At 43.9% G+C, this 57,671-nt stretch carries 50 protein-coding genes and 1 tRNA gene (1 of these 51 running past the window's edge); 11 read left to right on the top strand and 40 right to left on the bottom strand.

The annotated features are described in order from the left end of the window. Positions 1-83: 83 nt before the first annotated feature. Together EZV76_RS12810 and EZV76_RS12815 are read right to left on the bottom strand one after the other, a co-directional pair. Entirely contained in the window at positions 84-1,604 is a 1,521-nt protein-coding gene (locus tag EZV76_RS12810) for a RagB/SusD family nutrient uptake outer membrane protein (protein WP_161594416.1), read from the bottom strand. Between the two features lie 11 nt (positions 1,605-1,615). Next, positions 1,616-4,561 (bottom strand): SusC/RagA family TonB-linked outer membrane protein, encoded by a 2,946-nt coding sequence (locus tag EZV76_RS12815; RefSeq protein ID WP_161594417.1) that lies wholly within the window; start codon positions 4,559-4,561, stop codon positions 1,616-1,618. Positions 4,562-4,594: 33 nt separating this feature from the next. Here EZV76_RS12815 and EZV76_RS17080 point away from each other — a divergent pair, with 33 nt between their 5' ends. Next, the gene (locus EZV76_RS17080) at positions 4,595-4,831 is read left to right on the top strand and encodes a hypothetical protein (RefSeq protein WP_161594418.1); all 237 of its coding nucleotides are present in this window, start codon (positions 4,595-4,597) and stop codon (positions 4,829-4,831) included. Between the two features lie 527 nt (positions 4,832-5,358). On the opposite strand, the gene EZV76_RS12820 is transcribed toward EZV76_RS17080, so the two are convergent. From EZV76_RS12820 to EZV76_RS12860, 9 genes are all read right to left on the bottom strand, one after another. Beyond that, positions 5,359-6,597, bottom strand: a complete 1,239-nt coding sequence (locus tag EZV76_RS12820) for a FecR family protein (RefSeq protein ID WP_136566966.1) — start codon at positions 6,595-6,597, stop codon at positions 5,359-5,361. A 301-nt stretch (positions 6,598-6,898) separates the two neighbouring features. Beyond that, positions 6,899-7,555, bottom strand: a complete 657-nt coding sequence (locus tag EZV76_RS12825) for an RNA polymerase sigma factor (RefSeq protein WP_136566967.1) — start codon at positions 7,553-7,555, stop codon at positions 6,899-6,901. Between the two features lie 351 nt (positions 7,556-7,906). Continuing rightward, positions 7,907-8,419 carry an SRPBCC family protein gene (locus EZV76_RS12830; protein ID WP_136566968.1) on the bottom strand — a complete coding sequence of 171 codons (513 nt, stop codon included), beginning with the start codon at positions 8,417-8,419 and terminating at the stop codon, positions 7,907-7,909. 4 nt (positions 8,420-8,423) lie between these two features. After that, the gene (locus EZV76_RS12835) at positions 8,424-8,765 is read right to left on the bottom strand and encodes an ArsR/SmtB family transcription factor (RefSeq protein WP_136566969.1); all 342 of its coding nucleotides are present in this window, start codon (positions 8,763-8,765) and stop codon (positions 8,424-8,426) included. A gap of 286 nt (positions 8,766-9,051) precedes the next feature. Continuing rightward, complete coding sequence (locus tag EZV76_RS12840) at positions 9,052-9,264, bottom strand: hypothetical protein (protein ID WP_136566970.1); 213 nt, start codon at positions 9,262-9,264, stop codon at positions 9,052-9,054. A gap of 37 nt (positions 9,265-9,301) precedes the next feature. Further along, a complete protein-coding gene (locus EZV76_RS12845; protein ID WP_136566971.1) occupies positions 9,302-9,628 on the bottom strand; it encodes an ArsR/SmtB family transcription factor in 327 nt (108 codons plus the stop codon). Further along, a complete protein-coding gene (locus EZV76_RS12850; protein WP_136566972.1) occupies positions 9,615-10,061 on the bottom strand; it encodes an SRPBCC family protein in 447 nt (148 codons plus the stop codon). The genes EZV76_RS12845 and EZV76_RS12850 overlap by 14 nt, the downstream gene beginning before the upstream one ends. Before the next feature lie 465 nt (positions 10,062-10,526). Further along, on the bottom strand, positions 10,527-10,727 hold the full coding sequence (locus EZV76_RS12855) for a PIN-like domain-containing protein (RefSeq protein ID WP_136566973.1): 201 nt from the start codon (positions 10,725-10,727) through the stop codon (positions 10,527-10,529). 140 nt (positions 10,728-10,867) lie between these two features. Continuing rightward, the gene (locus EZV76_RS12860) at positions 10,868-12,184 is read right to left on the bottom strand and encodes a hypothetical protein (protein ID WP_136566974.1); all 1,317 of its coding nucleotides are present in this window, start codon (positions 12,182-12,184) and stop codon (positions 10,868-10,870) included. A gap of 361 nt (positions 12,185-12,545) precedes the next feature. On the opposite strand from EZV76_RS12860, the gene EZV76_RS12865 reads away from it, so the two are divergent. Both EZV76_RS12865 and EZV76_RS12870 read left to right on the top strand, forming a co-directional pair. Then, entirely contained in the window at positions 12,546-12,968 is a 423-nt protein-coding gene (locus tag EZV76_RS12865; protein ID WP_136566975.1) for a hypothetical protein, read from the top strand. 42 nt (positions 12,969-13,010) lie between these two features. Further along, complete coding sequence (locus EZV76_RS12870; RefSeq protein ID WP_136566976.1) at positions 13,011-13,640, top strand: hypothetical protein; 630 nt, start codon at positions 13,011-13,013, stop codon at positions 13,638-13,640. On the opposite strand, the gene EZV76_RS17395 is transcribed toward EZV76_RS12870, so the two are convergent. Beyond that, positions 13,637-13,762: a hypothetical protein gene (locus EZV76_RS17395; RefSeq protein WP_262709763.1), complete on the bottom strand. Its 126-nt coding sequence runs from the start codon at positions 13,760-13,762 to the stop codon at positions 13,637-13,639. The genes EZV76_RS12870 and EZV76_RS17395 overlap by 4 nt on opposite strands. A 540-nt stretch (positions 13,763-14,302) precedes the next feature. On the opposite strand from EZV76_RS17395, the gene EZV76_RS12875 reads away from it, so the two are divergent. Continuing rightward, positions 14,303-15,019, top strand: coding sequence for a JAB domain-containing protein (locus EZV76_RS12875; protein WP_161594419.1), 717 nt, complete (start codon positions 14,303-14,305; stop codon positions 15,017-15,019). On the opposite strand, the gene EZV76_RS12880 is transcribed toward EZV76_RS12875, so the two are convergent. Next, the gene (locus tag EZV76_RS12880; protein WP_313790965.1) at positions 15,016-15,534 is read right to left on the bottom strand and encodes a DUF2116 family Zn-ribbon domain-containing protein; all 519 of its coding nucleotides are present in this window, start codon (positions 15,532-15,534) and stop codon (positions 15,016-15,018) included. The two genes, EZV76_RS12875 and EZV76_RS12880, sit on opposite strands and share 4 nt — an antisense overlap. A 103-nt stretch (positions 15,535-15,637) precedes the next feature. On the opposite strand from EZV76_RS12880, the gene EZV76_RS12885 reads away from it, so the two are divergent. Then, the gene (locus EZV76_RS12885; protein ID WP_136566978.1) at positions 15,638-17,227 is read left to right on the top strand and encodes a YifB family Mg chelatase-like AAA ATPase; all 1,590 of its coding nucleotides are present in this window, start codon (positions 15,638-15,640) and stop codon (positions 17,225-17,227) included. Positions 17,228-17,247: 20 nt separating this feature from the next. Here EZV76_RS12885 and EZV76_RS12890 read toward each other — a convergent pair whose 3' ends face one another. The 18 genes from EZV76_RS12890 to EZV76_RS12975 form a co-directional block, all read right to left on the bottom strand. Next, positions 17,248-18,462, bottom strand: coding sequence for a site-specific integrase (locus EZV76_RS12890; protein WP_136566979.1), 1,215 nt, complete (start codon positions 18,460-18,462; stop codon positions 17,248-17,250). Between the two features lie 248 nt (positions 18,463-18,710). Further along, positions 18,711-18,784: transfer RNA gene (locus tag EZV76_RS12895), tRNA-Arg, on the bottom strand. Positions 18,785-18,876: 92 nt separating this feature from the next. Beyond that, entirely contained in the window at positions 18,877-19,749 is an 873-nt protein-coding gene (locus EZV76_RS12900) for a sugar phosphate isomerase/epimerase family protein (protein ID WP_136567046.1), read from the bottom strand. Positions 19,750-19,939: 190 nt separating this feature from the next. Then, positions 19,940-20,605, bottom strand: a complete 666-nt coding sequence (locus EZV76_RS12905) for a bifunctional 4-hydroxy-2-oxoglutarate aldolase/2-dehydro-3-deoxy-phosphogluconate aldolase (protein WP_136566980.1) — start codon at positions 20,603-20,605, stop codon at positions 19,940-19,942. A 25-nt stretch (positions 20,606-20,630) separates the two neighbouring features. Then, on the bottom strand, positions 20,631-21,677 hold the full coding sequence (locus EZV76_RS12910; RefSeq protein WP_136566981.1) for a sugar kinase: 1,047 nt from the start codon (positions 21,675-21,677) through the stop codon (positions 20,631-20,633). A 53-nt stretch (positions 21,678-21,730) separates the two neighbouring features. Further along, positions 21,731-22,837, bottom strand: coding sequence for a bile acid:sodium symporter family protein (locus EZV76_RS12915; protein ID WP_236640919.1), 1,107 nt, complete (start codon positions 22,835-22,837; stop codon positions 21,731-21,733). A gap of 58 nt (positions 22,838-22,895) precedes the next feature. Further along, positions 22,896-23,390, bottom strand: coding sequence for a nuclear transport factor 2 family protein (locus EZV76_RS12920; protein ID WP_136566982.1), 495 nt, complete (start codon positions 23,388-23,390; stop codon positions 22,896-22,898). Positions 23,391-23,416: 26 nt separating this feature from the next. After that, the gene (locus EZV76_RS12925; RefSeq protein ID WP_236640920.1) at positions 23,417-24,349 is read right to left on the bottom strand and encodes an RraA family protein; all 933 of its coding nucleotides are present in this window, start codon (positions 24,347-24,349) and stop codon (positions 23,417-23,419) included. Positions 24,350-24,377: 28 nt separating this feature from the next. After that, complete coding sequence (locus tag EZV76_RS12930; RefSeq protein WP_136566983.1) at positions 24,378-24,857, bottom strand: RidA family protein; 480 nt, start codon at positions 24,855-24,857, stop codon at positions 24,378-24,380. 59 nt (positions 24,858-24,916) lie between these two features. Then, entirely contained in the window at positions 24,917-26,545 is a 1,629-nt protein-coding gene (locus EZV76_RS12935; protein ID WP_136566984.1) for an aminotransferase class V-fold PLP-dependent enzyme, read from the bottom strand. A gap of 42 nt (positions 26,546-26,587) precedes the next feature. Beyond that, complete coding sequence (locus tag EZV76_RS12940) at positions 26,588-27,835, bottom strand: amidohydrolase/deacetylase family metallohydrolase (RefSeq protein WP_136566985.1); 1,248 nt, start codon at positions 27,833-27,835, stop codon at positions 26,588-26,590. Between the two features lie 17 nt (positions 27,836-27,852). Beyond that, positions 27,853-28,866: an SMP-30/gluconolactonase/LRE family protein gene (locus tag EZV76_RS12945; RefSeq protein ID WP_201741862.1), complete on the bottom strand. Its 1,014-nt coding sequence runs from the start codon at positions 28,864-28,866 to the stop codon at positions 27,853-27,855. A 25-nt stretch (positions 28,867-28,891) separates the two neighbouring features. Beyond that, positions 28,892-30,601, bottom strand: coding sequence for a PQQ-dependent sugar dehydrogenase (locus EZV76_RS12950; protein ID WP_236640921.1), 1,710 nt, complete (start codon positions 30,599-30,601; stop codon positions 28,892-28,894). 152 nt (positions 30,602-30,753) lie between these two features. Beyond that, complete coding sequence (locus tag EZV76_RS12955; RefSeq protein WP_136566987.1) at positions 30,754-31,836, bottom strand: family 20 glycosylhydrolase; 1,083 nt, start codon at positions 31,834-31,836, stop codon at positions 30,754-30,756. Between the two features lie 11 nt (positions 31,837-31,847). Then, a complete protein-coding gene (locus EZV76_RS12960; protein WP_136566988.1) occupies positions 31,848-33,020 on the bottom strand; it encodes a DUF5009 domain-containing protein in 1,173 nt (390 codons plus the stop codon). Positions 33,021-33,389: 369 nt separating this feature from the next. After that, entirely contained in the window at positions 33,390-35,003 is a 1,614-nt protein-coding gene (locus tag EZV76_RS12965; protein WP_136566989.1) for a RagB/SusD family nutrient uptake outer membrane protein, read from the bottom strand. A gap of 9 nt (positions 35,004-35,012) precedes the next feature. After that, a complete protein-coding gene (locus EZV76_RS12970) occupies positions 35,013-38,309 on the bottom strand; it encodes a TonB-dependent receptor domain-containing protein (protein WP_236640922.1) in 3,297 nt (1,098 codons plus the stop codon). 183 nt (positions 38,310-38,492) lie between these two features. After that, a complete protein-coding gene (locus EZV76_RS12975) occupies positions 38,493-39,644 on the bottom strand; it encodes a FecR family protein (protein ID WP_136566990.1) in 1,152 nt (383 codons plus the stop codon). A 118-nt stretch (positions 39,645-39,762) separates the two neighbouring features. Here EZV76_RS12975 and EZV76_RS12980 point away from each other — a divergent pair, with 118 nt between their 5' ends. Together EZV76_RS12980 and EZV76_RS12985 are read left to right on the top strand one after the other, a co-directional pair. Then, entirely contained in the window at positions 39,763-40,344 is a 582-nt protein-coding gene (locus EZV76_RS12980; protein ID WP_136566991.1) for an RNA polymerase sigma factor, read from the top strand. A 114-nt stretch (positions 40,345-40,458) separates the two neighbouring features. Beyond that, on the top strand, positions 40,459-41,229 hold the full coding sequence (locus tag EZV76_RS12985; RefSeq protein ID WP_136566992.1) for a carbohydrate-binding family 9-like protein: 771 nt from the start codon (positions 40,459-40,461) through the stop codon (positions 41,227-41,229). 183 nt (positions 41,230-41,412) lie between these two features. Here EZV76_RS12985 and EZV76_RS12990 read toward each other — a convergent pair whose 3' ends face one another. From EZV76_RS12990 to EZV76_RS13010, 5 genes are all read right to left on the bottom strand, one after another. Next, positions 41,413-42,657 (bottom strand): aminotransferase class V-fold PLP-dependent enzyme, encoded by a 1,245-nt coding sequence (locus EZV76_RS12990; protein ID WP_136566993.1) that lies wholly within the window; start codon positions 42,655-42,657, stop codon positions 41,413-41,415. A gap of 157 nt (positions 42,658-42,814) precedes the next feature. Continuing rightward, the gene (locus tag EZV76_RS12995; protein ID WP_136566994.1) at positions 42,815-44,254 is read right to left on the bottom strand and encodes a RagB/SusD family nutrient uptake outer membrane protein; all 1,440 of its coding nucleotides are present in this window, start codon (positions 44,252-44,254) and stop codon (positions 42,815-42,817) included. A gap of 36 nt (positions 44,255-44,290) precedes the next feature. Next, complete coding sequence (locus EZV76_RS13000; protein WP_136566995.1) at positions 44,291-47,704, bottom strand: TonB-dependent receptor; 3,414 nt, start codon at positions 47,702-47,704, stop codon at positions 44,291-44,293. 119 nt (positions 47,705-47,823) lie between these two features. Continuing rightward, on the bottom strand, positions 47,824-48,951 hold the full coding sequence (locus EZV76_RS13005; RefSeq protein ID WP_136566996.1) for a FecR family protein: 1,128 nt from the start codon (positions 48,949-48,951) through the stop codon (positions 47,824-47,826). A 70-nt stretch (positions 48,952-49,021) separates the two neighbouring features. Then, the gene (locus EZV76_RS13010; protein WP_136566997.1) at positions 49,022-49,630 is read right to left on the bottom strand and encodes an RNA polymerase sigma-70 factor; all 609 of its coding nucleotides are present in this window, start codon (positions 49,628-49,630) and stop codon (positions 49,022-49,024) included. Positions 49,631-50,286: 656 nt separating this feature from the next. Between EZV76_RS13010 and upp the strand changes: the two genes are divergently transcribed. Then, positions 50,287-50,940, top strand: a complete 654-nt coding sequence (gene upp, locus EZV76_RS13015) for a uracil phosphoribosyltransferase (RefSeq protein WP_136566998.1) — start codon at positions 50,287-50,289, stop codon at positions 50,938-50,940. Between the two features lie 17 nt (positions 50,941-50,957). Here upp and EZV76_RS13020 read toward each other — a convergent pair whose 3' ends face one another. The 4 genes from EZV76_RS13020 to EZV76_RS13035 all read right to left on the bottom strand — a co-directional run bounded on the left by EZV76_RS13020 (position 50,958) and on the right by EZV76_RS13035 (position 55,816). Beyond that, entirely contained in the window at positions 50,958-52,328 is a 1,371-nt protein-coding gene (locus EZV76_RS13020) for an MBL fold metallo-hydrolase RNA specificity domain-containing protein (protein WP_136566999.1), read from the bottom strand. A 3-nt stretch (positions 52,329-52,331) separates the two neighbouring features. Further along, positions 52,332-53,180 (bottom strand): ATPase, encoded by an 849-nt coding sequence (locus tag EZV76_RS13025; protein ID WP_136567000.1) that lies wholly within the window; start codon positions 53,178-53,180, stop codon positions 52,332-52,334. Positions 53,181-53,260: 80 nt separating this feature from the next. Further along, on the bottom strand, positions 53,261-54,013 hold the full coding sequence (locus EZV76_RS13030; RefSeq protein ID WP_136567001.1) for a LytR/AlgR family response regulator transcription factor: 753 nt from the start codon (positions 54,011-54,013) through the stop codon (positions 53,261-53,263). Between the two features lie 6 nt (positions 54,014-54,019). Then, a complete protein-coding gene (locus EZV76_RS13035) occupies positions 54,020-55,816 on the bottom strand; it encodes a tetratricopeptide repeat-containing sensor histidine kinase (RefSeq protein ID WP_136567002.1) in 1,797 nt (598 codons plus the stop codon). A 189-nt stretch (positions 55,817-56,005) separates the two neighbouring features. Between EZV76_RS13035 and EZV76_RS13040 the strand changes: the two genes are divergently transcribed. The 3 genes in view from EZV76_RS13040 to EZV76_RS13050 are tightly spaced (at most 9 nt apart) and all read left to right on the top strand, a layout consistent with a single transcriptional unit that may run on beyond the window. Further along, positions 56,006-56,545, top strand: a complete 540-nt coding sequence (locus EZV76_RS13040; RefSeq protein ID WP_136567003.1) for a hypothetical protein — start codon at positions 56,006-56,008, stop codon at positions 56,543-56,545. Between the two features lie 9 nt (positions 56,546-56,554). Further along, complete coding sequence (locus EZV76_RS13045) at positions 56,555-57,568, top strand: hypothetical protein (protein ID WP_136567004.1); 1,014 nt, start codon at positions 56,555-56,557, stop codon at positions 57,566-57,568. Between the two features lie 3 nt (positions 57,569-57,571). Next, positions 57,572-57,671, top strand: the 5' portion of a protein-coding gene (locus EZV76_RS13050) for a hypothetical protein (protein WP_136567005.1). Its footprint extends 929 nt past the window's final position; 100 of the gene's 1,029 nt are visible here — the first part of the coding sequence; the start codon lies at positions 57,572-57,574; the stop codon falls past the right edge of the window.

Raw genomic sequence — 57,671 nt, forward strand, 5'->3', positions numbered from 1 at the left:
TTTGGATTGGACAAAAAGATATTGGAAAACCGTAAATTGATAAAGAGAAGAACGATGCTCAAAAGAAGAAAAGAGCACCAAATTCAAAAGTTGAAACTATGACTTAACTTTGGACTGGGCCAGTTCAGATTCGTTTGAAGACGTACACCAGGATTCTGATGAATATTTGGATTAATAAATATTTCGGATTCAGGTATTGGTAGTAAAATATCCGTTGCTTCCCATCCAATTTTTATAGGAGATAATACGGCATTTGCTCTATTCCAACGTTTTAAATCCCACCATCTATGACCATATTCGCAAAAAAATTCAACACGTCTTTCTTGCTCAATAGCAGATAATATAGAAATTCTGTCACCAGCTGTTATCATCGAAAGTCCAGCGCGACTTCGAATCATGTTAATATCATTTCTTGCTCCTGTAAAATTACCCTGTTCTGCTCTAGCTTCAGCTCTTATTAAATATTGTTCTGCTAGTCTTAAAATGACTGAATATTCTTGAGATGTAGGAGTTGGATCTTTTAACTTATATTTAAAAGGGAAATACCAGGTATTAGATAAACCATCTGTATAACTTCCAACCCATTGATTTTTTCTTTCGTCTTCAAATTCAAAAGCATTTAAAAAATCCGGTCGAAGTGATACATTTACTGGTGCTGATTCTAAAATAAAAATTGATCCTTCACCTGAATTTTGTCCATTTGATCCTGGCCACCATTGCCAAATAGCCTCCTTGCTATCTTTTAAAAATACTTCACTTAAGTTGCTCACTAAATTAAAATCTGATGAATTGTTAATTATACTTGTTGACTCATTTTCTGCTTTTTCCCAGTCTTTTACAAATAAATATGTCCTAGCTAACAACGCTGACGCAACCCATCTATTTGCTCTCACTCTTTCTTCATTAGAAAAAGAATAATCATTTGATAGATTTGATTTTGCTGTCAAAAGGTCCTCAATAATGTTAGCATAAACATCTTCAATAGAAATTCTAAATGGAGTATTATTAATTTCATAATCTGTTGATGTGATATATGGAATATCTCCAAAAAGATTACTTAAATATAAGTGTGAATATGCCCTTATAAATCTGGCTTCTGCTTCTAATTGAGTTTTTAATTCAGGAGAAACTTCACTTGTAGGTTCATTTAAATTCTTAATAATTAAATTTGATTTATATATTACATTATAAACATCTCCCCAAACACCTGAAATAAGTGTATTATTGGGAAAAACATTATTATTATAGAACTCTAAATAACTTTGATCTAGACCGTTAGCAGGAATTAACTCGTCTGTTAATAAACCATTGAGTATTGTTGAACCATTAATGGTACTTCCTAAAAAACCTCCTGACATTTGACTATATAATGACGATAGAGCAGCAGTTGCTGTGAGGTCATCCTTAAATACAGATTCACTGGTTAATCCTGTTATTGGAGGCTCAATATCAACAAAGTCTTCGCATGATACTATTATTAATGCACATACTAAAAATAGTAAGTTAATAATTTTGATTTTTTGATTTGAAAACACTTGGATAATATTTGGTTTGATTAATTTAGATATTCTTTTCATAATATTGATTTTTAAATCTTGATTCATACTCATTGAATTTAAAATGTTATTTGAACCCCAAGCACTAAAGTTGTTAAGGGTGGTAATACTGCACTTCCGAAATTTTCCGGATCCAAACCAATGTAATTTGTAAAGGTTAATAGGTTTTGGCCTTGTAAATAAATACGGCTCTTAATACCTTTTAAAGGCTTTTCAGGGATTTGGTAGGATAATTCAACATTCTTTAATCGAATAAAGGATGCATCGACAATGGCTGCGTCACTACTAGGGTATCTTAAATTAGATAATGATGAGTCAGAATTATACCCAGTGGTAAACTGCTGAATCGATGAATTGTCGCCAGGATTCTGCCATCTATCCAAAAGATATCTTGGTAGATTTCCTTGAATACCTGGAAAAAGGCCTAAATTATTAAAATAACTCAAACCTGTTTGCTTAACAAATTGAAATAAGAAATCAATTTGAAATCTATTAATCGAAATACTATTATTAATTCCACCAAACATTTTTTGTCCAACATTTTTTACTAAAAGTCTATCATTAGCGGTTATAATTCCGTCTCCATCCATATCTTCAAATTCATATATACCAGTTTCAGAATTAACTCCTAATAATTTATATCTTTTTAAAATACTCAATGGTTCTCCTACAACATATTGATTTCTATAAGTTGAATTTTCAATGTCTGGAAAATCAACTAGTTTGTTTCTTGGAATTGTTAAATTAGCACTTGTCACCCAAGTAAAACCATTTTTTTTAATATTCAGTGTTTGAAATTCTAATTCAAGGCCTGTATTTTGTACTGTAGCTGGAAGATTCCTTCTTATTCCTGTGAAACCTGTTGTCATTGCCAATGTATAATCTAATAATTGATTTGAGGAACGATTTCGAAAGTAACTGGCTGAAAAAACAATTCGATTATTAATATATGCTTGTTCAAGTCCAACTTCAAGTTTTTTATTAACTTCCCATGCGTAATTAGGATTATATAAACTGGTTGGGCTTAAGCCGTTTATGTCTTGATAAACTCCTACAGAATTATAATTATCGAGATAAGCATAATCATCAATTTGATCATTTCCAGAAGTTCCATAACTAATTCTTAATTTCCCATAACTTAAAAAAGGTAAATTCTTTTTAATACTATTTTCTTCAGAAAAAATCCATGCTGCTCCAATTGCTCCAAAATTTGCAAATTTTTTGCCTGGTCCAAACCGACTTGACCCATCTCGACGTCCAGTTAAATTTAAAATGTATTTCTCTTTCCATAAATAATTTATCCTTCCATAAATCGCATCATATTTATATTTTCTAAAATCATAACTATCTATAGCTTCATTAGTTGCTGCTGCAATATTTTCAACCAAAGCATCTGAACTGAACCCTCTTCCAATTTGTACTATTTTTTCACTCTCTTGTGCTTGGAAAGAAGTTCCTATCAAGAAATTTAGCTGACCATCTCCCAATTTAGACGAATAACTGATTTGTGGCTCAAAAATCCATGATTGCAAACGGTGTGTGTTAATTTGAACCCTTGATCTTTCTGAAGTTACATTTCTACTTGGATCAGAAACCAATGTTGCGGGAAAAACATTTCTATCTCCAAATCTTGAATCATTAAACCCTAAATTCATTTTAATTTCAAATCCAGAGAAAATCTTATAACCAATTTGAGCATTGGCTATTAGATTATTATTTTTTGCTTTATATCTATATTCATTTCTCGCAAGTGGATTATTCCAAGTTCCATTTTCCCAATTCAGTTCCCCATCATCATTGTAAAGATTAGGAGCATTTGGAGATAACGTTAAAGCTGTTCTTGTTAAATCTGTCGCTAATAAATTGTTTTTATCAACTAAATAATTTGCACTAGCAGTAACATTAAATTTTTGATCCAGTGAAAGATGGTTAAAGGACATGTGAGCAGATTTCTTATTATACTTGTAATCTCCTTGAAATACTGTAGTTTCTTCATACTGACCTCCACTCAATAAAAATTGAGTATTTGAATTACCCCCAGAAAAAGATATTTGAGTATTAGTAACATTAGCAGTACCTCCTATTAATTCCTTTTGCCAATCAGTATATTGATTTTGATCCCATGCTCCATTCATATCATATTCCCATGATTCCCAATTCGTTCTTGAATCATTTATCAAGGCTTCATTTCTCATTTCAATATATTCTTGAGTATTTAATAATTTAACTTTATGACCTACTTTACTAATTCCACTATAAATATTCAAGTCTATTTTTGTTTTACCAACTTTACCTTTTTTTGTAGTAATTAAAATCACACCATTAGCTCCACGTGATCCATAAATCGCTGTAGCATCTGCATCTTTTAAAACTTCAATACTTTCAATATCATTAGTATTTATAATATTTAATGGATTTACTCCGCTACCTCCAGGGTATGTGCCTCCTGAAGTTGTATCAGAACTTAAACTTGATGAATTGAAAGGAACTCCATCAATTACATACAAAGGATTGTTACCATTGAGGATACTATTTTTTCCGCGTATAACTACATCAAAATTGCCCCCCGGTAATCCATTCTCCTGCTGTATATATAGACCCGAAACTCTTCCTTGCAATGTTTGCATCGGATTTGATACTGGTTGTTTTTCAATCTCTCTTGTAGTTATTTTACTTATATTCCCTGTAGAAGTACGTTTGGATGTCTTGTAATACCCTGCATTCAAAACCACCTCGCCTAGCTCACTAACTTCTTCTTTTATCGTTACATTAATAACACTTTGGTTGCCCACAGTAATTTCTTGGGTTGCAAACCCCAAAGCAGAGAATACCAAGACATTTTCTGGGTTGGGTACGGTAATGCTGTAAGAGCCGTCAAAGTCGGTTGCGGTGCCGTTGGTGGTGCCTTTTATGAGCACTGTTACACCAGGGATGGGCTGTCCGTTTTCGTCCGAGACCTTTCCGGTGACCTGTTGCTGTTCGCTCCTTTTCCTTTCCTTGATCACTATGGTATTGTTCCCTGTCACCACCACGTTGAGTTGGGCTCCGGAAAGGGTCTGGTTGATGAGCTTGTCCATCCGGATTGTACCCTTTTTCAGTTCTACCTTAGGCAGGTCTTTGAACAAGTCCGCTTTATAGATGAACAGATAGTCAGTAGTCTGGGACTTGATGATACGGAATACCTCATCGACGGACACGGTCCTGTCGGTATCGATGGTGATCCGTTGGGAGATGCCTTCTTTGGGGGTCAGCCCGAAGGTGGCGACACAGAATAAGAGGATTAGCGTGCGCATGATACATTTCAATAGCCCATCTATTTTGGGATAGAGGGATTCTCTAAGATTAATTTCCATACTTTTGAGTGTTACTTGTTAGTTATTGAACTGATAATTGACGTTGGGAGGGTATGGTTGGCACTTGTCAGGTAAAGACCATATGCTCCCTTTTGTTATTGCTTTCTGGTTGTTAGGTGTTGGGTTTTGGTCTCATAGTGCTTGGTTTTTGGTTTATTGTTTTTCGGTATTCGGTTATTTGTTGGGGTCATGGACCCCGTTTTGTTTATGGTTTATTGTTGTTCTTGCCTTCGCGCCGGCTGGCCCCTTCGCTGAAATCGTCCACTGGACGATGTTCTATACGCTCGGTCCTGTTGTTTATTCGAGTATTCGGCAATCAGGTTTCAACCCTTGACTTTTTAACTTTTAACCCTTGTCTCCTGCCTTGGGCAGGCAAACCCTTAACTTTTAACTCGCAACTCATAACTCTTTTCCTTTTTCATTCATTTGACCTCTTTTATCCCGATGGTCTATTTAAGAATGACCCGGTTCCCGTGTATCTCATAGGTCCGGATGGTCTCGGTGCCGATAAGGGCACGTAAGATTTCCTCGATCTGGTACCGCTTATTGATGGAGCCGCTGTATTCGACGGACGGTAATCGGTCATCCCCAAAGGTGACCTCCATATCGTACCAGCGTTCCAGGACGTCCATGATGTCCTCCAGGGTGGCGTGTTCGAAACTGAACACCCCCTGCCTCCAGGCCACCACGTCATAGACGTTCACGGTGGAGAGGGTCCCTGATCTGTTCTCGACATCATATCGGAATTGCTGATCGGGCAACAGGTCTTCCGTTTTTCCATCATGGGCCAGGGCCACTTTCCCTTCGACCAGGGTCGTATAGATGACGGGCTCGTCCGCATAGGCCCTGATGTTGAACTGCGTGCCCAATACCTCCACGATTTGGTTGTTGCCCCTCGACTGCGCTCGGGGTGACAATACTTTAAAGTGTGAGCCTTTATGTTCGGTGCTGGGGGATACCTCAAAATAGGCCTCCCCATAGACGAGCTCCACTTCACGGGCCTCTCCATCGGTAAAGGCCACGGGGTATCTTAGTTGGGATTCCGAATTGAGCCATACCTTGGTGCCATCGGCGAGTATGATGAAGAACTGGCCGCCACGGGGGATGGTGAGGGTGTTGGTTGCGGGTTGCGGGTTGCGGTTTTGGGGTTCCGCTCGGGATGACACATACACAAGTTCTTCGCCGTTACTGGAAACATTAGGGGTCTGATAGACCCTCCCTTTTTCCAGGGCCACCTCGGTGCCGTCCTCCAGGGTCAGGGTGGCCCTGTCGGTCCCGGGGGTGATCTGGTTGTCGACAATGATCGGGGGGGCCATGGGCCCTTTGGTGTTTTGGTCCAACTGTTGTTTTATCAGGAAGGTGATGGCCATGATCCCCACAAAGACGGCGGCGATCCGCAGTAAGGTCCTTGTCGACCAACGTCTTTGATGTTTTAGGCTGCGTACCCTCCCGCGGTTGTCCAGAATGCGTTGCCATAGGGCATCGATATCCGTTTGGGAGAGGTGTTCCACCTCCCCGGCCAGTTGTTGTACCCCTCGGCGGGCCTGGGCCACGGTCCCTTTTTTTTCGGGATGGTCGGCCAGCCAGTCCGCCCAGAAGGCCTCGCTCCGGCCATCGGGCTCCAGCACCCATTGTTGGAAATCTTTGTCCTGGATAAAATCCGCTATGTCGTAGTCTTCGTATGCCATTGAATTGGTATGAACCAGGGGAGCTTCAATGGTCCCCTTTCTCCCTAAGAGGAAAACTTTTGGGGATTACTTCAATTTAATAGCATTTTTTTAAAGTTTTCTTGATGTTGCGGCAAGGTTCTTAACATTTTTGGCAGGAAAATGGGAAATTTATTGACGATTCAGGGCCCATTGACGGGGCCTGTCCTGGGCCCTTCGGCTGCGCTCAGGATAAACTCTACCGAAAGGCCCAGGGTCTACGCTGTGGAAATGCATATAGGCAGGAAGGCCCACGACAAAAAACTATCGGGGACGCCGAGCGTCAGGAGCGGAGCAGGGAGACGACAAAGCCGAGGTAGGCCCAGGTGTCCATATGCTGCCGCATTTGGTGGATGGCGCGCGCCATCAGGTTGTAGACGGCCTTTTTGTCGGTGCCCATGATCTCGGCGATCTCCCCATAATCCAAGCGGGCGTAGTATTTCAGGTGGATGACCTCGCGCTGTCTGGGGTTGAGCTGGGCAAGGGCCTTTTGGAGGCCTTTGTGGCCTTCTTCCTTGCGCTGTTCCTCGATCAGACTACTCTCGGTGGAGGGGGTGGGCTCCATTTCCTCCTCGTCGATGGGAAAGAGCTGTTTCCGCCGTTTCCCGGCCCGGTCGATGACCTTGCGTCGGATGGAGCGGTAGAGGTAGGACTTGATGGCCCGGACCTTGCCGAGGCGTTCCTTGGCGTCCCAGAGTTCGACAAAAAGATCCTGGATGGCGTCCATGACGAGTTCCCGGTCGCGGACGAGCTTCATGCCGTAGCCGTAAAGGCGGTCGGCGTTCTCTTGGTAGATGGTGGCGTAGGCGGTCTCGTTCCCGCGCTGGAAGGCGGTCCAGAGCTGGAGGTCGGTCATGGGGGCATTCCCGTCTTGGGACCGGTCGCCGTTATGGGTCCCGTCCCGATCTGCGCCGAAGAAAAAGGAGAAGGTCTCTGCCACAATTCCGTGTTTTTCAATCCCCTAAATATGGTCGGGGGTCGGGCTAAAGGTATAATAAATTTTACATTGGGGTAATGAAAATATAATGTGTAGTCCTTTGCTTTTGGACGGCGTGGGAGTATTCTGTCGCGGTCATGGACCGCTTTTGGTTTGCTTACTCTTGCCGGAGGGGGGATAGTTGGGTCATGGACCCCTTTTGGTTTGTTCGCTCTTGCTGGATGGGGTTGGGTGGGTCACGGACCCCTTTTGGTTTGCTCACTCTTACTGGATGGGGTTGGTTGGGTCATGGGGGTCAACATGGTGAAAACAGGCAGCAGAATTGTAAAAATCCAAAAAAATAAAGTCCCCTTTTCATTGTTCCAGTTGTTTGATCAAGTATGCCTCCAATTGATCCATTGTTACGCCAAATCCCTGGTTCATGTTGTCGATCATGGCATAATAGGTGGCCTCTTGCTCGGCAGTTGCATTGATGGGGTGTCCCGAAAGGGTCAAGGTTGTGATCCCATTGTTTTCGTCAAGGGTCACCTGGTTGAAAATCTCCAATGGAAAGTCGATCGGGAATGGTGATTTGCAAATGTTCCCCTCTTCATCTGAAAATGAGCTGACAAATTCTATCAAGTCCGGTCGGAGCATGTTCTTATAGTGCAGCACCCCCCACATGATCTGTCCGTTCCCCTGCATGTTGTAATGCACCTTTCCACCTTGTCTGAAGTCAAAAAGTGCCACGGTCACGGGCATCCCGGGCTGTCCCCACCATTGGGCAAATGCCCCTGCGGTCGAAAATGCGTCAAATACCAACGTTTTTGGGGCTTCGAATTCACGCACAATTTTTAGGCCTGCTCTTTTGTTCGATCGATTTTCCATTTTTCTATTTTTTTAAATTATTATCGGATTGGATTTTGGTCAAGTAATTGTCAAGCGAATCGAATCTATCGTTCCAAAACTGTCGGTATTGGTCCACCCAGTTGGAGACCTCCTTTAGTGCCGCCAATTTCGGTTCGCAGAATCTTTCCCGTCCTTCCTGCCTTATGCTGACAATACCGCACTCCGTCAAAATTTTGATGTGCTGCGAGACAGCGGGCCTGCTGATATTGAAATTTTCGGCAATGGCATTCAGGTTCATGGACTCTTTGACGATCAGGTTTATTATTTGCCGCCTTGTGGGGTCTGCTATGGCCTGAAAAACATCACGTCTGGCTTCTGTCGACATATTGTGTAAGCGTTTGGTTACGCAAATATATATGTAAGCATTTGGTTACGCAAGTTTATTTTGCGTTTTGGTGAGAAAATCAGAAAGGGAAGTATAATCTAGGTCATTTGTTTCCAAATGGACACCAACGGTGTTCCCTGTTTGGGTTTTTAGAACGTTATCTATTCCAACACTTTCGGTAATTTCTTGGTCAGTTGCCTTTTCCAGCCCATTTGCATAATGAAACCGATAACGACAAGTTCAATCCTTTATGGCCCGAATGCTCCAACTATAGGACTGTCCCGCCTCAGGTCGGTCCCGACTTAAAACTCAATATCGGGTCCAACTTGGTAAAAATTCCTTTTGTCATTTTATCCGCAGTGCCGGAATGGATGCCTGCACAGGCCAAAGCCTTTTCGCCTGTGGCCCCGCCACGATAGGTATAGGAAATATATTCCTGTGGCCTGACATCGATCATTTTACCATGTGTGGTCCCGTCCCAACCTTTTTGGGGTTTCATCCGAAAGGTGAAGTAATATCCCGGAGTAGGTCCAATGTTATTTTCCGTTTGCCTTATTTTCCAATACCATTTCCAGTTTTTGCAGTTTTGAAAGCCAAAAACCATCAAAATGGTCGATCCATTCCTGTAATTGGTCAAAGCCGTCCTGTTTCAGGATGCAGTACCGTTCCCTACCAATGTCCTGTATGGAAATAAACCCTGCCTTGTTCAGGATCTTGATGTGTTTGGATACCGCAGGGCGGCTCATCTCAAAATTTTCCGCAAGGGCACCTATGGTCAGACTGTCCTTTGACAAAAGCTGTAGAATATGCCGCCTGCTAGGGTCTGCAACAACTTGGAAGGCATCCAATTTATATGATGTCATGTGACGAAAGATTCAGTTGCTTGGACATGCGTTTGCCAATTTTTGCCCACCCTTTGTCCATAATGATAAAGGCCAGGTAGTTTTTGACACCTTTGAACCCTTCATGTTCCAACTCCAGAACCGTACCATGGTCCACTGGTGTGAGTATCCAGGTGACCGTGGAGACGAGTGATGGATTTTCCTTGGACAGACCTCCCTTCCATGAATAAACGAGTTTTTTATAGGGGACGATTTCCAGTACCTCACAATAGATCCTTCCATCAAAACCCAATGGGTATTTTGGTTTTGCGCCAAACTGGAACTTGTGACCGACCACGGGCTTAAAATCGTTCGGCATGAGCCATTGGGCCAATAGCTCGGAATCGGTCAAGTGTTCCCAGACAATTTCAACGGGCTGTGAAAATGCGAACCGATGCTTGATTTCTCTTTGCATAATATGTAACTTTTAGGTTACGCAAATATAAATGTAACTTGTAGGTTACGCAAATTTTTAAACGGGATTTTGTTCTGGAATCGCCGAAGGGCAAAAAAAGGCTTTGAATTGTCCTGGGCGGTGGGAAAGGAGATCTATTTTGACCATGGGACACATCCAAATACTGGAATCTTCCCGGGGCCGTAATGCCTGTTATCGGTCGATGGCATTTGACCTGAGGTCATTGTTGTGGTTCTTTATCGTGCGGGATTGCGAGGCATCGCAAATCAGGCATCCGGTGTTCCTTGGTAGTAATCATATCGTTCCTTTCATCGAATTGAAGGCGGTTTATTTGCTCGGGTGTCACTATCCTTTTAGTTTCGGCATCCAATTTCGATCCCAATGGAGCTGATGCCTTGACTTTACAAGATTCTTTGGTTTTTCCATAATATGGCAGCCTGCCGTCCCGTAACCGGAAAAGCGAATTCATTTATCCGGGTCAGCTGTCGGGGGCAGGCTGTTCTTTTCCACCAGTTGAAGTACCTTGAACACTTCATCCCTGGTCTCGTCGGAATATCGGTACAGGTTGAGAAGCACATTGGCATCAAAGGTGAACAGGGCTTTGCGCCAGATTTCCTCCACTTTTTTTTCGGTCGGTCTGAAATACCCTGGGAATTCGTCTTTCATTTTATGCACTTATGTAATCTTGGGAAGTTTTCTTCCAAGGGTTGAATATTAAGGATATTGATCGGGCCGTATCCATTTTTCCATAATTAATGGCAGCGAGGCATTGTTTGCCCCTAATCAAAAACTTTCCTTTTTGATCACTATTGAACAATGGGTTGGAAAAACTCCCCGATCTTTTTAAAGTTGAAGGCCTTGGACAGGGTGGCGACAAAGAACGGTCGGGGATTGATGGCGGAGTTGGTCACCTCGGCCTGTAGGGTGATCCCGGATTTGGCATCGGTGACCCAGGCCCTTCCGGAAAAGAAGATATCGCTCCGTTGCCGGATCTCAGAGGTCCTGAGGCCCTCTTCGAGGACCCGATCGTAATTGGAGGCATAGCCGATGGAACCGTGGACCCTGACACTGATCTTCTCATTTTCCAGGGACAGGAAAACCCCGAGTATCCCAAGATTGAAGGCATATTCGTTATAAACTCGGGTGTACAGGGGCGGTGGTGGGTTGATGGTGGTCGATTTGCCGCCGGTATAGTCCAATATGGCCTCTTCCCTGCTTAGGTCCAGGGCCATAGTGTCGCGGGTTTCCCTCTCCAGGTCTATGAAACTGAGGGTGGTCCGCCGGTAGACGAACTCGATGGAGGGGGCATAGTAGAAATCGATCTTGCGGTCCGGGTGGTTGGACCGGAACAGCCCCAGTTTGATCAAGGGGCTGATATGGGCCCCGATATTGTCGGTCACCCATTTGTTGGCGTAGTAATCGGAGATGGTGATACGCTGGCTGGTGGTGTCGGTAAGGGCCTCGAATCGGACCTCCCTTCGGATGGTCCCACTGGAATCGGTCTGGGTAAAGGCCCTGTTGCCATAAAGGCTCAGGTAAAACCCGACATTGCCATTGTCCCCGGCCTTGGGCCTGTCATAGACATTGGTGGCAAAGAACAGGTCTTTAGCCCGGATGCCTTCGACCAAATCGAAATTGGTGCCTACATAGGCCAAGTATTTGTAGCCGTCCAAGGCTTCTTGGTAGGAGTTCAGGAGGATTTCCAGCTTTTGGTGCTCTGCCGTATTGGTCAATGCCTGTGCGGAGCTGTCCTTGGGGGAAACCTTGATCTGCAGCATCAGCCTGCGTTGCCGGTCCGCGATACTGTCACCAGTGATTCTAAGGAGAATTTCATGGCCTTTGCCGAGACTCGACAGGTCGGCCTTTTCAAAATAGAGTTGGTACCCCGAAGGCAAAATGTCGGTATTGCTTTCGTCGACTTTGATTTCGACTTGGTACTGTTCCAATACTTCCTTTGTGGTTTCCGGGGATTCCATCTTTAGGGTCAGTGGGACATAGACGTCCTTTTTGGTCCGGGTGACATCGATCTTATCGGTGCCAAACCCCACCTTTAGGGTTTGTGCGTGCAGCTGGAGGCCAAAGGCCATGCAGAACAGACTGGCAAAAAATAGTGTTGTTTTCATTATGTATATCGGTTTGGTTACGAATATGCCATAACGGGGTCTGTCCCAATTTTAATTGGGAACTGTAAGGAATAAAGGGGCATTGGGGGAAGTTGGATGGAATCATCCGATGCTTAAATTTAGGGTTTTTCGCATTAATTTTATTAGAGATAATCCTTAAAAATTATGGGGTTTTTCCGTAATTCATAGAAAAAGGAGGGATTGGGATCGTAGCGACTTGGGGACATTGGGGAACATCCTTTGCCGGCCTTTGTTGACAAAATGGTATGGCACTATGTCGTGCCCTTTCCATTAATCGTTACTTTTAGTCTTCACTAACAGGGGGTGGGGGCCGGATGCCCTTCCCTATAAACCTACCATAATGGACACTTTTCGGGCAGATGCGACATTGGAATCGGTATTACTGGGCCATGGTTTTGTGGAGACCACCTCGGCACGGGATCGGCTGAAGGGCAAAAAGAGCTTTAAATTGTCCCGGACGGCGAGAAAGGAGATCTATTTTGACTATGAGCACATCCGGATCCTGGAATCTTCCCGGGGCCATGATGCCTGTTATCGGTTGACGGCATTTGACCTGAGGTCGTTGCTGTGGTTCTTCAAGGCGGGGTCGAACGATCTGCGAGAGGTTTTTCCAACGGGGAGGTTCAGGTTCGATACGGTCGGGGCACGTTTGGAACGCATCCGGGCGGAATGGGAGGCGTTGGCGAGAACGGGCCTGCACCGGCCCAGAAGATCAAAGCTCCAACGGATCCTGGACAGTTTTGACCAGATCCAGTTCAATTGAATCCACTGCTATGGACCATTTTCATCAATACCTCCAATCGTTATGGTAGACAAGAAATCCGACCAAGAGAAAATTCACGTGGAAGCGGCACCGACTTCCAAAAGGAAACTCGAGATCGAATTGCAGCGCAAAGAAATCCAAAAGATCGATGCTGAAATCAAATCCCATCGTTACAATCAGTGGATAGAGTTCATCAAAATAGGGATCATGGTCTTCGGTGGAGGGGTTTTGTTCCTTGCCATACAACAACCGGATTCCTTTGCCGGTAGACGGAGTTCCGATGAGGCCATTGCCCGGGAACGGGCTCAACTGGTATTGGAACTGCTCAAGGAACCAGATCCGGAAAAAATAGACCTTGGCCTTACGGTGATCAAATCCGCTTACCCCGGAAGGGACGAAAAATGGATCGGTGAGATCCAAAGCATCTATGCCGATAAGGCCAATCTTAAAAAAATCGTGGACTATAAGGAGCGCTTTCAGGAACATCTTGAGGATCGGGACGATCTTATCGCTTCCTTTGCCAAGGAAATCTCAAGAAAAAGGGTCGACTCCCTTAAAGTGGCGGGCATCCAGGGAGAAATTGAACATATCGAAGGGGAACTCAATGCCATTAACCGAGGTCTGGGCAGTTTAGGGGCCAGTCACGTCTTTTTTGAACCCTTTCGTCCCTAATGGACGAGCCCTCTGTTCCGGTCCGGGTCGGTATTGGAGCGGAAAAGGGCCGTGGTCCCCAAGAGGGGCAAAAAGTTTTGCCTATCTTTGGATATGGGCTTTTGGGATCTTATCGGTATCATGGCTTCCCTTTTGGGGATTTTTTCTTTTCTTAAGAACGATACGGGCCTTTTGAAAAACCGCCCTTTGGCCCGTAAATTTCGGTTCTCCTTTTTTAAAAAAATCTTTTTTGGACGTGTCAACCGTAAATCGGGCCCTTTTTCGGACTTCCTTTTCCAAAAATCACGTTGTTCCAACCCATTGCGGACGGATATAAAAAAAAGCATTTTGGCCCTTTTTGCACTAATTTGTAGGAAACGGGATTTAGAATCAAATTACAATGGTCTTGTTTACAAAACTTTATAGCACCTTAGACCCCCTGCCTATCCCTTACAGGCATTATAGGACATTTCCGTTTAAAATTACATATCGGTATCCAGGCACGTGAACTTCCTTTTAGGTCGTACCGCCCTTTCCCTGTGGTTCGAGGGGCCGCTTATCTCGACGTTTTTGGTTCCTGTTCAGCCGGTGACTAACGGATATATCCGGATATTCCCCTATTGTGCCGGACTATTTGGTCCACCTTGCCCTGCATTGGGTAACACCCGCCAAACATGTCTATCATGAAACGTAAAAAATTCACCATCAAGGAATGGATTCCCGCGGAACGGCCCCGGGAGAAGATGCTGCTCTTCGGAGCGGATGCGCTTTCCAATGCGGAACTCCTGGCCATCTTCATCGGTTCAGGCACTCCCAAAGAGTCGGCGGTCGGACTGGCCCAGCGGATCCTCGATGGCTATGATGGGAATCTGGAACTCTTGTCCCAGGTCCCTGCCCATGCGCTGTACCGCTTCCATGGGATCGGTCCCGCCAAGGCGGTCACCCTTAAGGCCGCCTTTGAACTCCACCGCCGCAAGGGGCTTCCGGTACAGGAGGATTATTCACTGTTCGTGCTGAACGGTAGCGGGGATTGTGTGCGGCTCTTCTGGGAATACCATGGGGATAGGTCCGACCGGGAATCCTGGTTCCTCCTGGCAAATTCCAACCGACGGTTCCTCGGGCTGGTCCAGCTTTCGAGCTATGTGGACACCCCGGATGACCTGGACCTCGGGGACCTGCTCTACACCATTCAGGACCACTGTGCCTCCAAGCTGGTGTTCATCCAAAAGGGGGACTTTACCGATCCGGTGCCCAGTGCCTCGGACATCGCACTCTATGAAGAGCTCAAGGCCACGGCCGAACTCCTCGGGCTGGACCTGATGGATTTCCTGATGGTCTCGGAAACTTCCCATTGCAGCTTTGCGGACCTGGACCTGGTCCCGATCCTCCCGTACCGCTAACCGTCCCGCTCCTTTAGGGGGTGGTTGTCCTTGACCACCAACAGTATTTTGTCATTGTCCAACTTGAGATAGCCCATTTCAAAACAGAAGAAGTACGCGTCCCCTGCACGGGTCTGGTAGATGCTCGTGTAATAGTCGAAGTCGAACCCCTTGGCCAGGAGTTCCTCCCGGCTTACCTTGGTGGTTCCCGAGGTCCCGTGGTTGAGTTCCTTGATGATCTTTCGGTTCTTTTTCAATATGCCGATGATCTTGCGGACCAACGGGGAGTGCCCGGCATTTTTGTTGTAGTTGTAGCTGCTGCGGCACTGATCGTCGCAGAACTTTTTGTCCGAGCGGCCCTGGATGGGTTCGTTGCAGTATAGACAGTGCCTTTCCATAAAAATGCCTTCGTCCAAAAATAGGGATTTTTGACCATTGGCCCTTTTTCTGTCCTTTACACCACCGAAAGACCAATGTTTAGCTGAAATATAAGGGGTTGAAATGCCTTGGTCCATGGATATTGAATTCAGGTCCATTAGCCGGTGAAAAATAATTAAACGGATATATACGGTTGGCGACCGACTAGTGGCAGGGGAATGTCAAGCTTTGCCGTTGCAATAACCCCTTAACCCCGACCTTATGTTGGTAAAGACCCGTACCGCTACCCTCCAGGGCATCTCCGCCCGGCCCGTTACCGTGGAGACCAAGATCAGCCGTGGCATCCAGTGCACTTTGGTGGGCCTTCCAGACAATGCTGTCAAGGAAAGCCTGAAACGGGTGGACAGTGCCTTGGCGGAATCGGGATTTAGGATGCCGGGGAAAAAGATCTTGATCAACCTCTCCCCTGCCGGGCTCCCCAAGGAGGGCACGGCCTTTGATCTGGCGATGGCCGTGGGGATCATGGCGGCCTCCGAACAGATTCCACATGAGAAATTGGAAGGTTTCCTGATGTTGGGGGAGCTTTCCCTGGACGGGAGCCTCTTACCGGTAAGGGGGGTGCTGTCGGCTGCGGTACTGGCCAAGGAAATGGGGTGCAAGGGTCTTTGGGTACCTAGGGCCAATGCCCGCGAAGCGGCACTGGTCGATGGAATCGAGGTCTATGGACTTGACCATTTGGGGCAGGTCGTTACCATCTTGGACGGTACGCAGGAAGCGGGGACCCATACGATAGGTACTCCCAATATGGGGACCTTGGGCCCTCAGGTCGATGACCTTGATTTTTCGGAGGTCATGGGACAGGAATCCTGCAAACGGGCCATGGAAATTGCGGCTGCGGGGGGACACAATATCCTATTGATCGGGCCTCCCGGGGCCGGGAAGACGATGATGGCCCAACGGCTGCCGACCATCCTGCCCCCACTTGCTGCCTCGGAGGCCTTGGAGACTACCCTGATCCATTCCCTTGCGCAGAACCACTTGGCCGATTCCTTGGTCTCCGCCCGACCGTTCCGGAGCCCCCACCATACCATCAGCGATGTGGCCCTTGTCGGTGGGGGTGCGCCGCCACAGCCCGGGGAAATCTCCCTGGCCCATAATGGGGTGCTCTTCCTGGATGAGTTCCCGGAATTCAAGCGGACGACCTTGGAGGTGCTCCGCCAGCCTTTGGAGGAGGGCTGCGTGACCATTTCAAGGGCCAAGGCTTCGGTAAGGTACCCTTCCCGCTTTATGTTGGTGGCCTCGATGAACCCTTGTCCCTGTGGTTTTCTGGACCATCCGACCCTTCCCTGCTCCTGCTCGCCCGTGGAGGTGCAGAAATACCGGAACAAGATCTCTGGCCCATTATTGGATCGTATTGACCTGCATGTCCCGGTGTCCCCGCCTTCCTATGAGGACCTGACCGCACCGACCCCATCGGAAGATAGTAGGACCATCCGTGGGCGGGTATTACGGGCCAGGAAAATACAGGCCTCCCGTTTCCATAACAGTCCGGGGTGCTTTACCAATGCCCAGATGTCCTCGCGGATGGTCCGTGAATGCTGTGCTCTGGACTCCCATGCGCAATGGATCCTGAAAACGGCCATGGAACGGCACGGGCTTTCCGCCCGTGCCTACACACGGATCCTAAAAGTGGCGAGGACCATTGCGGACCTGGAAAATTCGCCAAAGATCGGGGTCAACCACTTGGCAGAGGCTATCCGGTTCCGGGGCCTTGACCGTCCGTCCTTTGGTAGTGGCCAATCTTCGGGCTTTGCTTCCTATCCCCTGCGTAAAGTGGGTGGGGGTCGATAATAGTTCCCGACCAATGCTCCTTATCCAATCCTATATTTGGATTGGAGCAAATCCATATCCGCTGCCAGTTTCCGGTCAACGACCTTGGCATAGATCTGGGTCGTCTTTATATTGGTGTGGCCCAACATTTTACTCACGGATTCTATGGGAACCCCGTTGGCCAGGGTCACGGTGGTGGCAAAGGTGTGCCTGGAAAGGTGGAAGGTCACTTTTTTGTTGATCTTGCAGATTTCGGCGATGTCCTTGAGGTAGTCGTTCAGTTTTTGGTTGCTTACCACGGGGAGTATATATCCTGTTTTTCGGGTATGGAATGCTGCATATTTTTCCATGATCGCCATGGGTATGGGCAATAGGGGAACACTGCTCTTGGTCTTGGTCTTTTTTCGTTCGGTCTTGATCCAGTGTTGACCTTTGATGTCCATGACAATATCATTCTCGGTGAGTTTCTTTACATCGGCATAGGAGAGCCCGGTAAAACAGCAGAATAGGAAGACGTCCCTTGCCCGTTCCAATTTTTTGTTCTTGAATTCCTTTTCCAGTAGGACATTAAGCTCACTTTCGGTCAGGACTTCCCGATCGATGAACTTCCATTGGGCCTTCCAGTGGAAGAAGGGATCTTTGTTGATCCAATTATGGGCATGGGCGATCCGGACAATTTTCTTGAAGTTGGTGATGTACTTGGTGACGGTGTTTCTACCCCCGGCCTTGGTGACCCTTAAATGGTGCTCGAAGCTCTGGATAAAGGCGAGGTCCACTTTTTTGATGGGGATGTCCTCTTTGCCGTATTCCTTCTTTAGGAATTTTTCCAAATGTTTCATGGTCCTGTTGTGCTGGTAGTACCTTCCCATGGAATAGTCCTGGCCTACCAGTTCCAAGATCTGTTCGTTGTGTTCCCGGTATAGGGATATGAGCATTTTTTCGCGTTTGCCATTTCCGAGAAATCTATCCCTGATGCCGTTGGCGGTTATGGTCTTTCCTTTGGAGACCATTTTACCGTGGATTTCATACAGTCGGTGGCGGATCTCGTCTAGGTACTTGTTGGTGTCCTGGGCGAATTGGCTGCTTCCCTTTACCTTTCCTGCGTCTGGGTTCCATTGGTTGGGGTCTACCTTTCGTTGGACGCTGAGTTCGATGCGCTTTGTGCCTACGGTGATGCGCAGGTAAATGGAGGCCCTTTGGTCATTGTTTGATCGGCTTTTCCTGGTGTAGAACAGGATTGCTAACGATTTTTTCATGGTTTTCTGCCTTTTTTCGATTTCAATGTTGTCTTTGTTACTTTGTTGACAACTGATATTCAGATTTTTAACATTAAATCGACACGCTTTTTGCGGATTTGGCAATGCCAAAAGTGCACACCGGATTGCACACCGGATTGCTCACCAATCCCTTTGTTTACGTTTGGAACCAAATAGGGGCAATGAAAATGAAAAAGCCCTAAATCATTGATAATTAGGGCTTTTTGGATTCATATGGAAGTATGATGTGATCGCGGAAGGATTCGAACCTTCGACCGTCTGCTTAGAAGGCAGATGCTCTATCCAGCTGAGCTACGCGACCTAAGTTTGCGGGTGCAAAGATACTAATGTCTTCGGTTGTAAAAAAAATTTTTTTGATTTCTTACCCCCTTCACCCCTATTTCCTCTGATTCTCTAGTGAAATCCTATTTTCTTGAGTCCTTCGTGGCTTATTTTAATCACGTCCAAGGGTTCCTTGTCCCAGGTCATATCCTGCTCAACGAAATATTTTAACATTCCAGAAGCTTCTTTTTGAGCCAAAATCCTTTTAAAATCAATGTTACCTTCACCAACTGGGGCAAATTTTCCCTCCTCATCCATATCCTTGACATGCCATGCCTTAAATCGGCCCGGATACATTTCAAAATAAGCAAGTGGGTCCGCCCCTGCCTTGGTCACCCAGTATAAATCCATTTGAAAGTTCACATACTTTGGGTCTGTGTGCTCCAAAAGGTAATCAATGGGTACAATACCCTCTTCATTCGTTTGATACTCGAAATCGTGGTTATGGTATAACAATTTCAATCCAGCGGCTTCACATTTTTTTCCCATTTGGGTAAGTATTTCTGCCAAATCGGATACAGAACCTTTCATTCCCATACTTCTGGTCTCAGCATTGTAGGTAAAAAGTCCCATTGGAGGTACTGGAATAACAAAGTACTCAAATCCCACTCTTTTGGCAGCTTCCAATTCAGTATCAATATTGTCCAAAGTGGCGGATGCCTGATGCGTACTTACCGGCTGTAGTCCCAGACCATTCAAATACGCCTTAAAATCCTCGGGAGCCATTCCATAGTACTTCCCATCATTGTAACCAGCGGCCTCCACATAGGCGTAGCCTGCCTCCTTTACCTTCTCCAGGGCAGCCTTGGCATCATCTCCCATATTATCCCTGACCGTATACAAGGCCAGTCCGCCAAAACTCTCTTGAGCATTTAAACTTACTGTTAAAAGCAGTGTTAAAAATATACCTAAAACACCTTTAGCTAATATTAAAACTGTTTTCATCTTCATCTGTAATAATTAATTCCTGTTCAATATAGGATTTTCTTGGGGATCTGCCTTTATGAATTCTTACCTGTTCACTTCAAGATTCCCAAAGTTTTCAAACGGCAGACAATTCCATAAGAAAAGCCAATAACAAAAATTGATTGAATCAATTCGTTGCTATTGGCTTTACAGATTTATGCTAGGTTCCTTAACGGATTTCCTGAATGGTCTTCAATGTATCACGAACCAATGCTTCCAGTCCGGCATAATCTTGATCAGCCAAAACCTTTTTGCTGATCAGTTGAGATCCCATACCTACACAAGTCACCCCAGAGGCAAACCATGCTTTCAGGTTATCGGTTTCCGTGCTTACCCCTCCGGTGGGCATGATGCTCGTCCAAGGTTGCGGTCCCTTTATTGCTTTCACAAAATCGGGGCCATAGGTCGATCCCGGGAACAGTTTAATGATCTCCACACCCAACTCCTCGGCTCGGTTAATCTCCGTTAGACTACCACAGCCTGGTGAATACATTATCTTTCTACGGTTACAGGTCACTGCAATGTCCTCACGCAATGATGGGGTCACAATGAAATTTGCCCCCATCTGTATAAAAAGTGAAGCCGCTGCTGCATCTGTAATGGACCCAACTCCCATAATCATACCTGGAAGTTTGGCCAAAGCGTACTTATTGAGTTCTGAAAAGACCTCATAAGCAAAATCACCACGGGCCGTGAATTCCAACAAACGTGCCCCACCATCATAACATGCCTTGAGCACCTTTTTTCCAAGTTCCACATCAGGGTGATAGAACAACGGGACCATGCCTGTTTCCTGCATCACCTGCGCCACTTCCAATCTACTGTACCTTGCCATATATCTTCTTCTATCTAAATATTAATTATCGGGCAACCCGTCCAGAGGCATCTCCTCCCATGAGCTTCTCCACTTCATCCACTGTAACCAAGTTCGCATCTCCTTTGATGGTGTGCTTCAGGCAAGAAGCCGCCACCGCAAAGTCCAGTGCATTTTGATCATCTTCAGGATACTTGAGCAGTCCATAAATAAGGCCTCCCATAAACGAATCCCCACCACCTACACGATCTACGATATGGGTGATCTGGTATTCACTGGATTTGTACATGGTCTTCCCATCATACAAAACCCCTGCCCACGTATTGTGCGAAGCGGATATGGATCCCCTTAGGGTCGTAATCACTTTTTTGGCATTTGGGAAACGTTCCATCATCTGCTTACAGACCGACAAAAAGGCCTCTGCCTTCACATGTTCACCTTGAGTAGTGATGTCCAGTCCTTCCGGCTTGATCCCAAAGTGCTTCTCTGCATCTTCCTCGTTTCCTAGGACGATATCACAATATGAGGTCAGTTCGGACATGATCTCCTCACGCTTGGCATCGTCACAAAATTTCCAAAGTTTGGCTCTATAATTAAGGTCCGTGGAAACGGTAAGTCCCAATTTCTTGGCAGCTTTAACGGCTTCGATACAGGCATCGGCAGCTCCTTGGGATATGGCGGGAGTGATTCCTGTCCAGTGGAACCATTCGGCCCCTTTGAACACTGTATCCCAATCCACCATGCCTTTGGTGATCTCGGCCATGGCCGAATGGGCACGGTCATAGACCACTTTACTTCCCCTACTCACTGCACCGGTTTCTAAAAAGTATATTCCAAGACGGTCACCACCAAATACAATATGTTCGGTACCAACACCTCTTTTCCGCATCTCCATAAGGGCACATTCCCCTATGTCGTTCTTGGGAAGTCGCGTCACAAAATCCACGGGAACCCCATAATTGGCCAAGGAAACCGCCACATTGGACTCTCCCCCACCGTACACCACATCAAAACTGCTTGCTTGCGAAAACCTTAAAAAACCTTCAGGGGCCAATCGAAGCATAATCTCTCCAAATGTCACAACTCTTTTCATTCCTTTTACTAATCGTATTTTTTGTTTGTTATTTTTTAATTTAATCTAGTTTCTTATTCTTTATCTTCCTCGATCTCTTCTCCCTTTGGAGGTCTTTTGTGCCAGTACGATGCCAAGATAGATCCTGTAATGTTCATAAGCGGACCAAATACCGCAGGAGCGAGCCCCATAGTGGCAATCTTACCCAAGGAGTTTGCAATACCTGAGGCCAATCCACCATTTTGCATTCCTACTTCTATGGATATGGTCCTGGAATCCCGCTCAGACATGCCCACAAGTCGTGCAAACCAATATCCTAATGTGTACCCAAAAAGGTTGTGTACCAATACCAGTACCATCAACAGACCACCTATATCCAAAAGACTGTCCCTTCCGGCCGCTGTGATCACTACTATAATTAGTCCTATTCCTAGCATAGAAATCACTGGCATGGCTTTATCCAACCATTTGGCGCCATCACCCCTCAATTTGTTGAACAACAGACCGGCGCCAATGGGCAGGATAATCATCTTGACGATGCTCCACATCATACCCAATACATCTATTTCAATGAACTCCCCTGCCAATAGTTTCATCAACAAAGGGGTTACAAAGGGAGCTATCAGTGTAGCAATGGAAGTAATGGTTATGGACAGGGCCAAATTTGCCTTGGCCAAGTAGGCCATTACATTTGAGGCCACACCGCTAGGCGAGCAGCCTATCAACACTATACCTGCAGCAATCTCCGGTGGAAAATCACTTAAGGTTGCCAATATAAAACCCATGACCGGCATAATGGCCAACTGGGCGGTAACCCCTACCAAAACCCCTTTTGGGGTCTTAATTATTCCTACAAAATCATTGACACTCATGGAGGTTCCCATCCCAAACATGATTATCTGGATCAAAGGGATGATCAAACCTGTGAGTTTAAAGTCGCCTATATACGTAAAATATTGTGGGTAATATAGTGCCAATGTTACCCCGGCAAATATCAAGGCGGTGAATACATTGCCGTTCAAGGATTCGTACCCGCTAAAACCATAGGCGCAAAAAGCAAATACACCAATGATTACCAGACCGGCACTGGCCAAATTACCCGTTACGGCCATTCCTATGGCAATGCACAGCAACAGCAGTGAAATCCACAATGAAATCGAATGTTTGTTTAATTTTTTCAAAAGTTGAGTTTGTTTTGGTTATTCTTATGCGTACTGTTCCTGTGCATGGAACAGATACCTATAGCTTAAAGGCTTGTCTGGCCAGTAATTGCCATTCTCCTTCTTGGGAGAGTTCATAAATCTGCATGTTCCCTATTTTGATTTCCAGGGGTTCCCCATCTTTTGTGGCACTGGCCAAAAAAATGTTCCGTACCACCGCAGTATTCCCCGATAAGGTAATAGTCTGCTCTGGTCCGGCCACTGATTGAAAATCAAAAGGGCCATTGAGCACATCATCTATAAAGGTTGCTTTATCCTGGACCAATCCACTGGAATGGCCGTAGGTCATCTTGTCCGAGCAAAGTTTTTCCAACACTTCTTTGGTTGGATTTTCCAATGCCTTATTAAATTCCAAAACCACAGCTTCCACGTCCGATACTTTAGGCGCAGGGGCTGCGGATTCAACCACTGTTGTTGTCTCTTCCGGTTTCTGTTGGGTATCCCCGCAGGAAGCTAGGGATAGCAACAGGGCCATTGCCGAAAGGGCAATGGCCGTATTATTTTTTACAGTCATAAATATTTATTAATCTTTAATTCTCTTTACCAAGTTCTCTTACTTAAGACCTTGTCCAGTTCTTCCCTGGTCATTTTTCCAAGTTCAGGTTTTCCTTTTAGCCAATTGATAAAGTCATTCTTGATTTTATCGCTCCACTGACTATCGATTTCCCCTGTGGTGTACTTTTTGGTTCTTACCATTTCAAAACCGAACACATCCTTTAGTGCAACGAATTCTGCGGTAGCCACTACTTGTTCCGCCAAATGGGCTGGTACAAAAAGAACACCTTCTTGTTTGGCAATCACCAAATCACCGGGAAGTACTATGGCAGCACCCATACGGATGGGCACATTGAGTCCCATGGTTACCATTTCCTCCAAAAAAGAAGGATGGAAATCCCGTACAAAAGCATTGAACCCTTCCAATTCCTTGACGGTTTCCAAATCCCTTGCACTTCCGTTGAAGACCACACCATTGCCCGACTTGCTAAAAATTGACGTGGCCAATGTGGCTCCCATAAGTGTACCTGCATCAATTTTTCCGAAGCCATCCGCAACATAAACGTCACCTTGGGAAAGCATTTCGATAGGCCAGGAATTGGTATTTCCTTTTCTGCCCTCGGCATGTCCACGCGCTTTGATGTTACTTTCCACATCGGGTCGGCTTGGCATGTACATGGCCGTTAGCGCACGGCCCACTACCGGAACATCATCATGGATCATTTTCCAATTCCCTTCGAACTGGTTGGTATACCCTTCGTTATTGAGTACGGTCCAAGCATCATCTATCCCTATTTTCTTGGCTCTCTCCAAAATACCATCCGGAATACGGGGGCGTCCATCATCAAAACGTTCACCCTTCCATTCCGAAGTCAAGAAAATCAACTCCTCTTTTGGGATTGTCTGACCTTTCAGACCTATTGAGATAAAAAATAAAAATACTATGGCAATGTTCAGTTTGAACATATGTTTCATCATGTTTAAGTTAATCGTTTGTACTATTTGTTTAGTCCAAAGCAGCTATACAATCAATCTCCACCAAAGAATCCCCAGGAACACCACCATAGGTAGCGACAGTAGTTCTTACAGGAGGGTTTTTACCGAAACGTCCACGATACACTTCGTTCATTGCATGATAATCGTTAAGGTCTGCCAAATACACATTTACTTTAAGGACCTTATCCATTGAGGAACCGTTCTTTTCCAATTCTTTCTGGATATTATCCAATACAATCTTGGTGTGCGCTTTTATTTCGAAAGGTTCAACGTGAGCTCCTTTACCTGCTATGTATAAAGTGTTTCCATGCTTTACTGCTCCAGAGAACAAAGGAACATCCTGATCGGTAATGATATCACCTACAACCTCTTTTTTAGCCTTGGCGCCTCCGGTCATGGCCTTTGCAGCTGTTGTAGCCCCAACTCCAAAAAGAGCTGCCAATCCTACTCCTATTCGTTTGAACGATGATCTTCTTGTTTGATTTTCCATATTACAATGTTTAAAAATGATTAAGGTTTGTTTGTTTACTATTCTAGCTTTTTTAATGATCAAGTGGCCAATGGTGGACCTCCGGGCACATTTAGTTTTGTGCGATTTTGCCTGTAAGATACCTTTTTGGCAGCGAACTTCGCTGTTAAATATTCTCCAAGGAATACGGAGCCACTAAGCTCCCCGTTGGAAATCTTACCAATGAACCAAAAACTGATACCATTTCCTGGAATCCTGAAATTACTTCTAAGCACTACTTCATCCCCTTCTATCATACCAATAATATCCTGACTGGCATATTCACTGGTGTGCGAGCCTGAAATCCAGTTACCATCTTGCTCCAAGAAAAACTTATGGCCACTGTTGCTCGTAAAATATGCTACGTCAACTTCCCAATGTCCAGAGATATCCTCACTTGGAGATACCATTTCATCTGAAATTGGTTCTCTTTTTTGTGAAAGCACCTCATACAACCTGTCCGCTACCACTTTTGCATTTCCTGGGCGCATTTGGCTGGGAGTAATGTTGATGGAAGTACTATCACCCCTACTCCAACCACCAATAGCTATCCTTGGCTTGTTTCGGGCCACTTCCTCGGCCACTTCCTCTCCTGTTATATGAAGCTTGTCCGGATCCCATTTTAAAATTAATCTAGGGGTCCTGTTGTTCAATCCTTTGGGCAAGGTCACTTCTGAAGTGATTCCATCAATCTTGGTCAATTTGGAAGAAATCTCATCCAACCAACCCAACCAAATCTGCCATTCCTTATCATGATCTCTGGTGGTCCAAGCCTCAACAGCAGCCAACATCCCCAACATCTCCTCTTTTCCTACCTTATTGTCCCTTCCAGGTCCGTGGTGTGGAGAACTAGCTTGCCATGCTGCCATGAGCAGGTCCTTATCTCCCAATAAAAGTCCCGCACACTGTGGCCCGCAAATGGCTTTCCCACCACTATAGGCTACCACTGTGGCGCCACGCTCCAAGTGCACGCAAGGAATGCTTAAATCTTCCGCGGCCGCATCGGCCAAGACTGGAATGTTCTTTGGCTTGGCAATTTCGCTGATCACTTCCAATGAAAGTGGTTTTCCTGTTTCATTGTCATCCCCGGTCATGATATAGATCATGGCCGTTCTTGGGTTGATGGCCTCCCTCATTTCTTCGGGTGAATCCACGGTGATCACTTTTACCCCAATATTTCGGATAGCGTGATCGTAGTAGTTTCGTGAACTTCTTGGGATGATGACTTCGTTCTTCTCAAAATCATCAATATGGGGTATTCTGATCAGTTTTTCTGGGTTACCACCGGTCACACAGGCAGCTGTAACGTGTTTCATGCCTGCGGCGCAACCTGCGGAGACCATTCCCCAATCCGCCTTGGTGATTTCCGCCAAACGACGGCCAATCCCTTCGGCCAGCTCATCGTATTGTACAAAGTACCCAGATGCGGCTTCTATGGCCTCTATAACCTCGGGACGTTCCGTGGAGCCCCCCAATATGGTAAAGGTACCTCTACAGTTTATAATGGTGTCTATCCCCAAGGATTCATAAATGCTTGGGCCTTTGGATGACTTGGTCATCAATGGACCTGTAACACTTCCCAATGTACCACCAAGCATTGATTGGCTGGCCATTAGGCTTCCCGCTACAGGAACAACACCTAACTGTTTGATTATTTCCCTTCGTTTCATGCTCATGTTTTTAAGTATTAGTTTGTTTTCGTTTGGTCCTTTCTATTTGTCCCATTCTTTACTGGACAATCCATTGAGATCATAAACTACCTTCCCATCCTTTAAAGTCACTTCGCACTCAAATTTTTGATCTCCCATCATTTTTTGGTTTCTCGTGTCCACAAAACCAAATTCTCCTTGCTTAACACTAAGGATGGCCACATCGGCGATGGCACCAACACTCAATTGCCCCAAATCGGTCCTGTTGATATATTGGGCAGGTTTCCATGTTGAAATTTCTATTACTTCTTCAACCGACATGTCCATGTTCAAAAACTTGGACATGATGTTTGTCATATCCTTCATGCCGCCATTCATACTTCCAATGTGCAGGTCAGTACTTATTGAATTGGGTTTGAACCCTTGTTGCATGGAAGGAATTGCCTGCGAAAAAGCAAAGCTTCCTCCACCATGGCCTACATCAAAAACAATTCCTCTTTTTTGGGCTTCGAACACAAATGGTTTAACCTTTCCTTGATCATCTACCACACGCTCCCTGCTGCCAAGCGATGCATAGGCATGGGTAAAGATATCACCTGGTCTCAATTTCTCCATAAAAAGAGTTTCTATGGATAGGGTCGGGGTACTACCCCCAAAATCAATCATTACCGGTACTTCCGCAATGGTGCCCGCTTCAACTGCTCTTTCAGTTGGGGTCCACTCAAACCCAGAATAGTGGGCCAATTTTACACCAACCAATTCAGGAAATCTTTTCACGGTCAAGGCCGTCATTTTTGGGTCCATGTCGTTAATATTCTGCTCAATAATACCGCCTTTCATACCGGAACCTACGATGTTCAAAAATGCCAATACCCTGGTCTTGGATTCGTCAATGACATTCTTCTTGAAAATCTGGAAATTACGCCAACCTGAACTTCCCGCATCCACGATGGTAGTGACACCACTTCTAAACGTGAAATTATCGGGGGCAACACTGTGCGAACCGCCGCTATACATTGAATTCTCTTCGGTTCCGAAGAACACGTGCCCGTGAAGATCTATAAGTCCCGGAGTGACCAATTTATCTTGGGCGTCGATTACTTTTTTACCTTTTTTGGCCGATATATTACTAGCAACTTCAGCGATTTTTCCCTCTGAAATGGCCACATCCATTTTCTTGTTTATACCATTTTTGGCATCGATAAGTGTCCCGTTCTTGATTACTAAATCATATTCCTGGGCTTGAACGGCCTTAGAACAAAACAAGACTGCCAAAGCAATAAGTGCGTACTTTAATTTATGTATTTTCATTGTGTTATGAGATTAGGTTATTCTTTTCTTTCTTTAATCATTTGAAATGCCCTTCCTGGACTCTCCACAGTAAAGGTCTCCACATTTCCATTGTCCTGCAGGGTTACGAAAGCTTGGGTGCCTTCCTTACCCCCAAATGCAATATTGGAGGCTCTCTTTCCGGTCAATGAAATCTCTTCGAGAATTTCCCCACTTGTTGTGGATATTTTGGCAACGGTACCTTTTCCATGCCGGGTCACATACAAATTCCCATCTGCATCGGTACGCATGCCATCCATGCCAAAATCTTCAAATTTGATAAGCAGGCGCTTGTTGCTGATTTCACCTTCAGGGGAAAGGTCATAGGCCCATATATTTCGTTGTACGGATTCGTTCACATAAAGTGTCTTGTTGTCGGGACTTACCTCAATACCGTTTGTGGTCCCCATATCTCCTTCGAGCAGGGTAAAGGTCCCCTCTTCCACTCTCCAAATCTGTCCTTTTGAATTGGCCCAATCAGGATCGCTGGCAAAGATGATATCATTGTCCATAATGGCAATATCATTGGGTTGATTTAATCCATCATTATGGGCATAGACACTAATTTCCTTGGTATCCATGTCTACTTTTAGAACATTGTGCATGGTATAATCCGCAATGAACATATCCCCATTACTGTTGAACCGGATGCCATTTCCAATGCTCCCTTCGGGAAGGGTTACAAAGAGTGAGGCATTCCCTTCGGCATCAACTTGGCCAATGGTACCCTGCTTTTCAAAGTTTACTACATAGAGGATTCCATTTGCATCCACAGCAGGTCCTTCAATTCCTCCAGTAAAGCCTGATGGTTCCGTTAAAACGCTACTCTTGTACAATGTTGATTCTTCTTTAGTGGTATTTTCCTGATCTTCCGTTGTTGACTGATCATTTGATTTTTGTTTACACGCTGTGGATAGCAGCACAAAACATACCGTCATCAGCTTAAAGTTACGGAAGCAATTGGAAATGCTTCTGTTCTTAACAGCCATTGTTATACGATATACAGATTTCATAAAAAAAGTGGTTTAATTGGTTATCTTATGGTGTTTCGTTGGTCTTTCTCACTTTGGCCACTTCTTCCGGGGTTATTTTTGAACCCTTGTTTCCAAAACTTCCACGCACATAGGTCAATATACCCGCTATCTCCTCATCTGAAAGTCTATCCAACTTTGGCATTACGTTGTTATATGATTTTTCATGCACAAATATTTCCCCACGTAGGCCTTGAAGCACTACATTGATCAAGCGTGTCTTGTCTCCCAAAATCCACTCCGCGTCATCTAAAGGTGGGAAACGATCGTTACCTAAACCATTTCGCTGGTGGCATACAGAACAATAGGTGTTGTAAAGCTTTCCACCTTCTCCTACATTTTCATCGCTATATATATCGTCCTCATCATTCGGTTTAACCACCAAGTCTTCGAACTCAACAGGGGTTTTAATATTGGAAGCGGTTCTTTTGCGCTCTTCCATCCCGGCCAATTCAGCTTCCCCAAATTCGTCTTTATCTCCTTTGTACATGATTCTCCAAATCTTACCTTTTTCAGAATCCGACACATATAAAGAACCATCAGGTCCAACTGCTAATCCCATGGGACGATAGGTTGCATCACTGGTATTCTTAATGATTTCCTGCTCCGCAAAACCATCAGCAAATACTTCCCAAGGTCCTGTTGGAATCCCATTTTCCATAGGGACAAATCCAATAAAATAACCTGTTTGGGGGTATGGGGCACTACTGGTAGAACCATGGAAGGCTATAAAAGCTCCATTTTTATATCGCTCCGGGAACTGATCTCCCTCGTAGAACATTATATCATTTGGTGCAAAGTGTCCAAGAAAACCAACAACAGGATCGGTCAATTGGTCCACATCCTCTCCCTGTTTTTCACCATCACCACCATATTCAGGGTTAAGGAAATAGTCTCCTTTTATCTGGTCATAATAATGGTATGGCCATCCAGCATCATCCCCATCCTTAAGTCTAACAAATACTTCCGAAGGCAATACAGAACCTTCCCAAGGTGTAAACTTGTTTGGCCATGTGGGGTGCATATAATCCCTTCCATGGACCACGGCGTATAGGTTGTCATCTTGGTGGTTCCAATCCATTCCCACGACGCTTCTAAGACCAGTAGCGAATTTTTCTCCATCTTCCTGAAACTGGTTCAGCTTGTTGGCATCAAACTTCCAAACCCCAGCTCTATCTTCCAGTATGGGGCAGGGGAACATTCCTGGTGACAATGGTGATCTATCATCCACTTGGCAGACGTCGGAGGGAGCCCCATACACGGTATACAAGTTTCCTTCATTATCAAAAGCTATAGGTTTGGTATCGTGCTGTCTGGGGGGCTGCCTATCCGTTAGAATTAGTTCCAGTTCAGTATCTGGCACCAATTGGTCTGTTAGTTTTTGACGATAGATCCGTGTTACAGAGCTAAAATATAGGTAGCCATTATGAATCCGCATCTCGGTACCGTAACTACTTCGATCTATATAATCATCAAATGTTTCAATGATATCTGCCTTACCATCATTATCGGTATCCCGGAGTGCAGCATTTCCTCCCTCGTCATTTGGAAATCTCAACTTTACATATATATCACCATTGGTATTCACGGTAAGGTGCCTAGCCCTTCCCTTTAAGCTGTCTACAACGGCTACGACCTCAAATCCATCTGGAACAAAAAGGCCTGCATTATCTGGGTCGCCTGCAGGCAATCCATTATCCTTTGAGGAACATTGCACAAGAAAAATTGCAGCGATAACGCAAAGTAAGGGATATACAAAAACACGCTTATTGTTGGCGTATTTAGTATTTGGTTGTTTGGTTTGGTTTAAAAAGTTAATCATTTTAATAAGCGTTATTGCTCCATTTTTTGGTATTGGTTCAACTTAGTTTAGTTCTTTATTCTTTGTGTTTCGGCTATCATTGCTTTTAGGGTATTTACAACTCCGGCACTGGCTTCATCTGGTTTTTGGCTGTAGTAATTTTCCAAAAAAGAATCAGCGGAAGACCACACCGTATGCATTACCCCTAAATATTTTTCTGCCATTTCCGGTGTTGAATTCTGTTTAAAGGAATGCATCATTTGCACTTGTTGTTCGGCTACTTTGGGCCTTCGCCATGGACAGGCAATAACCTGCAATCCGTTCATTGCAAAATAGGCAGGTGTTGGAATGGCTTTCTCATAGTGCCAATCGCATATGACCACAGATTTTGAAATTAGGTTCACTGCATTGGCCGTGTTGTTGTAACTTCCTTCCCACATGCCAATTCCAGAGTCTGTTCCATCGATTAGTCGATCACCCCATATCCAAAGTTCTTTTCCTCCTTTCTGTAAATGGTCACTAATCTTATTGACTTCTCCTGCGAACAACATAGCAGGGTCTTTGCCTTGGCAGCGGGGGCAATCTGGGTGGGCCAGATAAAATACCTCATCCATACCAGCATGAAAGGCTTTGGCCTCAAACACCTCTACAATCTCGTCCACAATATCAAAAACCACATCATGCACCTCAGGGTGCAATGGACAGTAGCTTTTGCAATAAAGCCGATCTGCGTTGGGCCATTCGTATTTTTCTGGAAGCTTCACATTTGGGGTTTCATCAAAATCTGGGTAAACTTCAAGCAGTTTGCTCAAATCGCTATGCCAGGATTGGTGCCCTAAAAGATTGACCTGTGGAATCAGGTTGATATTGTGTTTCTTACTGGCCGCAACCATTTTTTTGACATCTTCCTTGCTCAAAGGGTTTTCATCCCTAAGCTCTGGCCTAGACTCATAAGCGTATTTGTAGTCCACCCGAAGAATAATAGTGTTGATCCCTCCAGGGGCCAGTTCATCTTCAATGAATTTTACAAAATCGTTCACTTTGTCCTTTGAAGGAGCTGCAATGCAAAAGCCTTTAACAGCAAATGAGGATTGACCAAAACCCAAGGTTGTGGCAAGCAACAAAATCAGCAATGTTATTTTTCTTCCCATGATAATATGATTTACAGTTTGAGTTTAATTCCTTTTTTCTCCAGCCAACCCGTAATCGCAACAACAAGTAGAGCAAATACCATGGAGCCTATGAGCCCTATCACCCCCGTATTCAAAACATCTGGCAATGTGAAATCCACAAATGTGCGCATTGGATAAATAATATAAGGCAACATGTAGCAGGTCAATGTAGCCGTTCCCGCAGGAGCTATAATCTTGGCCCATTTGGTAATGTTCCTTTTATCTGCGATATAATGTAGAATAGCAAAAAGGAAAAAACCCATGGCCGAACATATGGCAAGCCATGAAGGTGTGGCCCCAAGTTTGGAGATTCCCCACATTGGTCGTGTACCCAATCCATATGCAAGACATACAATTCCCAAGACAGCAAGGATTGTGTATACCTGCTTTAAGCTGACCTTAGACCATTTTTCGAATATCAAGGATGCAACAATTCCTCCAGTGGTCAATCCTGGTATAGTACCTCCCACAATGGTTGAAAGATACCTGAATGGTCCTGACAATTGAATGGCCATGTCTGTTTGAGCCCAAACAGAAAGTATGTTGAAGAGAACCCAAACGCCAATCATTACAGCAAAATTTCCTCTAACAAATAAAAAGATAAGGGCATTGACCAAATATGCCCAACCTATCAATCCTAAAATACCCCACCATTGAGGGCGCATCCAATGTTCCCCGGAAGCACCTCCTTTATAAATAATGGCTAAAAACACGAAAACCGCCAGCCCAAGAATCTGTAATGGCAGATGCAATTGTTTTGGAATTGGGCTTTTCTTATAATGTGTCCATATTAAAAACACCCCAAGTGCCATTAGAATACACCAAAGATATTTTCCTATAATGATGCCTTCATGATAGGCAGATTCATAATTTACCATGAAAACGCCAATAAAAAGCAAAGAAAAAGAGCGGATTAGAATATGCTTGGCTATGTCTCTACGAGAATCTCCTTTTTGCAACCGGTTTTTAATAGCAAAGGGAATGCTTAGCCCTACAATGAATAGAAAAAGTGGGAATATCACATCTGAAAATCCTAAATAATCCTCACCAGCTTTGGCATGCAAAAGCCATTTGGGCAAGCCTTGCAGTGTCCAAAAGTCGTTTACCCATATCATAAAAAACATGGTCAGAGCCCTAAGAATGTCAATTGACTTAAGTCGCATAATGATTTAAATTGACCTTACACCTCTGTAATTTTTTTACCAATTTCATTGCACTCATATTATAAGTACGCACGAAACTTTAATAACCCTATACTTTTTTATGATTTTTAATAAAATATCTTCAGATGTGCATAATATCGCAATCTATTAAATTTTCGATTTCCTTTGGTTTAAAAGGGTGATAATTATTGTACTTCTAAAACAAAGCCTTCAAAAAAGGTAGCTCTCAAGGTTTTATCGGAGTCTTATGGATTCAATTTTTGAATTAAATATCCTATACCAATATTTCAAATAGGAAAAAAAGCGGGCGAGAAAACTGGCTTCCCCACCCGCGGCTTCAAACTTAACTCAACTTAAACATGTAAACTTCTAAAAATTAGGGGCACCAGTATCCCACCAAAGCCTAGTGCCTCCGTTGTCAGGTCCGCCAAGTTTAGTAACGGCTCCCGCAACACCTTCGGCATTGGTTGAAAGTTCACTATCCACAAATGGGATTCTTCGTATTTGAATATCCGTATCTATGGTTCCGGGGCTTTGATTGCTCACCACCGGAAAAATTTTGGGGTATCCTGTACGACGAAACTCACTCCATGCCTCTTGCCCATCAGGAAATACTGCAATCCATTTTTGGGTGATGATCTTTTCCAATTTGGTTTCGTTATCATCGGCTCCATCCCATGCAATAGTAGCATTGGTAAGGGCATTGATATTATTTGATGGATATACGGGATCTACGTAATCTGCTGGCACGGAAGTATTGTCCGCTATGTAATCGTCCGCACTGCCTACACCTCTTTGCTCAAAAGAAAGAGCTATACCCATTTCATAATTGGCTTGTGCATCACCAGCACCAGTCCATCCCCTCAAAGCAGCTTCTGCTTTAAGGAAAGCTACCTCAGCAGCCGTCATTAGCTGTACGGTGTACTGGGTCAAATCGTCATTGATTACCCCAAATCTCACATAGTCGGCTTTTTGAGCCGATGCATCTGCATATCCATCCAACAAGGGCAATCCGTTTCTGATTCCTTTGAGTGTTCCGGGAACAATGGGTTCTGTTTCCGAATCACCAGGGTTCACTTCCGAAAAATAGGCATTGATTCGCGGGTCGTTGTACCCACCCATAATGGACTCCATGGATGCATTCATACGGGTATCTCCCCATGAATTATCTATCTGGGCCAACGGATGGCTATTGGTACTGGTCACAAAAAATCCATCATCATTGCCTGCCATTACACCCAGCGGGTGGCTCAAGGCTTTTTCACCTTGCAACTTAGCCTTTTCAGGGGCTACTTTGGAAATTCGAATAGCGAGCCTCAACCGCAAGGAATTGGCAAATCTTACCCATTTGGAGTAATCCCCTCCATAAGCTAGGTCGAATGCTGTAAACCTTGGGCTTTCTATATCGGCCATAAGATTATCCACAGCGGTATCCAAATCGGCAAAAAATGCATCATAGGCCTCTTCTTGTGAATCATATACCCCTGCGTTATCCAAATCGCCGAAATTGGTATATACAATAGGACCAAAAACATCTGAAACCCTGTGCATGGCCTCCACCTTTAAAATCAGGGACACTGCATAAAGGGTAGGATATTCCCCTTGGGTGAGGCTTTCAATGTCCTTGACATTATTCATGACATTGGAATAAGGAACGGACCAGATGGTATTGTTCCAGCCACTCACCAAGTTATAGGTGGTGTTGTTGGACCCATTCTGAAAAGGGTTTGGAGGGGTCAAATATCCTGCGTAGGCATCCGCGTTCAAGTTCTGTTGAAGCTGGTATTGCCACCCTGGGTTGAAAATATAGATACTTTCAAACACAGGCTTGTATTTAGATCCCACATGTTGGAAATCCCCTTCGAGCTGTTCTTGGGTTATTTCCCTTGGGTTTTTATTGAGTTCTTCAAAATTCTCAGTACAGGACGTTGCCAAAAACCCTAAAGTTGCTGCCAAAACGCCCAATCTATATATATTTTTCATGAGTTTTTTTTAAAAAGTTAGTTTTACGTTTAGACCTGTGCTCCTTGTAGAGGGAAGACCTAAAACATCCACTCCCTGTAGTGCATTGCCCGTACTTAAACTGACATTGGGGTCATGTGGGGCGTCCTTGTAGAAAAAGAACAGATTGCTTCCCACTAAGGAAGCGCTCACATTGCTGAAGAAAGATTCTTCTCCCAAATCAAAGGTGTAGCCCAATGCCAATTCGGCCAACCGTACATTGGTGGCACTATAGACGTATTCACCCGTAAAACCATTCCTTCCACCTGCTGCACCGTAGTATTGTTGTGCCGTCCAAGTTTCTGGATTACCATTGATATCAACCACTTCGATGTTTCCATTGGCTGTTTCACGAGCGGTGTTATTGCTCAAGCCTTCCACAGCAGCTTGGGTCATACTCATGGTCTCACCACCAAACTTCCCATCAATCAAAAAGTCAAGACTAAAGTTTTTGTAGCTAAAAGAGTTGTTCCATCCCAAGGTGAAGTCTGGGTTGGCATTACCCACTTTTTCCAAACCTTCTATAACATTGTCGGGGTTTTGGTCATTTTCCACCAAACCTCCATCAACCACAACAGGTCTACCCTGTTCATCCCTTTTTACCACTCGGCCATAGATGTCTCCAAAGGAACCTCCTTCTACCAAATAGGAAGCAAAGGAATTGTTCCCAGCTCCGGAAAGGGTAAAATAGGTAGGTTCAATAAGTCCATCGGCAACCGTACCGTCATAGATGCTTTCCACTACGTTCTTGTTTCGCGCAAAGTTCACTGTGGTCTTCCAACGGAAATCCTCACTTTGGATGGGTGTGGCAAAAATAGTGGCCTCAATACCCCTGTTGACAATCTCTCCTGAATTTAACCCTGCATTGGGCGCTCCAATAACCGCAACCGAAGTTGGGAAGGGGAAATACTGGTTAACGGTCTTGGTGTTGTAGTACCCAACATCAAAGCCTAAACGATTGTTGAAAAATCTCCACTCGGTACCCAATTCAAAAGACTTCTGCTTTTCCGGCTTTGGTGTGGTCCCTGGAAATGGCTTGATAGGATCGGTAGGACTGATTCCATTACCAAACAAAATAGTCCTGTTTGGGCTAATTTGGTTAGGGGCAAAATCATTACCCACTTCTGCATATGAGCTTCTTATTTTGGCGAAGGAAATCTTATCTCCAAAATCAAACATTTCACTCAAAACCCCAGTAATACCCACAGAAGGATAGAAAAAAGAATTGTTTTCTGGTGGAAGTGTGGACGACCAGTCATTTCTAGCGGTAAGATCCACAAAAATCTTCTCGTCATAGCCCAAGGTAGTACTTGCAAAAACAGAATTGATCTGTCTATTCAATGAGGTCTGTGACAAGGCCACTTGGGAATTGGCATTAAAGTTCTGAACGGTGAACACATTGGCAAACTGAAGCCCTCCCTGTGATCCTGAATCTGCATTTAGAATTTCAGTGGTATTTCGCTTAACACTGCCACCTACGTTGGCTGTCAAAGAAATCTTCTCGGTGATATCGTAATTGATATTGGCAATGATATCCCCATATAGTTGACGGATATCCTGTTCGTTAAAAGTGTATCGGCCATTCTCATGGGCCAATGTGGCCTGGGTGGAAGCATAGGCCTTTCGTTCAAAATCCAAAAAAGATTGGTCATAGGTTCCCCTGGTCTGAATCGACAACCAATCTGTCACTTTAAAATTCAGGTTCAATGAAGCCAGTAATTTTCTATTGGTGTCTTCCCGTGGGTTTCGGTACACGATCCAATAAGGGTTCTGCTCAATATCAGCCAATGGTCTTACCCATCGTTGTACCTGAATGTTCCTGTCCGGGTTGTACTCTTCAAAATCAGCATAGTCTGTTAAACGCCCCTCTGCTGTTGGGAACACATAGGTACCCACCAAAGGATTGAAATAAAATCCTGAAACGGCCCTATTGTGTATCTTTTGGGTCGATGCCATAATACTGGCATTCATGGTCAACACATCATCAAAAAACTTGGCGGTTTCCCTCAAGTTTATGGTATGTTGTTTTAAGGTATTGTCGGGAAGAATTCCTGAAGCAAAACTGTTACTATAAGAAAAATAGGTCTGCGCCTTTTCTGTTCCACCGGACAAAGACACGGAATTGATGTTGTTCACTCCTGTTTCCAAAAAATCATCAACATTCTGCTGCGCTTCATCATTAAAATCAATCATATAAGCAGCTCTATCCACCGTAAGGTTGGAAGAAAAATCCACTTTAAAGGTGCCATCACGACCTTTCTTGGTGGTAATCAATATTACCCCGTTAAGACCTGCATTTCCGTAGAGTGCCGATGCGGAAGCACCTTTCAATACGGTCAAGGATTCAATATCGTCAGGGTTGATCAAGGAAAGGGCATCGCCCCCGTCCCTACCTCCACCAAAGGTGCTTGTAGGTTGGGCAGCAGTTGGGTTGGACAACGGTACACCATCCACCACATACAAGGGCTGGTTGTTTCCAAAAGAGTTGTTACCCCTCAAGGTCACCTTTACAGATCCCCCTACACCAGATGAACTTCTGGTAATGGCCACACCGGCTACCTTACCTGACAAGCTGTTCATAGGGTTGGTCTGTTTTACCCGGTTCAATTCATCAGAATCGATGTCCTGTGCTGCATAAGTCAGGGACTTTCTGGTTTTTTGGATACCGAGGGCAGTTACAATCACTTCACTAAGTTGATTGGCATCCTCCACTAAGGTAACATCGATGGACGATTGTCCGTTAACAGAAATTTCCTTTGTTTGAAAGCCAATATAGCTGATAACCAAAATGGCATTGTCATCTACTGAAATGGCATAATTTCCATCAAAATCGGTTTGTGTTCCATTGGTGGTTCCCTTTTCAACAATATTGGCCCCAGCCAGTGGAATTCCCTGTTGATCTACAATAGTACCACTTACTTGTTGCTGCAAACGCTCTACGGTTTCCACTTTCGATTCTTCAATCTTTATCTCAGATTTCTCTTTCTTCCGAACCACAATGGTATTGTTGGCAGTGAATTCGTAAGTGAAATCTACAGGGGTAAGGAGCATATCAAGAAGTTGTTTTGCTTTAACAACACCTTGTTTCACAGAAATTTCAGGAGCATTTTCCAACAAGTCGTTCCTATAAATAAATTTATAGTCGGCTTGCTTGTTCATCAGTTTAAATACTTGCTTAACATTGAGCACCTTATCCTTTGCGATCAAAATGTCAGCATCTTGGGAAAAGCCCTTTTCGGACCCCAGAGCAAAGGCAAGGGTACAACATAAGAAAATAAAAGTTTTCATAAGAAACTTTAAGAGTCGAAATCTTGTTTTAGATCGACCCAGATTCAAGTTAATTTTCATAAATTAGCAATTGGTTTAGTTATACTTAGTTTTAATTAATCCGCTGAGGACAAAGGCTATTACGGTGGAATGTGTTAGCCTTTTCCTTTTTTTATGCATTTAGCAATTTCTTGTCATATTGTTTTATTTAATATGTACGGTCTTATCCTTTACTTCAAATGTGACTTCTCCTTGGGCCGCTACTTCCATTACGCCCAAGATATCATCAAATGATTTGGTTCTTTCCAGTATCCCTGTAAAACTAAAATCTTTACGCTGGGCCGATTCAAAAATCACCTCTATATCGTACCATCTGGAAAGCACTTTCATTATTTCATCCAGCGTATCCCCTTCAAAAGTGAACACACCATTTACCCAAGACATTACTTGGGATGCATCTACATCCACAACAACTATATCATCCAAGGATTTATGAATCCTGGATTGCTGGTTGGGCCGAAGCATTTTCTTGGAAGTTCCCCTCTCAAGTGCAATGCTGCCACCGATTAAAGTGGTCACAATTTCATCATCATCTTTATACGCACTAACGTTGAATTCTGTACCCAAGACATCTATTTTCTGACCGTTGGAAACCACTTGAAAACTTGCTCCGTTGTTAAGGGTGCTTGGTGTCACCTCAAAATAGGCTTCACCATGCAAAAGTTCCACATTACGGGTCTCCATCCCATTAAAAGATACTGGATACTTCAGCTTGGTCTCCGAATTTAACCACACTTTTGTTCCATCTGAAAGCTGCACAAAAAACTGTCCCCCTCTCGGTATGGATAGGTAGTTGTACAAGTCGCCTTCTTCATTACTTATACTTTCTTTGCTGGAGTACACAATTTGCTCACCATTACTTTTGATCATTGGCGTACTGAAGTTCTTGCCTTTTTCCAACGCTACTTGATCTCCATTTTCCAAGGTAAGTACCGCTTTGTCAGAACCAATTACAATCTTGTTAGGCTTCTCTTGAATTGCTTCTTCTCCATAATACCCGTTAAGAACCAGTCCCAAAACCAACAAAACCGAAGCAGCAACAGAAACTCTTCTATAAAGCTGTAACCTTTGCTTCTTTTTTTCGGATCTGACTTTTTGCTTAATGGATTCCTTGGCTTCATTTAAATTATAGTTTGCCATACCGTTAGCGGTTAGATATTGGATTCTAACTAAATTATTAAAGGTTGTGATATTCTCCTTTTCATGCAAACTGTCCTCCAACCTCTCCAATTCTTCTTGATTGGCTTCCTTATTAAGGAACTTGACAATAAGTCTATGACGTTTGGGTGATTTCATGTTTTGCAATTATTCTTAAATACGTGTGAAAGTTTTTTGACCCTGTATTTTTTTTATGATTTTTTTTATAATTTTTCACACGAAAACGATAACGTAGTTAGGAAATCATCAACCTTCAATGGACTATACTGACGATAATTACTTTTTGACAAAACGACTGGTCAAAGGTGATGAGAAAGCATACGAATACTTAATGGACACTTATTATCAAAGACTCTGCAGCTATGCATACACTTTGACGAACGATCATGGTAAAGCAGAAGATATTGTACAAAATGTCTTTGTAAGGGTTTGGACGAAACGAAAAAAACTCAATCCTAGCTTTTTAATCAAGAACTTCCTTTATAAAGCGGTTTATAATGAGTTTATAGACGAGTATAGAAAGAATAAGTCTGTTCTGTACTTGGAAAAAAAATACTTGGAGGCCATAGACATTGCTGTTGAAAATGAGCAAGACAATCTGGAAGAGATCATTATGCTAGTGAATTTGGAAATAAACAATCTACCTCCAAAATGCAGGCGTATTTTCCTTCTCAACAAAAAAGAAGGGCTTACCCACACAGAAATTGCCGAGCATTTAGGTATTTCCATTAAAACCATTGAGGCGCACATGACCAGGGCCTTTAAAATTCTTGAGAAAAAACTGGGACATAAATATGAGACCATTTTTTTTCTTGCCTGTAACCCTAAACTACGGTAGAAAAGACATTCATTTATCTTCAACGGGTATGATTGTTTTTATCTCTTGAGGCCTTAACGTTTTTATGCACTGTTAAATTGAACATTTACACAACCTGATATCATATTTTCAACCATGAAAAAAACCAAACCAATCACAGTATTTTTATGCGCTATCCTTTACTTATCCTGCAATACCAAACAAAAACAGGACAATACCAATACAATTGAAACAACCCAAACCATGACTGAAAACAACACCGGAAAACTGCCAACAATTACCATAAACAAGGAATCCTTTACCCAATTGGGAGACCTACATTTTAAGCACAGCGTTGGTGGAGAGCCCATTAAAGAAGAAACCTTGGTATTGGTAAAATATGATGATGAATTTCTTGAAATACAATTTGAATGCAGGGACAACCCTAGAATGGACCAGAATTATTTCACGGAAGATAACACTCCCATGTTCACACAAGAGGTCTTTGAGCTTTTTATCAGCAAAGGAAAAGAACCTATGGAGGACTATGTTGAGATTCAATTAAACCCCAACAATGCCATGTTCCTGGCCACCATACATAACAACTTCAAAGGTGATGGAAAATTTAGCTCGGAGCATTTGGATCCCAACGCCATGGGTGTGGAACACAGTGCCTCCAAGGACCAAAACACCAATACATGGAGCGGACACATGAGAATTCCATTAAAATTGCTACAGTACCCTGAAAATACGCCTGACAATGTATATAGATTGAATTTTTACCGAATCATTTCCCAAGAAGACCAAACCGAAAAGGGTTGGAGAAACAATGCAGAAAATTCCACCTTTGCCTGTTGGAGTTCCACCATGGCCAAAAGACCTGCTTTCCACAGGCCTGAATACTTTGGCTATATGGTTTTGGAATAAAAGGCCGTAAAAATCAAAGTGCACTCATTTCAAAACAAAAATGGGGCGCTGGTTATCACCTGCGCCCCATGCAATCTAAAAAACTAACCAAACAATTCCAATGATTGCTCGATCTTACACACTGTAATAAAATGTACAGTGGGGGCCAATCATCCTACATCTGATATTGGCCAAATTTCTTACTTAAACGGCCTTACTCAAGACATCTGCCAAACGTTCGGCCACATAATCAACCTGTTCAGGCTTCAATAGTACAACACCGACACTCAATCTGTCCGCAGCACCATCTCTTCCTCTTCTTATATTGGTTACTATACTTGGATTTTCAGCTTTTAAGGCATCACTAACCTCTTTGGGGCTCATCTTCACCTTTTCTTCATCCCAGCTTACCAACATACTTGGAAAAGCATTTGCGGGACCAGGACTTACATGGGTCTCACCACTCACGGTCTCAATGGTAGTTATCTTTGTTTTGATACGCTCAATACGATCCAACCAATCTTGCCATTCCTTTTCATGGTCCAGTTCCAAATAAGCCTTAAGGGCGGCATACATACCAAAAATCTCTTCTTTGTTGACTTTCATGGGCCTACCTATTGGAGCTTCATGCGGGCTATGGTTGAATTTAGCCGCTTCAATAAGGTCTTTTCTACCAAAAAGAAGCCCGGCACTTTGTGGCCCCCTAATCATTTTTCCTCCTGAAAAAGTGATTAAATCAAACCCAATTTTTTGAAACTTGAACAAGTTCTCCTTTGGGGGTACATCAGCAGCAGCATCAATGAACGTAGGTACATTATGGCGCTTGGCTATGGCCACAAATTCCTCGTGTAAAATTGGGCCACTTGCTGCATTGAAGTACAAGGCCATTACCGTATTCTCATTGATGGCAGCTTCCATTTCCTCCGCACCATCAACCTCAACAATCTTGGCTCCTGCCGTAGGAATTGCTTGATCAAAAACATATCTATGGCTCTTCTGCATGATAACTTCCGGACGTGGATCTAGAAGATCGGGTAATTGCCTTCTTTTCTTCAGGTCCATGCCCGTTATGGTCGCTGCGGTACCCAATACCATGGCACAGGCCGCACCGGAGGTTACCATAGCCGCTTCCACGTTGAGCATTTCAGCTATCTTTTCCCCTACCTTGTCCTGTAGTTGGTACATATTGGCAAAATCATGGGCGGTGGAGTTAATGGCCGCCATAACCTCTGGACGCATCAACGAGCCCGATAGAAAGGTCATGGTAACCCCCGCATTGATTACCGGGGTCACGCCCAGTTCCTCAAAAAAGTTCCTGGTCGCTTCTTCTGTTCCAGCTCCTGAGTCGGTCTTGCTGAATTCGCAGGCCGATACCATACCGGTACCTACCAATCCACCTACTACCGGAACAGCCGATAAGTTTTTCAATAATTTTCTCCTTGTAATCATTTGTTATTGCTTTTGGGTTATTCCAATTCCATGATACGTTCCACTTCCTCCCAATTGTACTGAAAAGACAGTGACCGAGTGCCACAGAACTCTCTCTGGTGGCACCCATCACTGTTCAACTTATTTTAGTTTTCCTCTGTCAGTAAAAATGGACCAATTACCATCCTTGTCGTTGAACAAGGTTTTCATTGGTATCTATTTCTTCCTGAGGCAATGGATAATATCTGTTTCGCTCTGCATAACCGTTAGGGCCCAATACATCTTGAGCCAATCCCCATCTTCTCAAATCATTGAAACGATGGTACTCAAAGGCCAATTCTACTTGTCTTTCATGTACAATGGCATCGAACAAAGCTTCCTTGGTACCAGTAGTACCGGCATCCAGCAAAGGCATTCCCACACGATCTCTTACTTCATTTACGGCATCACGGGCATCATCCCTCATATCCAACTCATTGGCAGCTTCTGCATACATCAACAAAACATCTGCGTATCTGATAGCTGGGAAGTTGGTTCCTCGGTTGTTCACATACATTACAGGGAACAAGCCTTTTTTCAGGTTATATCCTGTAGCGGACCATACCGATTGATAGGTATCCAAATTAAGACTCTCCGTGCTCAGTTCAGGAGCAAAAACATCTCCATCAATGAAGATGGATTCGTTGAGCCTTGGATCTCCATCTTCAAAAGCATCAACAATAGATTGGGTAGGCAAGTGATTTCCAAAACCTCCATTAACCTGTGGATTATTGTATGATACCCTTAGTGTACCAACATCTCCTTCACCCACTTCGGCAAACTGGATTTCAAAAATGGACTCTACATTGTTCTCATTGTTGATATTGATGATATCCCCAAAGTTCTCTACCAAGTCATACAATTCTGAATCTATGACCTCACCTAGCCAAACTTCGGCTTGCTGATAGTTTTCATCGTACAGATAGACCTTTCCCAAAAGGGCCTGGGCAGCTCCTTTGGTGGCCCTACCCAAATCTGAAGCGCCATACACCTCGGGAAGCACTGCCTCGGCATCAATCAAATCCTGAATCATCACTTCATAGATGGCAGCTCTGGTCGATTTGGCCACAAGGGCATCAGAAGGCACATCAAAAGGCTCTGTGAACAGGGGCACATCTTCCCACAAGGTGGTCAAGTGCCAATAATAGAACGCGCGTAGAAACTTGGCTTCTCCCACAAACCTAGCCTGAAGGCTTGCATCGATTTCTTCCATTAAAGGTACTTCCTTGATTACTGTATTGGCTCTAAAGACTCCTTCATATAGCTTTCCATACACATCCATTAGAATACCATCAGCAGCTGAATAGGTAAAATCATTGAATCCATAGCCACCAGTGTTGGTAAGGACGGTCTCGCCTGTTGGGGGATCGTACAACTTTGCCATGGTGTTCGAATACAATTCGGTGGTCTGTAGGGTCGCATAGATTGCATTCACCCCTTGTTCCGCACGCTCAGCAGAGTTAAAAAATCCGTCAACTGGAATGGCATCTGGCGGAGTTTTATCCAAAAAATCTTTTTCGCAACTGCCTAGAGATAAAGCCAAGCAGCTAAGAGTGAGTATTTTATATATATATTTCATGATCTCTATTTTTTTCGATTTATTTTCCTCGGTTTCCTACAATCCTATTTGCACGCCCATTTGTATGGTTCTAGGCAAAGGGTAAGTTCCCGTATCAACCCCTACTGCAAGAGGATTCAAATCGTTGGTCGCCCAACCAGATCCACCAAGTACATCAGGATTATATCCTGAATAATCGGTAATGGTAAACACATTTTGGGCGCTTAAATAAATCCTGGCATTGGTCAGCCCAACGGAATCCAAGATGCTCTTTGGGAATCTATACCCAACCTGTATGTTGCGTAATTTCAGGAAAGAGGCATTTTCAAGAAAACGTGTGGATGGACGAGTGTTGTCGTTAGGGTTTCCACGTACTGCCCTTGGGAAGGTATTTGTGGAACCTTCACTGGTCCAACGGTTCAACGTAGTGGCCATTTGTCCGTGTTCACCGTCCATACTTTCCAAATATGCTCTTTGGCTATTGTATAGCTCCTTTCCTGCAATTCCTTGAAAGCTCAAGCTCAGATCAAAGTTCTTGTAAGACATGCTTCCGTTGATACCGTAACTGAAATCAGGGAATGGATCTCCTATCACCTTTCTATCCGCATCGGTAATGGCACCATCTCCGTTCAAGTCTTTGAATCTTACGTCTCCAGGTGCTGCTCCAGGCTGTGTGGCATGGCTGGCTACTTCTTGATCGTTCTGGAAGATTCCATCGGCAACATAACCATAGAAACTGGACATGCTCTCTCCAACTGTGGTACGGGTAAAGGTTCCATAGTTATAGGCGTTGTTCACCAAGTTGATGATGGATGTAGTTCCATCTCCCAAACTGGTCACCTCATTCTTAACTGTGGATAAATTAACCGATACCTCATAGTTGAAATCCTCACGATCTTTTCTATATCCCAACAAGAACTCAAAACCGGAGTTTTTGATCCCTGCGGAATTCTCATATGGGCCCGAAGACCTATCAATACCAGTGGCTACCGAAATCGGGGTACGCAACAAAACGCCATCGGTATCCTTAACCCAGTAATCCGCGGTAAAGAAAATAGATCCGTCCAACAATCCTAGATCAACACCTACGTTGGTCTGTGTTGTGGATTCCCATTTCAAGGCGGGATTACCCAAGCTTGTGACCGCTGCAGCAGCAGCTATACCCTGACCTGATCCTAAAATATACCTTGGTGTGGTATCAATGGTGGTCTGGTTCACATAATTATCATTGGTATCCTGGTTACCCAATTTACCCCAGCTTCCCCTTAACTTCAAGTTGCTGATGGCCGGTATGGCGGACATAAAGTTTTCTCTGGAAATGTTCCATCCCAAAGCTAAGGATGGGAAATTACCGAACCTGTTCTCACTACCAAATCTTGAAGAACCATCACGACGGAAAGTCGCTGTGAACAAATACTTGTCCAAAACGGTGATGTTGGCCCTTCCCAAATAAGATCTCAATGCCCATTCGGACTCATTCCCTTGAAGCGTGAAGCTTCCTGTTCCCGCATCGATTACCCGTAGTTCGTTGCTGGGGAATTCGCGAATTGATCCACCGATGTTGCTATAAAAAGCATTCTGTTCGGTGTATCCACCTAAAAGAGATAGGGAGAAATCTTCAAATTGCTTGTCATAGGTCAAAATATTCTCAACCAAATACTCGTAAGATTCGTTCTTGCTCTCCGTTAATTGTTGAACAAGATTGGTCCTGTTTTCCATTTCAAACTTGGGCACATACAATTTTGATGTATTGAAACCGGCATTGATACCCAAATTCAAACGATATTTCAAGTTAGGAATGATTTGATACTCGGCATACAAGCTTCCCAAGATTTTATTGATGGTGGTATAGGTACGTCTAAAGTTCCTTCTACCTACAATATTCTCACGGTTGTTCCTGCCAGTTTCGGCAGCATTGGGACCGGCATACCCTCCAAGGTTTCCTTCCCTAAAGATGGGCATCGTTGGGGACGCTCCCAAGAGGTAAGCAAAGTCCAAGTTGTTTCCTTGACCCATGTTTAGACCCAATCCCCTACTTAGGTTGATGGATTCTCCAATGGTCAGTTTTTCTCCAATCTTGAATTCACTCTTTACCCTAGCGGTGTATCTTTTAAAGTTACTGAACACCATGATACCCTCTTGATCAAAATACCCACCAGAAACAGAATACTTGGCATTTTCACTACCTCCAGATATAGACACGTTATAGTTTTGTATCGGAGCAGCCTGATAGGCCGCCTTCTGCCAGTCAGTATTTACGGTTATGCCATCAGGGTTGGCAAATGCAGGTTCAACTGTTGCTCCTGCTGCGGCGGAAGCATCAATATTCAATTGGGCATATTGTCTAGAGTTCAACATTGGAATGAAATCCGTAAACTCTTGTATACCGTAGTAGCTGTCTATAGTTACTTTGGGCTTACCACTTTTACCTGCTTTGGTGGTGATCAATACCACTCCATTGGCAGCTCTTGACCCATAAATGGCAGAGGCAGAAGCATCTTTTAAGATATCCATGGACTCAATGGAATTCGGGTCTATGGAGTTCACATCGGTAACGTTTACCGGCATACCATCCACAACATATAGTGGACCGGTATTTCCAAAAGTACCCATACCACGCACTCTTATCTGTAAAGGCGCGCCGGGCTCTCCCGAGCTAGAGGTAATTTCAACACCGGGAATCCTTCCCTGAACGGCTTCGTTGATATTGGCAACAGGCTGTCCTTGTACATCATCCGAGGAAACAGATGAAATGGCTCCGGTTAAATCACTTTTTCTCTGGGTACCATATCCTACAATCACCACCTCATCAAGACTCTGTGCATCTTCCATCAAGGTCACGTTTAAGGTAGTGGCGGTTCCTACGGCAATCTCTTGGGTAGAGAATCCCAATGAACTGAACACCAACACGGCGTCAGGACCGGAAACTTGTAGCACATAGTTCCCATCGAAATCGGCCGCGGTACCATTAGTGGTCCCTTTTTCTATGACCGAGGCTCCAAGAATAGGAACTCCGTTGCTGTCTACAATAGTCCCACTAATGGAAATCTGAGGAACAGGTTGTTCCGCATTGGCCATAGGGGTTTTTCCAGAAAAGACAGGCTGCACGGGTCTGTTGCTCTTCAGTACAATCTGGTTCTTTACGGTTACAAAAGAGATATTGTCCCCTACAAAGATTTTGTGCAACAAATCTTTAATAGGGATGTTCTTCACATTGATGGTCACCTTTTTGTTCACATCAACTTCACCTGTTTTGTAAAAGAATTTGAATTTGCTTTGGTTCTCTATCTGGCCCAATACCATTTCAATAGGGGCGTTGTTCACACTCACCGTCACTTTTGTGTTCTGGGAATATGAGCTCGCATGGAGATTGAACAAGACACATATAAATAATAAGATCGAAACCTTCAATGTTCGGTTCTTGTTTAAAATGTTTTCCAAAAAACAGGAAAACCAATGGTTGTTTTTCATAATTTTGAGAGATTTTGATTGATTATTAATCCTTCAGTTAAAATCATTTTTTAGGGGAACGTGGCCGCGTTCCCTTTTTTTTTGAGTCAGTTTGTTTTAATTCATTGGCAAGTGGGTTTTTAGTTGGGTTGATTAATTATCACTTTATTATCTTGAATGTAGTAGTCAAATCCGGCACTTTCCTTGAAGGTATCCAATAGATCAATGATGGTTTCGTTTCCAAACTTACCATTGAATCGTATGGGATCCAGTTCTGTATAGGCATTGTTGATCTCTACATTGTATCTTCTTTCAATTTTGTAGACAATTTCTTGGAAAGACTCATTGTTGAAAATCAACCTTCCTTGTCTCCATTCCAAGTAATCGTTCACATCCACCTCCTCAACAGCAAACCCGTTGGAGGTCAAAGATGCTTTTTGCCCAGGAACTATGACTTGGGATATTCTTCCTTCTTCTTCCTGCTGCTTATCCGACACAGAAACGCTTCCTTCAACCAATACGGTAAAAGGTTCGGTGCCTTTATATGAGCTTACATTGAAATGTGTTCCTAAAACCTGGACATCTATATCATTGGCCTCAACCAAAAATGGGCGCTTCTCGTCTTTGGCCACCTCAAAATAGGCTTCGCCATCCAAGAATACCCTTCTTTCCTGACCTGGAAGAAAGTTGACTGGAAATTTCATGGAAGTGCCCGAATTGAGGTGCACCAAGGAACCATCCGAAAGTACCAACTGAAATGTCTTTCCATGGGGTACCTTTATCTCATTATACACCAATTCCTTAATGGATTCATTGGCATTGTACACAATCTTGTTCCCCACTTGGGTAGCAAATACTTTTCCTCCTTGGGTCGAGAAGTTCTGCTCTGAGTTCACATTGAGTTTCTCGGTGGTATTGTCACCCGTACTAAGAACAACGGCACTGTCCTCAATGATCAATCCTGGATTTTCCACTGGTTCTTGGGACAACCAAACATAGGCCCCTGCAACAAGTCCAACAAAAATGGCCGCGTATTTAAGGGTATTGGCCCGTTTTCTCCTGCGTGACATGATCTTGAGGCGTCCTTGAATTTCATACCAAGCCTTTTCAATGTCTTCATCTCCCTTGGTACCCAAGGCCCAAATCTTCTTTATTTCCATGAATGCCTCCTTGTTGCTTGGAGAGGCTTCTATCCATTCAAAAATTTGCGCCACCTCGGCTTCGGAAGCTGCTTCTGATAGGTATTTGGTTATCAAACGATATTCCATTGAAAGTCTTTGGTGTTTGTAGTAGGTACACGTCAAACACTTTCTACCCTATATGACAGTTAAGTTTTTTTTAAAAAAGCGTTAAAAAAATTAAAATAAGGATGTAGGGGATGTAGCTGGCGAGCCTCAATTTAAGGAACTTGAGCGCCCGGGTCATATTGGCCTCCACTGCTTTTAGGGTGATGTCCATTTCTTCAGCTATCTCCTTGTTCTTCTTGTTTTCCATGCGCTTCTTCATAAAAATCTGCCTACATTTTTCAGGCATCTCGGCAATGGATTTTTCCACCAATTCCTCAAGTTCTGAAAAGGTCATGGAATCAAACTTTAGAGAATCCAGGATTTCCATGTCCAGTAATCTTTCCTTTTCTTGAAGTTTCAAGGATTCATATCTTCTCTTGACTTTTTTATGACGAAGCAAGTTCAAACAATCCGTCTTGGCCGACGTGAACAAAAAAGAACGGATACCCCCTATTTTAATGATTTTATCCCTGTTGGTCCACAATTTGATAAAGGCATCCTGGGAAACACTCTTGGCCTTATCCCGATCACCAATGAACTTTTGGCTAAATCCAACAATGTCGTTAAAGTATTTATTGAAAAAAAACTCAAAAGCACGGTTGTCCCCTTTTTTAAATTGGGAAAACTGAAAGTCCTCTGCGCTATAAAAATCTTTTTTCATTTTCTGGCGATAGAAACAATAGGGGGAAATACTTTTAATGTCGCTTATCCGAACTGTTGGATTTGGATGCCTTCAAGTATGTTCGCTATGCATCCACTTTTTTTCTATATTAAGCGTATCATCAAGTACATCACCGCCAATTCTTGAAAATTCCTGTAAATTTTCAAATTTTTAACGATATTCTTTGGATAAAATCCTAAAATTACAATGTTTTTTTGTGATATTTCAAAACAATCATATTTCAGAATTCCTCTTCAACCGCTTTTCTCTAGTAAAATCAAGAATTTCGCTAATATAACTTATTGTGAGTCATTTTTTTGATATTTATAATTTCCAACTAACTAACATATTTTTATTTACTTGATTTACAGAAACATATGATATGTTAAAAGACAAACCGCTTTGAGTTTTAAAAGTTTTCTATTTTATGAAGGCTGGTTGAAAACATATCATATTTATTAATTCTATATTATCATTATATCACTCTTGCGTTATTTCTATAGCTTTTTAATTACGGATACCACCATTGTTGCACACCGAGAATCTTTTATTGATTATAGAAAATAAAGAAAAGGGGAATACGCAACTTAATGTACAATTTGAACCTTTATGTGCTATTTTTATAGAAGACCCTCAATCCAAATTAAAAGTCCGTTATGATCATCAACCGTTTTGATACCACTCCTACCGTGCTGAATACCTTTATTGCAGAAATACGGGATGTTGGGGTGCAGAAAGATGCCATGCGATTCAGGAGGAACATTGAACGGATTGGTGAGGTTTTGGGATATGAAATGAGCAAGACCCTTACCTATCGGGAAAAGGAAATTACCACACCTTTGGGTTCCAAAAAAATTCTTGGCTGTACTGATCAACTGGTTCTTTGTTCGGTACTCAGGGCGGGGTTACCCTTACATCATGGCATTCTGAATTACTTTGATGCTGCCGAAAATGCATTCATCTCGGCATACCGGCACCATCCCAACAATTCGGATGATTTTGAAGTGGTGGTAAAGTACTTTGCCGCACCTTCGTTAGAAAATAAAGTATTGGTATTGACCGACCCCATGTTGGCCACGGGAAAAACCTTGGAAAATGTACTCAATGTTCTAAAAGAACATGGTACGCCAAAAAAAATCCACATTATCTCTGTAATTGGTTCCAAGGCCGGAGGTGAAAAAGTGAAAGAAGTCTTTCCTAAAGATACCCATTTGTGGATTGCTGCCATTGACGATAAGCTTTCCAGCAGAGGCTATATAGTGCCTGGTCTGGGTGATGCGGGTGATTTGAGTTATGGAATCAAATTATGATGCCCTCGCCCAAGGTGTCAAAGTAAAATCTCAACGGTTTCATGGAGTTTAGGAATATGGGTGTGCCATCCGAACACCTCTTCAATCTTGGCCTTGAAAATGGACATGGTCTCGGTTTCCCCATGTATGAGGAACACCTTTTCTGGGACGTTGTCCACGCCTTCAAGCCAATGCAACAGTTCCCCTTGGTCTGCATGGGCCGATAAACTTTCCAAATGCTGCACATTGGCCTTGATCAGAACATACTTTCCAAACATTTTCAATTCTTGTGCGCCCTCCAACAAATCCCTGCCCCGGGTTCCTTCGGCTTGGTACCCCACCAGCAATATGGAAGTGGATTCCATATCCGCCAGTTGTTTGATATAAGTAAGCACCCTCCCTCCTGTGACCATGCCACTGCCCGCAATGACAATCTTGGGCCTGGGATCATCTATGGTTTCCCAGGTTTCCCGGTACGAACTCACTAAAGTAACATGGTTGCACATGTTATGGTATTCTTCCGGGGCGAGCTTATGCCATTTGGGAAATCGGCCAAAGACCTCCAATACATTTATTCCCATTGGACTGTCCACAAATATGGGAATGTTGGGGATTTTGTTCCTGTCATAAAGCTTCCACAATAAGTACATTAGCGATTGTAATCGTTCCACTGCAAAAGATGGTATGATCAAGGTGCCCCTCCTTTGTATGGTCCGTTGGATAAGTTCCCGTAAAATAGTTTCCAAGTCTTCTTCTGGATGCTTTCTATCCCCATAGGTGCTTTCCACAAAAAGATAGTCGGCCCATTGTGGCCGCTTGGGCGGGTCTAGCAGGTCGTCCTTTAGGCGCCCTACATCCCCAGAAAATACCAACTTTTTACCAAAAAGATCTATTTCAATAAAGGTTGAACCAATGATATGGCCATTATACCTAAAACGTACCGAACAATGGGGCGAAATCCCTATACTTTCCTCTTCCTCTATACTTTTAAAGAGTTTCAAGGTGGCCACTACATCATGCTGATCAAACAGTGGAAGTGCCGGGTCGTGCTTGCTGTATCCTTCCTTATTGGCCCTTTCGGCTTCTTCTTCCAGTATTTTGGCACTGTCTTCAAGAATGATCTTGGCAATCTCCAAAGTGGGCGCCGTTCCCAAAATGCTTCCTTGAAACCCCTGCTTCACCAATAGGGGAAGATATCCACAGTGATCTAAGTGACCATGCGTTAACAGAACCACATCAATCTGGGAAACCTCAATGGGCAAAGGTTCCCAGTTCTGTATCCGAAGTTCCTTGTTCCCTTGAAACATGCCACAGTCCACCAGTATCTTGACCTCATTGGTTTCCAAATAAAACTTGGAGCCCGTTACCGTGCCGGCAGCACCCAAAAAATGAATTTTAAGTCTTTCCATATACTAAATCTGGATGTGACACAGGGATTGCATTTCTTTGATAATCCTGCTCTTCCTCCCATTGGAAATCCCCAAATGGTCCAAATAAAAGCTATCTTCCAGCAATTGCTTGCACAACACAACATCCCTGTTCAACAAGAACTGTTTTTCTTTTGCGGACAGCAAGGTGGAGACCGTGATGGGATATAACCTTAGCCTGTCTATCCTATCCTTCAGTCCATTCCCAGAGGGATGGTCCCAACTCAACAGGTTCAATCCAGCACACTGACCATATTGGAGCGCATCTGTGGTGAAACGGGTGTTGGTGACCACCCATCCTGCGGTCTTTTCATACTCCTTTTCCTTTTCCGATTCAAGCGGTCCTTTGACATCATGGTATCTGGAAGCAATATACAGCGGCACCTTTACATTGCACTTGAGGCCATCCTCACCATGAAACTTACATTCAATAATGTTCAAGATCCCATCTTTACGAGCCAACACATCTATTTCGTGGGACACACAGGTACCCTGTACCATCTGCCCCACTTGGGTGGTGTATCCCGAATAGTACAAAATGCCACTTATAAACCGTTCAAAGGGAAATCCCGTGGGACCCAGCTCATAAATGGCCTTCTTCAATTTATATTTTGAAGCACAGACCGATTTAGCCTTTTTGAGCATGGCAAATGCCCTGTTGTAGATTTCCTTGGTGGAAATCCCTGGATAGAGTTCATCCATGACCACACTGACGATTTTTTTCACCAAGGCATCGTCCGCTCCACTGGTTTTTAGTGAATTTTCCAGCTTTGTAACGGAAAACTTGGTCTTCTCCCCTGTGGATTTTATAATATCGAACTCCTGTTTTTGCATACTCTTTTTGATATGGGACAAGCTTCCATAAATATCTTGAAAATATCCGTATCCGTCAATGCAATTGGAGTCTAATTCCGTTACGAATTGGGCATCAATTTTTGGATCAGCTCCTCTTTCCGTCTTACAGCGACTTCAACCTTGGTTCCATCGGATAAGACCACATACCCACCCTTGCCCTTGATATAATTGTCCACAAAGGAAAGGTTCACCAAATGGGACTTGTGGGTCCTGAAAAATGCATCCGTATCCAACAGCCCCTCAAAATGTTTCAGGGTCCTTGCGGCAGTTATCCGTTTGTTCGAGGTGGTATATATATGGGTATAATTGCCGTCTGACTGCAACCTGATGATGTCTTTCACATCTACCATGGCGAACCCATCCATGGTGGGCACCGCTATTCTTTTGGATGTTCCGGCACCGTCTTTGAAGTTATGGAAGAGCACATCGATTTTCTGGGAAGTCTCCTTTAATTTTTTGGCCTGCTGTACCCTATTGACAGCTTCTTTCAAATCATCCTTGTCTATAGGTTTTAACAGATAATCTAATGCTGAAAATTTAAACGCTTGCAGGGCATAGCTATCGAAGGACGTAGTGAATATGAGTTTAAAATCCATGGTGTCCAACTGGGAAAGTAGATCAAACCCGGTCACATCTCCCAAATGCACATCCAGAAACAGGATGTCCGGCCCAAAGTTCCCTATCTGCTGTTTGGCCTCCTCCAACGTTTTGCAACATGATACGATCTGGATTTCCTCCTTGTGTTCCTGCAAGAGTTCTTCCAAACGGTTGATGCAATGTTGTTCGTCGTCAACGATAATAGCCTTTAGCATACTTTTTTAAAATTGAAGTTCCAAGGGCAGTTTCAGCTCTACCCGAAGTCCCATTTCCTTATCGATCATGGCAATGGAACCCTTGGTGTTTTTAAGATGGTTGATAATATCGATACGGTTCTTGGTAATCTTCACCCCCAAAGAACTTTTATGCTCCTCTTGGGGCACCTTCTTGGAACGCCCTACTCCATTGTCCTCCACTACGCATAACAACATATCCCCCTCATTCTTGATGGTAATGTCAATGGTTCCGTCCGTGGTTCGCTTGGCAATCCCATGCCAAATACTGTTTTCCACAAAAGGCTGCAAAATCATTGGGGGCACCAAGGTATTGTCCGGGTCAATGCTTTCATCCACCACAATGCTGTAATGAAGCTTGTTCTCCAATCGGAGGGACTCCAACTGCATGTACAGCTCCATCAATTCCAAATCTTCTTCAAGGCTGATCCATTTTTTCTCTGAATTCTCCAGAATGGAACGGGTGAGCTTGGCAAATTTTACCAGATAGTCATCGGCCTGCTTCACATCCTTTTTTGAAATGAAATCACTTATGGAATTCAACGAATTGAAAATAAAATGCGGGTTCATTTGGCTCCTTAGGGCCTTTAGTTCCGTTTCGGCCACTTTTGCATTGAATTCCGCCACCTTCTTTTTCTCAAGGGCATCCCGTCTTCGCTTGTAGACAAAATAACCGGCAACAGAAATCAATGCCAAGACCACAGCACCCGCTAAATACCCGTTTTTCACCAGTTGTTGGCGCTTGATTTCCTCATCCGCAACTGCTTGCTGCCTTTCCATCTGAAACTGCATTTCCTTACGGGTCAATTCCATTTTCTTTTCCTCACTCAATACACTATCCTGTAACCGGACATGGTTTTTATAAGCCTCCAGGGCCTCTGTCATTTTCCCATCGTGTTCATAGATTTCGCTGAGTACCTTCCACGAATCGGCCTGCCATTCCACCGCCTCAATTTCCTGTGACAATTCCAACGCTTTCTGTCCTACCTCACTGGCCGCATCATAATTTCCCACGAGTATGTTCACTATCCCAATACTGTTCAAGGCAGACGCCTCAATATATTTATTGCCAATCGTATGGGCCAGGACAGCTGCATCTTGATAATGCTCCAATGCCTTTGGGTACTGTTCCAATTTTTTATACGCCAAGGCCAAATTATTGGTAATGGCGGCTACAAAAAGTTCATTCCCTTCCTCTTTGGCCAATGCCAAGGCTTTTTCCAGATAAGCCACTCCTTCGGTGTATCGTTCCGTATCGTTATAGACGATGGCAATGTTGGAAAGTCCTTTGATCTGTTCATTGATATTCCCCGTGGATTCCGCAAAGGCAAGATAGCTTTCATAGTTTTCCAAGGCCTTGTCATACTGTTTCAAATCGGCATAAATGTTCCCAATATTGCTTATCAAGGTCGACTCCAACTCCTTGTCCTGCATAGCGTGACTCAACTGTAAAGCGCTTTGATAGGCATCCAAGGCATTGAGTTCATCGGCCATGACATAGTGCAGATGTCCTTTTTGACGAAGCGCCAAGGCTTCTCCTTTGGTCCAATCCAGTGTCTTGGATATACTTATGGCCTCCTCCACATAGGGAAAAGCTCCTTGTGGTTCGGAATAGGTCATGCTCCCTGCAATTTTGACGAGCAAATTAGCCCTGACAGAATCTTTGGCGGTATGGGAAGCCAATTCCTGTTGTAACGAATCCGCCGGATTTCCTTGGGAAATTCCCCAAAGGGGAAGAAAACAAATCAAAAAAAGGGTAATGGCTCTTTTGAAGGGTACTGGCATGTTTGGAAATTGGTGTAGTTCCAAATTTAATGGTTTTGCCCCATTATACCGCTTTAGTTTCACCACAATACGAATATTGCACAAACCACAACGGTAATCCAACAATATATAACGATAACTAAATGGTCATGGTGTATCGTTCAGGAATCCCATAGTTTAGAGGTTCATCAAGACCAAATCCTTGTTACAATGCTTAAAACACCTCTATTCTCCCTTTTTTTTCTATCGATTACCCTTTTTTTCAATTGTGCTTCGGATGATGGAAATACAACCGAAAACATAGCAACCGAAAAAGCAAGCGGAAGCATTCAATTGTCCGGTGAAGAAACCTCGGAATTTGGAAATTCCCTTACCGTGGCCAACATAGCCGTGGCCCAAGTGGGACTCACGGGAACAGATAAATCCGTGATATTGCTCTCCGAAAACATCCGGGTGGAAAACAACGAATTGGTCTACACCAATGACCAAAATGGCTTTGTAATCGTTGCTGCGGATTTTTCAACCGGGGGATCCCCGGATATTGAAAAGACCATCTCCATGACCATCGTGAAGAATGGTGAAGAATTCCGGCATGCCTGCTCATCACCCTACCAAGGCTTTTTTACCGCCTGTGGCGATGGATACAGTGTTGACTTCAATGCAAAGAAAGTTGTTTTTAATGGCACTACCGTAATCAACGCGGACAGCGATTTGGTTTTGACCATGGATGGTGTCGTTATGTGGGAATAACTGCTCAACATGAAAAAACTATCACTAAAATACTACCTCTGGGCCATCGCTTTTGTATTCGCCGTACATGTCCATGCACAGCAAGAATCGAATGGTTTATTGGTTTTTGACCCGCCATCGGACCAATTTATCCCCATTGTGCTGCAGTCCCATAAAGGATTGCCAAGATTTGGCGCAAGGGACAACTACAAAATCCAAAACAACACAGGGAAAACTCCCGGGCGAACCGTAAGACCGGTACGGGGCTCCTACGATACCGAAAAAAGCAAGGAGGTTGGTTTAGGCTACAGAAACTTCTCCCTCCTCCTGGGGCTCAAGTATAGGACACCCTTTATGGGTGATCTTGATCGGGAACGTTTGACCACAATTTCGGGAAATATGTCGCAAGAGCAACGCAACTCGGCCTACCTGCAAAACTATCTTCGTAACCAAATAGCGCAGAGCATGGGTACGGGTCCGGTTTGCGAAAATGCCAATCGTGGGGCCAACGAGTTTGAACGAATCCGGAATTATAAGGCTTTTATAGAGCAATGCTTAGATCCCTTGGTGCAATGGAGCCAAAGTTTCTTCAAAAATGAGAAAATGGTGGGCTATCACGTTTCCACCCTGCATGTGGGCAACAACTACGATTTTGACCAAAAGGGGTATTGGTTGGTACATCCGCTCCAATTGAATGATGTTTTTTTCCTAAAACCCAGTGGTATCCATTCGATGACCTTCCTGCCGTCAGCCTCCTTTGAAACCGAACTGATGAAAAAAACCAGCTCAAAAAACCATGTGGACTTCTTCCTTCAAATGGATGAAGGGACTGCAGAGCGATTAATGAAAGAAGGCATTAGCAAACTGTACTTGGTAAAGAAAATAAAGATGGTGTACTCGGGCAAGCCCTTATCCCGACCAAATGATCGCCTCGAATTCAATTACTCCCATGTGAACAAGGAAATGGATGTGTATCTGGATGAAGCCCTGACCCAACACTTCACCACCTTGTCCATGGACAACCTTATTTTAAAAACGCCTTAGCAAATGAAAAAAATCCTATATGTGCTTCTGACCTTGGCCGTATTGCCCAGCTTAAAATCTCAAGAGGAGAAGGTCTTTACATCGCCATCGCCCAATTTTATAT

The sequence above is a fragment of the Flagellimonas alvinocaridis genome (genome assembly GCF_004916895.1).
Classification (GTDB): Bacteria; Bacteroidota; Bacteroidia; order Flavobacteriales; family Flavobacteriaceae; genus Flagellimonas; species Flagellimonas alvinocaridis.

Coding starts and splice junctions, on each gene's coding strand:
- EZV76_RS12900 (WP_136567046.1), bottom strand. CDS start 19,749: ATGAAAACAGTTTTAATATTAGCTAAAGGTGTTTTAGGTATATTTTTA.
- EZV76_RS12905 (WP_136566980.1), bottom strand. CDS start 20,605: ATGGCAAGGTACAGTAGATTGGAAGTGGCGCAGGTGATGCAGGAAACA.
- EZV76_RS12835 (WP_136566969.1), bottom strand. CDS start 8,765: ATGTCGACAGAAGCCAGACGTGATGTTTTTCAGGCCATAGCAGACCCC.
- EZV76_RS12830 (WP_136566968.1), bottom strand. CDS start 8,419: ATGGAAAATCGATCGAACAAAAGAGCAGGCCTAAAAATTGTGCGTGAA.
- EZV76_RS13000 (WP_136566995.1), bottom strand. CDS start 47,704: ATGAAAAACAACCATTGGTTTTCCTGTTTTTTGGAAAACATTTTAAAC.
- EZV76_RS12995 (WP_136566994.1), bottom strand. CDS start 44,254: ATGAAATATATATATAAAATACTCACTCTTAGCTGCTTGGCTTTATCT.
- EZV76_RS12860 (WP_136566974.1), bottom strand. CDS start 12,184: ATGAAAACAACACTATTTTTTGCCAGTCTGTTCTGCATGGCCTTTGGC.
- EZV76_RS12940 (WP_136566985.1), bottom strand. CDS start 27,835: ATGAAAATACATAAATTAAAGTACGCACTTATTGCTTTGGCAGTCTTG.
- EZV76_RS12960 (WP_136566988.1), bottom strand. CDS start 33,020: ATGCGACTTAAGTCAATTGACATTCTTAGGGCTCTGACCATGTTTTTT.
- EZV76_RS12845 (WP_136566971.1), bottom strand. CDS start 9,628: ATGACATCATATAAATTGGATGCCTTCCAAGTTGTTGCAGACCCTAGC.
- EZV76_RS12880 (WP_313790965.1), bottom strand. CDS start 15,534: ATGGACCTGAATTCAATATCCATGGACCAAGGCATTTCAACCCCTTAT.
- EZV76_RS12975 (WP_136566990.1), bottom strand. CDS start 39,644: ATGAAATCACCCAAACGTCATAGACTTATTGTCAAGTTCCTTAATAAG.
- EZV76_RS12840 (WP_136566970.1), bottom strand. CDS start 9,264: ATGAAACCCCAAAAAGGTTGGGACGGGACCACACATGGTAAAATGATC.
- EZV76_RS12920 (WP_136566982.1), bottom strand. CDS start 23,390: ATGACTGTAAAAAATAATACGGCCATTGCCCTTTCGGCAATGGCCCTG.
- EZV76_RS12980 (WP_136566991.1), top strand. CDS start 39,763: ATGGACTATACTGACGATAATTACTTTTTGACAAAACGACTGGTCAAA.
- EZV76_RS12985 (WP_136566992.1), top strand. CDS start 40,459: ATGAAAAAAACCAAACCAATCACAGTATTTTTATGCGCTATCCTTTAC.
- EZV76_RS12935 (WP_136566984.1), bottom strand. CDS start 26,545: ATGAAACGAAGGGAAATAATCAAACAGTTAGGTGTTGTTCCTGTAGCG.
- EZV76_RS12885 (WP_136566978.1), top strand. CDS start 15,638: ATGTTGGTAAAGACCCGTACCGCTACCCTCCAGGGCATCTCCGCCCGG.
- EZV76_RS12990 (WP_136566993.1), bottom strand. CDS start 42,657: ATGATTACAAGGAGAAAATTATTGAAAAACTTATCGGCTGTTCCGGTA.
- EZV76_RS13010 (WP_136566997.1), bottom strand. CDS start 49,630: ATGAAAAAAGATTTTTATAGCGCAGAGGACTTTCAGTTTTCCCAATTT.
- upp (WP_136566998.1), top strand. CDS start 50,287: ATGATCATCAACCGTTTTGATACCACTCCTACCGTGCTGAATACCTTT.
- EZV76_RS12810 (WP_161594416.1), bottom strand. CDS start 1,604: ATGAATCAAGATTTAAAAATCAATATTATGAAAAGAATATCTAAATTA.
- EZV76_RS12865 (WP_136566975.1), top strand. CDS start 12,546: ATGGACACTTTTCGGGCAGATGCGACATTGGAATCGGTATTACTGGGC.
- EZV76_RS13030 (WP_136567001.1), bottom strand. CDS start 54,013: ATGCTAAAGGCTATTATCGTTGACGACGAACAACATTGCATCAACCGT.
- EZV76_RS12955 (WP_136566987.1), bottom strand. CDS start 31,836: ATGGGAAGAAAAATAACATTGCTGATTTTGTTGCTTGCCACAACCTTG.
- EZV76_RS13005 (WP_136566996.1), bottom strand. CDS start 48,951: ATGGAATATCGTTTGATAACCAAATACCTATCAGAAGCAGCTTCCGAA.
- EZV76_RS12930 (WP_136566983.1), bottom strand. CDS start 24,857: ATGGAAAATCAAACAAGAAGATCATCGTTCAAACGAATAGGAGTAGGA.
- EZV76_RS12850 (WP_136566972.1), bottom strand. CDS start 10,061: ATGCAAAGAGAAATCAAGCATCGGTTCGCATTTTCACAGCCCGTTGAA.
- EZV76_RS12965 (WP_136566989.1), bottom strand. CDS start 35,003: ATGAAAAATATATATAGATTGGGCGTTTTGGCAGCAACTTTAGGGTTT.
- EZV76_RS12820 (WP_136566966.1), bottom strand. CDS start 6,597: ATGGCATACGAAGACTACGACATAGCGGATTTTATCCAGGACAAAGAT.
- EZV76_RS17395 (WP_262709763.1), bottom strand. CDS start 13,762: ATGATACCGATAAGATCCCAAAAGCCCATATCCAAAGATAGGCAAAAC.
- EZV76_RS12970 (WP_236640922.1), bottom strand. CDS start 38,309: ATGAAAACTTTTATTTTCTTATGTTGTACCCTTGCCTTTGCTCTGGGG.
- EZV76_RS12910 (WP_136566981.1), bottom strand. CDS start 21,677: ATGAAAAGAGTTGTGACATTTGGAGAGATTATGCTTCGATTGGCCCCT.
- EZV76_RS12870 (WP_136566976.1), top strand. CDS start 13,011: ATGGTAGACAAGAAATCCGACCAAGAGAAAATTCACGTGGAAGCGGCA.
- EZV76_RS12855 (WP_136566973.1), bottom strand. CDS start 10,727: ATGAAAGACGAATTCCCAGGGTATTTCAGACCGACCGAAAAAAAAGTG.
- EZV76_RS12890 (WP_136566979.1), bottom strand. CDS start 18,462: ATGAAAAAATCGTTAGCAATCCTGTTCTACACCAGGAAAAGCCGATCA.
- EZV76_RS12945 (WP_201741862.1), bottom strand. CDS start 28,866: ATGAAATCTGTATATCGTATAACAATGGCTGTTAAGAACAGAAGCATT.
- EZV76_RS13020 (WP_136566999.1), bottom strand. CDS start 52,328: ATGGAAAGACTTAAAATTCATTTTTTGGGTGCTGCCGGCACGGTAACG.
- EZV76_RS12875 (WP_161594419.1), top strand. CDS start 14,303: ATGAAACGTAAAAAATTCACCATCAAGGAATGGATTCCCGCGGAACGG.
- EZV76_RS12925 (WP_236640920.1), bottom strand. CDS start 24,349: ATGATGAAACATATGTTCAAACTGAACATTGCCATAGTATTTTTATTT.
- EZV76_RS13035 (WP_136567002.1), bottom strand. CDS start 55,816: ATGCCAGTACCCTTCAAAAGAGCCATTACCCTTTTTTTGATTTGTTTT.
- EZV76_RS13025 (WP_136567000.1), bottom strand. CDS start 53,180: ATGCAAAAACAGGAGTTCGATATTATAAAATCCACAGGGGAGAAGACC.
- EZV76_RS13040 (WP_136567003.1), top strand. CDS start 56,006: ATGCTTAAAACACCTCTATTCTCCCTTTTTTTTCTATCGATTACCCTT.
- EZV76_RS13045 (WP_136567004.1), top strand. CDS start 56,555: ATGAAAAAACTATCACTAAAATACTACCTCTGGGCCATCGCTTTTGTA.